The following is a 49,833-nucleotide window of genomic DNA, read 5'->3' as shown; positions in this document are numbered from 1 at the left end:
CTGCCACGCCGCGCCGCCCGTGTTCGGCGGGGTCGGTTCCTCGCGTGAGGAAGGCCGTCCGATGAGCCACGAGACCGGCCGCGACGAGCGACGCCCCGGCGGCGCGACCGCGGCGCCGTCGGACCGACCGCTCGCGGTGCTCGGCGAACGCGCGCGCCGCGTCGCGCCCCTCTCACTCGCCGGGTCCGCCCTCCCCATCGGGAAGGCCGCCCGATGACCGCGCTCGCCACCGACACTGCTGCCCGCCGCCTCGGGGCCATCACCCGGCAGCGTCGCCGTGTCTCGCTACTCGCCCTCGCCGGGCTCGCGCTGCTCGCCGCCGCGATCCTCGTCGGGATCTGCCTGGGGGAGAACGTCCTCAGCCCCGGCCGCGCCCTCAACGCCCTCTTCCTCGGCACCGGCGACCGCGGCGATGTGCTCCTCGTCGGCCGGTTCCGCACCCCGCGCGTGCTCAGCGCGGTGATCGCCGGAGCCGGGCTCGCCGTCGCCGGGGCCGTCCTCCAGCGCGTCGCCCGCAACCCCCTGGCGAGCCCCGACGTCGTCGGCATCACCGGCGGCGCCTCACTCGGCGCGACCGCCGCCGTCGCCCTCGGCCTCGCCGCGCCGCTCACCCCGCTCGCCGCCCTCGGCGGCGGCCTCTGCGCCGCAACCATCCTCGGCCTGTTGGCTTGGAAAGGCGGCATCAGCCCGACCCGCCTCGTCCTCGTCGGCCTCGCCGTCCAAGCCGGCCTCACCGCCGCCGTGAACCTCTTCATCGTGCGCTTCCCGGCCGAACTAGCCTCCTCCGCGCTCCACTGGACCACCGGCTCCCTCTACGGCCGCAACTGGAACGAGACCATCGTCGGCGCCATCGCCACGACCGCCGCCCTCGCCGCCGTCCTCGCCCTCCACCGCCGCGCCGCCGTCCTCGACCTCGGCGACGACGCCGCAGGCGCCCTCGGCGTGCGCCCCGGACCCGCCCGCCTCCAGCTCCTCGCCGCAGCCGTCGTCCTCGCCTCCCTCGCCGTCGCCCTCACCGGCCCGGTCGGCTTCGTCGCGCTCGCCGTCCCGCACCTCGTGCGCCGACTCGCCGGCCCCCCGACCGCCGGAACCCTCGCCCTCAACGCCCTCGCCGGCGCGCTCCTGCTCCTCACCGCCGACCTCGTCGCCCAGCACGCGCTGCCCCTCGACGGCCTCCCCGTCGGCGTCGTCACCGCCACCCTGGGCGCGCCGTTCCTGCTCGCCCTCCTGGCCCGCCAGAACCGACCCGACCCGAGGACCGACCGATGACGAACGCCCCCAACGCCATCACCGCCGCAGGCCTCCGCATCGGATACGGCCGCAACATTATCGTCGCCGACCTCGACCTCACCCTCCCCGGCGGCCGGGTCACCGCCATCGTCGGCCCCAACGCCTGCGGCAAGTCCACCCTCCTGCGCGGCCTCGCCCGCCTCATCGCCCCCGAGGCCGGCACCGTCGCCATCGACGGCGACGACGTCCACCGCATGAGCGCCCGCGCCCTCGCCCGCCGACTCGGACTCCTCCCGCAGCAGCCCACCGCCCCCGAAGGCATCAGCGTCGAAGCGCTCGTCCGCCTCGGCCGCTACCCCCACCAGCGCGCCCTGCGCCCCTGGTCCCCGGCCGACACCGCCGCCGTCGAGAACGCCCTGGCCCGCACCGGCACCGCGGCCCTGCGCGACCTCCCGGTCGACCACCTCTCCGGCGGCCAGCGCCAGCGCGCCTGGATCGCGCTCGCCCTCGCCCAGGACACCCCGCTGCTCCTCCTCGACGAGCCGACCACCTTCCTCGACCTGCGCCACCAGCTCGACGTCCTCGACCTCGTCTCCGAACTCAACGCCACCGCCGACCGCACGGTCGTCATGGTCCTCCACGACCTCGGCCAGGCCGCCCGCTACGCCGACCACCTCGTGGTCATGCAGGGCGGCGCACCCGCCGCGACCGGCGCGCCCGCTGACGTGCTCACCGCCGAACTCGTCGAGGACGTCTTCGGCGTCCCCTGCCGCGTCGTCCCCGACCCCGAGACCGGCACCCCGCTGGTGGTCCCGCGGGCGAGCGCTCGGCACCGCCGACCCTGATGCGCCGAGAGCCCTGATTTGCCAAGAACACTGACACCCACTGCACCCGAAAGGAAACCACCCGAATGAAGACCACGATCCGGGGCGCGGCCGCCGTCCTGGCCGCCGCCACGCTGGCCGCCACGGCCGCCTGCGGCGCGGCGACCGCCACCGGCGACACCGCCGAGCAGCAGGTCCACGTGACCGACGCCTTCCCGCGCACCATCACGCACGCCATGGGCGAGACCGAGATCCCCGCCCCGCCCGCGCGGGTCGTGGTCCTGGACTCCGGCGAGCTCGACGACGTCACGCTCCTCGGCATCGAGCCGGTCGGCGCGGTCGCCCCGCACTTCAAGAGCGGCGGCGGGTTCCCCGAGTACCTGTCCTCGATGACCGAGAACACCGAGGACGTCGGCCCGATGGAGGAGCCCGACCTGGAGAAGATCGCCGCGCTCGCGCCCGACCTCATCCTCTCCTCGAAGATCCGCCACGAGGCCATCTACGAGGACCTCGCCGCGATCGCCCCGACCGTGTTCACCGAGACCACCGGTGTGGCCTGGAAGGAGAACCTCGCGGTCCACGCCGAGGCCCTCGGCCTCGAAGACGAGGCCGCCGCCGCCCTCACCGCCTACGAGAACCGGGCCGCCGAGCTCGGCACCGCCATCCAGGCCGCGTACGGCGAGGTCCCGACCGTGTCGATCGTGCGCTTCGTCGCCGGCCCGACCCGCCTCTACCAGAAGGCCACCTTCTCCGGCGTGATCCTCGAGGACGTCGGCGTCGCCCGCCCCGAGTCGCAGGACGTGGACGACTTCGCGCTCGAGGTCGGCCCCGAGCAGATCGACCTCGCGGACGCCGACTTCCTCTTCGTCACCGCCGCCGACGTCCCGGAGAACACCGAGCAGGAAGCGGCCATGGACAACCCGCTGTGGGCCGAGATGGAGGCGGTCAAGAACGACCGCGTCTTCAACGTCCAGGACGAGATCTGGATGAGCGGCATCGGCATCCAGGCCGCCCGTCTCGTTCTCGCCGACCTGGCGAACGCCACCGGCGTCGAACTCCCGGACGCGGAGTAGCGGACCCGGGCCGCGCCCTCCTCGAACGGGGCGCGGCCCGTCACCCCCCCGCAAACCGCGTTGCCGCCCGCGCCCGGCGATGCGAAGCTGGGGGACATGCCCGATGCGATCGAAGCGCTGCGCGCCCGCTACCGCGCCCACACCTGGGAGCCGGTCGGGATCGGCCATTCCGATGCGCTGGTGTGGCGGCTCGCGGGGCCGACCGAGCTGTTCGTCAAGGTCGGCGGCGAGCTCGAGCGCGAGGCCGAGGCGCTCGCCTGGCTCGCTGGCTTCGAGACGGGCGCCCCCGCGATCGAGGCCGCAGGCGCGCTCGACGACGGCCGCGCCTACCTCGTCACCGCGGCCGTCCCCGGACGCTCCGGCGCCGAGACCTGGCCCGAGCCCGATCGGAAAGCGGTAGTGCAGGCGATCGGCCGCTACCTCGCCCGCTTCCACACCCTCCCGGTCGACCAGTGCCCCTTCCGAACCGGGACGGACCCTGAGGCGGACCTCGTGGTCTGCCACGGCGACTACATGCTCCCCAACGTCATCCTCGACCCGCGGACGCTCACCGTCAACGGCGTGGTCGACGTCGGCGCCCTCGTTGTCGCCGACCGCGAACGCGACCTCCACGACATGGTCTGGAGTCTCACCGCCGGGCTCAACCCGCAGTACGGCGACGCGTACGCGGACGTCTTCCGGGCCGCCGCGACCTCAGTCGCCGCGTGAGTCGTAGTCCTCGCGGCTGGCCAGGACCTCGTCCATGTGCGACTCCGCCCAGACCTTGACGCCGCGCATCAGGTGATGCAGCGAGACACCGAGATCGGTCAACTCGTACGTGACCGTCGTCGGCACCGTCGGGGTCACGGTCCGGGTGATCAGCCCGTCTCGCTCGAGCGAGCGCAGCGTCTGCGTGAGCATCTTCTGGCTCACCCCCGCCAGCTTCCGCGACAGCTCGGAGTACCGCATCGGCCTTGACTGCCCGACGCGGTCGGGGTCGGCCTGCGGGTCGTCGCCGCCCAGCGCCGCCAGGACCAGCGCGACCCACTTGTCCGAGATCCGGGCGAGCAGCTGGCGGCTGGGGCAGGCGGCCAAGTACGCGTTGTACTTCGCCTGCGCCTCTTCACGCTTTTGAGCTGCGGTCATCGTGGGCATGCGCCGCTCCTTCCCACTTCGAGGTGACCTACGCACTTCGAAGTGCGTACTTCCCAATAGAGAGTTACCCATGCAAAGTAGAGCTGTCAAGTCCGAACAGCAACAGCAGGAGCGCACACGCAATGAGCACGCCCACCTTCCGCACCGCCGTCGTCCGCACCCCGAACGGCCCCGACTCGATCGAGGTCATTGACGTCCCCCTCACCGAGCCCGGTCCCGGCCAGGTCCGCGTCGCGGTGGCCGCCTCCCCGGTCAACCCCACCGACCTCGGCGTCGTCGGCGGCTTCTTCCACACCATGGGCATGATCAACCAACCTGAGCACACCGGCCTGGGCTGGGACTTCGCGGGCGTCGTGGACGCCGCCGGGCCCGGAGTCGAGCTGACTACAGGCACCCGCGTCGCCGGTGTCGTCGTCGGCTTCGACCGCGACTTCAGCACCTTCGCCGAACGGCTCATCGTCGACGCCGCCGACCTCGCGGTAGTGCCCGACGCCCTCGACCTCGCCGCCGCTTCCACCGTGCCGCTCAGCGGCCTCAGCGCGGCGCAGATCGTCGACCACCTCGGCGAGGCGCCCACCGAAGGCGCCCGGCTCCTGGTGACCGGTGCGGCCGGAGCCATCGGAGCGAACGTCATCGCGCTGGCGCTCGACCGGAACTGGCAGGTCACGGGACTGGCCCGAGCCGCGGACGAGGCGTTCGTGCGAGGACTCGGCGCGGACTTCACCGTAGAGGCGGGGCAGGGTTGGGACGCGGTCGTCGACACCTCGTCCCAGCAGGAGTGGGGCCTGGCCCCGGTCCGCGACGGCGGCATTTTCGTGGGCGTCCGCCCGAACCTCGTGCCCGAAGCCGAGCGGGGGATCAGCGTGAAGACGCTGATGGCCGAGTCCGACAGCGCGCGCCTGGGCGAGCTGCTGGACCGGGCCGCCTCCGACCGGCTGCCGACCCGGGTGCACGCGGTCCTGCCCTTGCACGAGATCGCCGAGGCCTACAAGGCGACGGCGAAAGGCGGACTGCGCGGCCGCTACGTGGTCAAGCCCTGATCGCGATCCGCTGGACGGCCTCCGCCGTGCAGTGGCAGGGCCCGGCCGCCTGCGGCCGGGCCGTTCTGCCGGCTCAGGGACCTGTCCGCCAGGCCAGATCGGCCGAGCTGACGACATCGCCGAACCGGGGGAGGTTCAGGTTCACCGCCGCTTCGTGCTCGGCCTCGCTGAGCGCGCTCATGGCGTCCTCGGCGAACACCAGGTCGTAGCCGCGGTCGGAGGCGGCCCTCGCGGTCGACTCGACGCCGAGGTTGGTCATGACGCCGGCCATGACCAGTGTCCGCGCGCCGAACCGCCGCAGCACCTCGTCGAGATCGGTGCCGTAGAAGCCGCCGATCGAGCGCTTCACCACGACCGCGTCGGCGAGCTCCGCGACCGCCGGGACCAGTTCGCTGCCCGGCGGCTGCGCCTCCACGTCCGGCCGCTCCACCCGCACCGCCACCACGGGCGCACCGGCGGCGCGGGCGCTTTCGGCGAGGGCGAGCGAGGCTTCGAGGACTGCGGGGCCGGTGCGCGGCTCGAGGTCGAGTTCCAGGAGCCGGGGCATCAGGTCGATGAGGACGACGGCGCTCTGCCGGGGATCAAGGGAGGCCACGCCGTCCACATTAACCGGGGGCGGCGACGGCTCGAGCCCGGCCGCGTCGCGGCCGGGCTCGCCGCGTCCACTCAGTCGGCGTCGCGCATCCGCAGGAGCTTGCGCGCCTCCACGGTCGTGATCGCCGGGCGCTGCGCGAGCGCGGCCGCCGCGGCGGCCCGCTCCACGAGCTGGTCGTTGCCCGCGACCGGCTGCCGCCGCGCGAACGACACCGTGTCCTCCATGCCCACCCGCAGGTGCCCGCCGTGGGCCAGCGAGGCGAACATGACCGGCAGCGTCGTCCGTCCGATGCCCGTGGCGGAGAACGTGGTCCCCTCCGGCAGGTACCGGCGCACGCCCTCGGCGAACGCGGCCACGGTCGAGGCGTCCCCGGCCGCGCCGCCGGGCACGCCCAGCACGAAGTCGACGTGCACGTGCCCGCCGAACGGCAGGCCCTCCTTGTCGAGCAGCCGCTCGAGCGCCGCCAGGTGCCCCAGGTCGAACAGCTCGTACTCGGGCACGACCGCCTGCTCCTGCATGCGCTTGTGCAGGCCGACGATGAACTCCCAGCGGTTGGTGAAGACCTCGTCGCCGAAGTTCACGGTCCCCATCGTGCAGGAGGCCATGTCGGGTTCGGCGTCGAGCACCGCGAGCCGCGCCGCCTCGCCGTCGCGCACCGAGCCGCCCGTCGAGAGCTGCACGATCAGGTCGGTCGTTTCACGAAGGGCCGCAACAGCATCGCGCAACCGGACCGGGTCGAGCGTCGGCCGCGCCTCGTCGTCGCGCAGGTGCACGTGGATGATCGAGGCCCCGGCGTGCTCGCACCGCTTCGCGGCGTCGACGAGCTCGTCCAGGGTCACCGGGAGCGCCGGGACCTCGGCCTTGTCGACCTCGGCCCCGGTGGGCGCCACAGTGATCAGGGTGCCGGTCATGCGACCTCCGCGGCCGCGTCCTGCTTCGCGACGGCCCGCCGGGACTGCGCGGCGGCCGCGTTCCCGGCCTCCTTCGCGAGGACCGGCGGGTGCATGTGCCGCCACCACTCCTGGCCGGCCTTGGGCAGGGTGTCGATCGGGTCGTAGAACGGGTACCGGCGGGTCAGGGCGTCGGGGTCGTCGGCCTCGATCGAGGTGCGGTAGTTCTTGGTCCAGTAGGAGATCCCGAGCTCGCGGTCGTACTCGGAGAGCTGGTGGACCCAGCGCTTGCCGACCATCGGCACGTCGCAGATGATGCGCGGGGTCGCGTACCCGGGCAGGTAGCCCATGATCGCGGTCTGCAGCTCCTGGGCCTGCGCGACGGAGGTGCGCCAGTGCTCGGCGTTGGGGATCATGTCGCACATGTAGAAGTAGTACGGGAGGATGTTCGCCTCGCCCTGCAGCGCGAAGCACAGGTCGAGCAGGTCCGCCTGGGTGTCGTTGACGCCGCGCATGAGCACGCCCTGGTTGCGCACGTCCCGCACGCCCGCGTCGAGCATCGCCGCCGCCGCCCGCGCCACGGCCGGGGTCACCGAGTTCACGTGGTTGATGTGGGTGTGGATCGCGAGGTTCACGCCCTGCCCGGCCGCCCGCTTGGCGACGCGGGCCATGCCCTCGACGATCTCGTCCTGCAGCCAGTGCTGCGGCAGCCCCATGAGGGCCTTGGTGGCCAGGCGGATGTCGCGGATGGTCTCCACGTCGAGGAGCCGGTCGAGGAACCGCTCGAGCTGCTTCCACGGCAGGTTCGCCACGTCGCCGCCCGAGACGACCACGTCCCGCACGCCCGGGTGGGTCTCGAGGTAGTCGAGGATCGCCGTCTGCCGGTCGACCGGTTTGAGCGCCAGCCGCCGCTTGTCCACGGTGGGGGTCGAGTTGCCGACGAGGTCCATGCGGGTGCAGTGCCCGCAGTACTGGGGGCAGGTCGAGAGGAGCTCGGCGAGCACCTTCGTCGGGTACCGGTGGGTGAGGCCTTCGACGGCCCACATGTCGTGCTCGTGCAGGGAGTCGCGGGTCGCGAACGGGTGCGAGGGCCAGTCGGCGTGCCGGTCGGAGGCGACCGGGAGCATGTACCGGCGCACCGGGTCGGCGTAGAACGCGTCGGTCCACGAACCGGGCGCGGTCTCCTCGATCGCGGGCGCCATCGTGTTGAGCATCTGCGGCGGCAGCAGCATCGACATGGTCGCCGAGTGCGCCATGTCCGCCGCGAGGTCGTCGTAGAACGACTCGTGGAGCCGGTCGCCCACGACCTCCCGCAGCTGCTTGACGTTCTTGACGCAGTGCACGCGCTGCCACTGCGCCGAGGCCCAGTCGGCCTCGGTGACGTCCGCCCAGCCGGGGAACCTCGTCCAGTCCGGCTCCTCGAGCCTGCGACGCCGGTACTGGTAGGGCTGCTCGATCACGGGAGCTGTGTCTCCCGTCGGTCGATCCGACACCTTCTCACCTCCATGTCCGGGCTGTTGGCCCGGGAAACCTCGCAGACGGGGATGACCGTCCTTGTGACGAGGATAACCTTCCGTTACTGTTGTGCGCTAGGTCCCGCATATTGAGACTCTATAAATTCCCCGCTACAAGAAGGGCGGCAACGATGTCGACAGGCTCACCGGTCGGATCGCACCGAGTCGTCAGCCCCGCCGGAGCGCTGCCACAAGCAGCCGACCGGCTCGACCCCGACCCCGAGATCGCCGACGACGAGGTCCGCATCAGCGTCGAGCGCCTCAACCTCGACGCGGCCTCCTACCGGCAGCTCCACGACGCCCACGGCGGCGACGGCGAGGCCGTCCGCGCCGAGGTGCTCGCCATCATCGAGCGGCGCGGCAAGATGCACAACCCCGTCACCGGCTCCGGCGGCATGCTCATCGGCACCGTCGACGCCGTCGGCCCCCGCTCCCCGCTCGGCCTCAAGACCGGCCAGAAGGTCGCCACCCTCGTCTCCCTGACCCTCACCCCGCTGCGCATCGATGATCAGTTGGCGCGCTGGGACGGCAGATCCGAGCAGGTCCCGACCAGCGGGCACGCCATCCTCTTCGCCCGGTCCATCGCGGCCGTCCTCCCCGATGACCTGCCCGAACACCTCGCGCTCGCCGTCCTCGACGTATGCGGCGCGCCCGCGCTCGTCCGCCGCGTCGTGAGCCGCCGCCCCGAACGGACCGCCGCGGTCGCCGTCATCGGCGCGGCCGGGAAGTCCGGTTCGCTCTCGCTCGCCGCCGCCCGCGACGCCGGCGCCGCCCAGGTCGTCGCCGTCGTCCGCGACGAGATCGAGGCCGCCCAGCTGCGCGGCTCGGGACTCGCCGACGAGATCGTCGTCGCCGACGCCACCGACCCGCTCCTCCTCGCCAAGAAGGTCACCAAGGCGCTCGACGGGGACGGCGCGGACGTCACCGTCGTCTGCGTCGACGTCCCCGGCTGCGAACACGGCGCCATCCTCGCCACCGCCACCGGCGGCACGATCGTCTTCTTCTCCATGGCCACGTCCTTCCCGGCCGCCGCCCTCGGCGCCGAAGGCCTCGCCGCCGACGTCGAGATGCTCATCGGCAACGGCTACGTCCCCGGCCACGCCGACTACGCCCTCGCACTGCTCAGGGCGAACCCGCACCTGAAGGACCTCTTCATCGACCGCGTCGACCACGCGAACCGACAAATCGCAGGCCTCTTCGAACAGGAGCAAGCGTGACCGCCGAACTCCCGCTCGACCCGGCCGTCGTCGCCAAGGCCCGCCGCCTCGCCGCCACCGCCGCCCAACCCGTCGTCGACCTGGCCCGCAGCCACACCACCGTCTCCGTCGAACGCGCCACTCTGCGCCTCGCCGGACTCACCGGCGCCGACCCCGACGGCATCCCCTGGGTCAACCGCCTCGCCGACGCCGTCCAAGAGCAGGTCGGCATCGAGCACGGCATCGCCCTCCCTGTCTTCCACGCGCTCAAGGACTTCCCGGACCTCGAACGCCTCGCCCACGCGGCCGCCGCCGACGGCGCCCGCTTCACCCTCCCCACCGGCGGCGACGCCGAGGCCGCCCGCGCCCGCGCCCAAACCGCCGTCCGCCACGGCTTCGACCGCATCGACCGGTCCCGAAGCAGGCGGGACGAACTCGTCGCCGAGATCGGCGACCCGCCCCAGCGCCCCTGGATCTACCTCATCGTCGCCACCGGCGACATCTACGAGGACATCCCGCAGGCCCAGGCCGCCGCCAAAGCCGGAGCCGACGTCATCGCCGTCATCCGCTCCACCGGCCAGTCCCTCCTGGACTACGTGCCCGAAGGCGCCACCCGCGAAGGCTTCGCCGGCACCTACGCCACCGGCGAGAACTTCCGGCTCATGCGCGCCGCCCTCGACGAGACCTCCCGCGAGGTCGGCCGCTACATCCGCCTCACCAACTACGCGTCCGGGCTCTGCATGCCCGAGATCGCCGCGCTGGCGGGCATGCACCGGCTCGACATGATGCTCAACGACTCGATGTACGGCATCCTGTTCCGCGACATCAACCCGATCCGCACCTTCGTGGACCAGCGGTTCAGCCGCCAGGTGCACGCCCGCGCCGGGATCATCATCAACACCGGCGAGGACAACTACCTGACCACGGCCGACGCGGTCGAAGCCGCGCACACGGTCACGGTCTCGCAGCTGCTCAACGAGCGGTTCGCGCACGAAGCCGGGCTCCCGGACCCGCTGCTGGGCCTCGGGCACGCGTTCGAGATCAACCCCGAAGTGCCCGAGTCGTTCCGGCTCGAGCTCGCGCACGCGCTGCTGGCCCGCCAGCTGTTCCCGGCCGCGCCGCTGAAGTGGATGCCGCCGACGAAGCACATGACCGGCGACGTCTTCCGCGGCAACCTCCTCGACGGGTTCTTCAACCTCGCGGGCGTCATGACCGGGCAGTCGATCCTGCTGGTGGGCATGATGACCGAAGCGGTCGTGACCCCCTGGCTCTCCGACCGCGACATCGCGCTGCAGAACGTGCGGTACGTGCTCAGCGCCTGCGCCGGCCTCGCCGAGGACTTCCATCCGCCCAAGGACGGCTTCATCGCCGCCCGCGCCGACCGGGTCCTCGGCGAAGCCGTCGACCTGCTCGAGCGGATCGTGGACGACGGCCTGCTCAACGCCATCGCGGACGGCACCTTCGGCATCATGAAGCGCCCCGCCGACGGCGGGCGCGGCCTCGACGGCGTCGCCGAGCGCGCCGACGACTACTGGAATCCGGCCGCAGAGGAGTTGGACCGGACGAGCCCCGACCAGGACGCCCCGCTCGCCGGCGCGCGGAAGGAGGCGTCCCGATGAGCCGCATCATCAGGCCCTACGGGGACACCACCGGCGACGGCATGGTGCAGCTGTCCTTCACCCTGCCCGTCCCGCACGACAAGCGCGCCGAGGGCGCGGCCCTGCAGCTCGCCGCCAAGATGGGGCTCGACGGCGCGATGCTGGTGCACGCCAAGGCCATCGGCGAGGGCTACACGTTCTTCGTCGTCTACGGCGCCTCCACCCACCTCGTCAACCTCGACGAGGTCAAAGTGGTCGAGAAGGACTACCCGCACCTGAGCCCCAAGGACGTCAACGACGCCATCCGCGAGAAGCTCGGCCGCAAGCTCTGCGTCGTGGGCGCGTGCATCGGCACCGACGCCCACACCGTCGGCATCGACGCGATCCTCAACATCAAGGGCGTGGCGGGGGAGAAGGGCCTGGAGTACTACCGGGAGCTGCGGGTCGTGAACCTCGGCGCGCAGGTCGCCGTGCCCGACCTCGTCAACCGCGCGGTCGACGAGGAGGCCGACGCGGTGCTGGTGAGCCAGGTCGTCACGCAGAAGGACGCCCACCTGCACAACACCCGCGAGATGTCGGCGGCCTTCCGCGAGGCGCTGCCGCCGGGGCGCCGGCCGCTGCTCGTCGTCGGCGGCCCCCGCTTCGACGAGGGCGCCGCGACCGAGCTCGGGGTCGACCGCATCTTCACCCGCGGCACCACACCGTCCGATGTGGCCTCCTATCTCGTCCACCGTCTCGTCACCATGAAAGCGAACGCATGAGCGCCAACCACGACGGTGTCACCGTCACCCACCGCCGCTACATCCCCTACGGCCACGCCCACTACGGCGGGAACCTCGTCGACGGGGCCTACGGGCTCGGCCTGTTCGGCGATGTGGCCACCGAGCTGTGCATCCTCACCGACGGCGACGAGGGCCTGTTCGCGTCCTACGCGGACGTGCAGTTCAAGGCGCCGGTGAGGGCCGGCGACGTCGTGGAGGCCACCGCGACGGTGGTGCGCACCGGCCGCCGCAGCCGCACCGTCGAGTTCACGCTCAAAGTGGTGTGCCGCGCCGACCCCGAGCGGGGCGACTCGGCGGCTTCGGTGCTGGACGAGCCGATCACCGCCACCACCGCGACCGGGACGGTCGTCGTCCCGTGACCGAAGCCGTCGTCTGCGTCGACGTCGGATCGACCTACACCAAGGCCGCCGCCGTCGACGCGGGCTCCGGCGCGCTCCTCGGCGGGGCCTCGCGCCCGACCACGATCGGGACCGACGTCATGGACGGCCTCCGGGCCGCCGTTGCCGAAGCGGTCCCCAAGGGCGCCAAGGTGGTCGAAACGCTCGTGTGCTCGTCTGCGGGCGGCGGCCTGCGGCTCGCCGTCATCGGCAACGAGCCCCTGGTCACCGCCCGCGCCGCCTACCGGGCCGGGCTCAGCGCCGGCGCCAAGGTCGTGGACGTGCGCGCTGGGGACCTGGCGGCGGGCGACTTCGTCGCGCTCGCAGCCGCCCGCCCCGACGTGATCCTCCTGGCCGGCGGCACCGACGGCGGCGACGAGACCGCGCTGCGCGCCCACGCCGAAGCGCTCGCCGAGTCGGGCCTGCGCACCCCGGTCGTCCTGGCGGGCAACGCGGACGCCGCCGAGGACGTCGCGGCGGTGCTCACCGCGGCCCGGATCGACACGACCCGGGTCGCGAACGTCCTGCCGCGCATCGGGGTCCTCAACCCCGTCCCCGCCCGCACCGCGCTCCGCGAGGTCTTCCTGCGCCACGTGATCGCCGGGAAGCACCTCTCGGCCAGCGCCGAGTTCACCCGCATGGTCAAGGCCCCCACCCCCGACGCCGTGCTCACGGGCGTCGAACTCCTCGCCGAGACCACGGGCGCGGACCTCCTCGTGGTCGACGTGGGCGGCGCGACCACCGACGTCTACTCGGTGCTCACCCCCGACGCCGAACGCGAGGGCCCGCGCGCCGAAGTCGCCGGGACCGCTTGGCGCTCAAGGACCGTGGAAGGCGACCTCGGCGTCCGCCACACCGCCGTCGGCATCGTGGAGGCCGCCGACGAGGAGGACCTCCCCACCGGCTGGGGCCTCCCCGAGGCCGCCCGGCTGCGAGCCGCGAACCCGGCGTTCCGGGCGAGCGATCCGGCCGACGACGCCGAGCTGAGCGCCCTCGCCGCCCGCATCGCGGTGCGCCGGCACGCCCGCGGCGAGCGCATCGGCGGCCCGACCGAGCCGCTGCGCGGCGGCAAGGACCTCGCCGCCGTGAGCCTCGTCGTCGGCTCGGGCGGGATCCTGCGCCGCGACCCCGATGCGGCCGTGTGGCTGCGCGAGGCGGTCGGCGCGGACACGTCCGGCGGGGTGCGGCCCCCGAAGGACGCCCGCTTCGCCGTCGACGCGGACTACCGGCTCGCTCCGGCCGGGCTGCTCGCCGCGAACGGCCACCGCGGACTCGCGATAGGACTCCTCGGGTCCACTTCGTTCTGATCCGCGGGCAACCGCTCGCCCCGCTCCGGGCGTACCTGTCATGGAACCTTCCTCAGCACCTCGCAAGCCAACGAAAGGCGACCATGGAACGACGCGATGTAATCAAGCTCGGCGCCGCCGTGACCGCTGGCGGGGCCGTCCTCGGCTCCGCCTCCGCCGCGCACGCGGAGCGGTCCACCGCGCAGGCCACCACGACCGCCCAGGCGATCAAGGCGGTCTGGGACGCCGAGACCGTCAAGGCCGGCGGCACCTGGCAGGGGTACGTGACCCTCCTCAACGGCACCGCCGCGCCGGTCGTGGCCGTGAACCAGAACTCCGCGAGCATCCAGACCGCCGCGAGCATGAACAAGCTCGGCATCGCGCTCGGCGTGCTCGACAAGATCGACCGCGGCGAGCTCGCCCTGGACGATCGGATCACCCTGACCTCGGACATCATCCTCACCGGCTCGGGCTTCTACTTCCACCAGACCGCGTACGGCGACGAGATCACCGTCGCGAACGTCCTGGTCGCGATGCTCCTGACCTCCGACAACACCTCGGTGCGGCTGTGCGGCCTGGTCTGCCCGCCCGCCGAGATCAACGAGACCCTGGCGGCCAAGGGCTTCACCGACACCCGCGTGATCCCCAACCCCGCCAACCCGAACCGCATGTGGCTCGGCAACACCACCGCGATCGAGACCAACCAGCTGCTCACCCGCCTGGCGAAGGGCGAGCTGCTCTCGGCGAAGGGCACGAGCTTCTTCCTCAACATCCTCAAGGGGCTCAGCGGCTACCACGACGGCTTCCGCCGCAACATGTCCTCGGTCGAGCGCGCCCGCGTCGCCATGAAGTACGGCGCCGACGACGCCACCCGCAACGAGTCGGGCGTGGTCTACAGCAGCGCGGGCGCCCCCGCCCTCGTCTACTCCTTCATGGCCCAGTTCACCAACAACTGGGGCAACTACGGCGCGACCCACCCGGCCGTCCAGGCGCACGCCGCCATGGGCCGCAAGATGTTCGACATCGTGAACGCCGCGGGCACCGCCGCGACCGACGCGGTCGAGCTCGAAGTGGAGCAGGAAGCCCTCAACGGCGGCCTGACCCAGTAAGCCGGAAACCCGAGGTCCCGGCCGCGCCGCGGCCGGGACCTCGCCGTCTCCGGCAACCGTCGACCACTGTGCCGCCCCCGCTCACCGGCCCGCCACCTGCCGTTCACCCTGCGCCGCGAGAGTGTTGCTCGCAATCAGCTCCCGCGGCGCCGCCCCCGAGCCGCGAGCTTGGCTCCCCGCACCGAAACGAGCACAACATGGCAGAACAACAGCACACGATCGGCCGCCGCGCCCTCCTCGCCGGCTCCGCCGGGATCGTCGCCGCCGCAGTCGTCGCCGAGCCCGCGGTCGCGGGCGAAGCCACTGGAGCGCTCCAGTCCGCGACCGAATCCGCCGCGAGCGCGTCCGTCCGCGGCACCGAGACCCGTCTGGCCCAGTACGACGGACCGGCCTTCGTGGACACCTACACTTCGAACGTCCCGGCCAACACCACCGCGGAGACCAACGCGGCCATCCGGGCGCTCAGCGGCTTCGAGGAGATCTGGCAGACCGGCCCGACCTGGGACACGGGCACCGTCCTCGACGAGCGCGTCCTCGAGGGCAACATCGACTACAGCGTCGAGGTCACCACCGACCGACCGCTCGCCGTCGCCAAGCAGTCCTTCATCTTCGACCGCCAGCACCAGAGCTACAGCGCCATCGGCGGCCTCGGCCCGCTCGCTGCCCACTACAAGGCCGGCGCGAAGGCCGTCACCTCGATCACCAGCGCACCCGACGGCGTCTCCGCCGGCAAGATCGACGACGCCGTCCCGGCCGACGCGCCCGCCGGGTCCGCCATCGGCGCCGGCGCGGCCGACTCGGACCTCGGCAAGGTCGTCGCGCTCATGAGCACCCTGCGCGGCACCTACGCTTCGGGTAACCCCAGCAAGGCCGCGTACATGTACCCGCGCCCGTGGCGGATGAACCGCGACAGCGAAGTGGCGCCCTCGGGCGGCATCCCCGTCCTCGGCGTCCCCGCCTACGAATCGCCCGTGGTCGTCGCCCCGCAGCTGCTCCGCCAGAAGTCCACCACGCCGGCCACGGACGGCGGCTTCCCCTCCGGACACGCGAACGCCGCCTGGATCTCCACGTTCGTCTACGCCTACGCCGTCCCCGAACGCTTCCAGGAGCTGCTGGTGCGCGCCTCGGACGTCGCGCACTCGCGGATCACCTGCGGGATGCACTCGGTGGTCGACGTCGTCGGCGGCCGCCTCCTCGGCACCGCCCTGGCCGCCGCGACCCTCCACGACCCGGCGAACGCCACCGTCAAGGCCGAAGCCCGCGCCCAGGCGCTGGCGTACTTCACCGCCGTCACGGGCGCGTCGGCCGATGAGCTGTACGCGTACGCGCACCGCGAGGGCCCCGACACCGACGAGTACGGCGACCGCGAGGCCAACCGCGAGCGCTACCGCGAGCGCCTCACCTACTTCCTGGAGCGGTCCGGCTCCGACACCGCCATGGTCGTCCCCAAGGGAGCGGAGGTGCTCCTGGAGACGCGACTGCCCTACCTGGACGCCGACCAGCGGCGCGAGGTCCTGCGCACCACCGCGCTCAAGGGCGGGTACCCGATCCTCGACGGTCCCGAGTACTGGGGACGCCTCGACCTCTTCACCGCCGCAGACGGATACGGCCGCTTCGACGCGGACCTCACCGTCGCCATGGACGCCGCGAAGGGCGGCTTCAACGCCGCCGACACCTGGCGCAACGACATCGGCGGCAGCGGCAAGCTCACCAAGGCCGGCTCCGGCGCGCTGACCCTCGCCGGCGACAACTCGTTCTCGGGCGGCGTGGTCGTCCAGGACGGCGTGCTGCGCGCCGCCTCGGCGAACGCCCTCGGCAAGGGCGGCACCACGCTCACCGGCGGCACCCTCGCGGTCGACGCCGCGCAGCTCGAGCTGCGCGCGCTCGCCCAGTCGAACGCGACCCTCCAGGTGGTCCTGAACGACGGCGGCGAACCGGCGCTCGACGTCTCGAAGCAGGTCACCCTCGACGCGGGCGCGGTCCTCCGGATCGCCCTCGACCCCCAGCGCCCGCCCGTCGCGGACGTGACGCTGCCGGTCGTCAAGGCCAAGGAGGTCAAGGGGAAGTTCGCCGAGGTCGTGCTCGACCTCCCCGGCTACATCGCCACTGTGGAGTACGAGAAGAAGCGCGTCAACGTCCGCATCAGCGCGGCTTGAGACCCGGCTCATCCCGCCCTGCCCCGGCCGCTCAGCGGCCGGGGCAGGCGCGTCTCCGTTCGGCGTCCGCTCGCCGCCCGTTCCTCGCCCATCCGCCCATAAATCGATGCATCTCGATATTTTGGTGATGTGGAACCCTTGTCCTCCAGCGGATCGGGACCGGATAATTGCAGGCGTTCCTGCATGTTCACGGGACATCGATCCATCGTCACGCCCTCATGACGACTAGGGCCCTCACCCCTGGGAGTTCGTCGACGCCGACTGATGCGCCGTACCTCCGGTACGCCGCCGGCCTCCGCCGGCCGGTGCGCCGGACGACACCCCCAAGGAGGCCGACCATGCGAAGTCGCATGCGAACGCTCATCGCCACCCTGTCCGCCCTCGCCGTCGCGGTCGGCACCGCCGCCGTGGTCATCGCCGCCGCCGCGTCGCCCGCGCAGGCGCAGACCTGCAACGGCTACGTCGCGCTCACCTTCGACGACGGGCCGCGGGCGGGCACCACCACCAGCCTGCTCAACGCCCTCACCTCCAACGGCCTGCGGGCCACCATGTTCAACGTCGGGCGCGAGGTCGCCGCCAACCCGTCGCTCGCCCGCGCGCAGGTGAACGCGGGCATGTGGATCGCCAACCACACCCAGACCCACACCGACCTGACCCGGCTCTCCTCGGCGCAGATCTCCCAGGAGCTCTCCAGCGCCCAGCAGGCGATCCGGCAGGCCACCGGGGTCACCCCGGTCCTGTTCCGGCCGCCGTACGGGGCCACGAACGCCACGGTCAAGTCCGTCGCGGCCCAGCAGGGGCTCACCGAGATCCTCTGGAACGTCGACTCGCGGGACTGGGAGTCCAGCACCACCACCGCGCAGATCGTGCAGAACGTCCGCAGCGTCCAGAGCGGCGGCGTCGTCCTGATGCACGACCTCTACCAGAGCACCATCAACGCCATCCCGCAGATCGCCGCCGACCTGCGCTCGCGCGGGCTGTGCACGGGCATGATCTCCCCGAGCACCGGCCGGGCCGTCGCCCCCGACGGCTCCGGCGGCGGTGGCGGCACCGACACGGACATGCTGCGCAGCAACTCGGCCGGCAAGTGCATCGACGTGCCGGGCGGCAACACCGCCAACGGCACGAAGGTCCAGCTCTACACCTGCCACGGCAACACGAACCAGCAGTTCTCGTACACCGCGGCCCAGGAGCTGCGCATCCTCGGCAAGTGCCTCGAGGCACCCGCGGGGAGCAACGGCACGCAGATCCAGATCAACGCCTGCGGCGGCGCGGGGAACCAGAAGTGGACGTTCGGCTCCGACGGCACCATCCGCAGCGTCGCGTACGCGAACACGTGCCTGGACGTCTACAGCTCCTCCGACGGCGCCCCCGTGCAGCTCTACAGCTGCTGGGGCGGCGACAACCAGAAGTGGACCCGCGTCTGACGACGCCGACCGCTCGACGCCTCCGGCCGGCACCCGGCCGGAGGCCCGGCATCGATCCCCACAATTTCAAGCCCGCACATTTGTGCGATTGAATTTGGAAGAACAGGCATGAATTTCCTTAGGCTTCAAGGCACTCCACCGAAAGGAACGCCATGAGCGCCAGCGAAGTCCTCGCCTACTACACCCAACCGGGCCCGCTCTCCGACGCCGGAGCCCACCGCGAGGCCCTCCTCGCCGTCCCCGGCGACCTCCCCTCGATCCTCACCGCCGTGCAAGGCGTCCTCGTCCACCAGGCCCTCACCCACCTCTACGGCTTCGAACTCGCCGAAGCCCGGCGCGAGACCGCCCACCTCCGCGCCGCCGACCGCATCCTCGGGCAGATCCTCGACGACGACGCCCGGCCGCTCGCCGACCCGCGCGAACCGCAGCACCGCCTCGCCTGCACCTGCCGCACGTTCACCCTCGTCACCGTCGCCGCCCTCCGCGCCCACGGCGTCCCCGCCCGCGCCCGCTGCGGCTTCCTCCACTACGCGCCCGGCACCGACTGGTACATCGACCACTGGGTGGCCGAGCACTGGGACGGCGAGCGCTGGGTGCTCTCCGACGCCCAGATGGACCCCGTCCAGGTCAAGGAGTTCGGGCTCGACTTCGACCCCGCCGACGTGCCGCGCGACAGGTTCGTGGTCGCCGGGCAGGCCTGGAGCGCCTACCGCGCCGGCGAACTCGACGCCGACAAGTGCGGCCTCCCCGGCATCCCCGGCGAGAGCGGCCCCTGGTGGATCGCCGGCAACCTCATCCGCGATGTCGCCGCACTCTCCAACATGGAGCTCCTGCCCTGGGACGGGTGGGGCCGCATGCCCGAACCCGAGGACGAGATCGGGACCGACCTCGTCGCGCTCCTCGACGAACTCGCGGCGGTCACCGCCGACCCCGACACCGCCGCCGACGTCCGGTCGCGATACGAAGCCGACGAGCGACTCCGCGTCCCCGAGCGGGTCCGCAACCACCTGCATCAGGCCTACGAGACGGTCATCCCGGTCGACTGACCGCTCGGTACGGTACGGTTCGGTGCGTATCCCACACAAAAGGAGTCACAAAAGTGGACGTGGAGCGCACCGAGCTGCCCGGAATCGGAGTGCGGTTCGAATTCGAGACCAAACGGCATGTGCGCCTAGGCATCGTCGCCCACCGCGAGGGCCGCCGCGACTTCATCATCTACGACCCCGACGATCCCGACTCGATGCTCGACTGCATCGTCTTCACCGCCGACGAGTCCGCCGCCATCGGCGAACTCCTCGGCGGCGCCCGCATCGTCGAGAAGCTCAACCGCCTCCACCACGAGATCGACAACCTCGTTTCCCGTCAACTGCACGTGGACGCCACCAGCCCCTATGCCGAGCGCCCCCTCGGCGACACCCGCGCCCGCACCCGCACCGGCGCGTCCATCGTCGCCATCGTCCGCGCCGACGGCGTCGAGACCGGCCCCGCCCCCTCCGCGATCCTCCACGTCGGCGACCGCCTCGTGACGATCGGGACCCAGGAGGCCGTCGACGAAGTCGACCGGATTCTGCGCGGTTCCGCCTAATGCACGGGACCGTCGCGCTCCTCCTCGAACTCGGCCTGCTCATCGGAGCCCTCGGTCTGCTCGGCGCCGTCGCCGGCAAGTTCGGCATCTCCGCCATCCCGCTCTACCTCCTCGCCGGCCTCGCCTTCGGGCACGGCGGCATCTACGAGATGCACGCCATCACCGGCTTCCTCGACGTCGGCGCCGAAGTCGGCGTCGTCCTCCTCCTGTTCACCCTCGGCCTGGAGTACACGCCACGCGAACTGCTCGGCACCATGAGGACCTCCTGGCTCGGCGCCGTCGTCGACCTGGTCCTCAACGCCGCCCCCGGCGTGGCCTGCGCGCTCCTGCTCGGCTGGGGCCCGGTCGCCGCCGTCGTCTTCGGCGGCGTCACCTACGTGTCCTCCTCCGGCATCATCGCGAAGGTCCTCAGCGACCTCGGCTGGCTCGGCAACCGCGAAACGCCCACGATCCTCGCGCTCCTCGTCGCCGAGGACATGATCATGGCGCTCTACCTGCCGATCCTCACCACCATCCTGGCCGGGCTCGCGTTCGCGCAGGCCGCCGTCGGCCTCGGCGTCGCCCTCCTGGCCGTCGCCGCGGCCTTCGTCATCGCCTCCCGCTTCGGCGGACTCCTCTCACGCTTCCTCGCGTCGCCGAACGACGAGATCCTCATGCTCAAGGTCATGGGCATCGTCCTCGTCGTCGCCGGACTCGCCGAGCAGGTGCACGTCTCGGCCGCCGTCGGCGCGTTCATCGTCGGCATGGCCCTCTCCGGCGAGGTCTCGCGCCAGGCCGAGGAGACCCTGGAACCGCTCAAGAACCTGTTCGCGGCGGTCTTCTTCGTCAACTTCGGGCTCGAGACCGACCCGACCGCGCTGCCGCCGGTGCTCCCGGTCGCCGTCGCGCTGGCGGTCTGCACGATCGCGACGAAGTTCGCCACCGGCTGGTGGGCGGCGGGCCGCTCCGGCTCCGCCTTCACCGGCAAGCTCCGCGCCGGGCTCGTGCTCCTGCCGCGCGGTGAGTTCTCGATCGTCATCGCCGGTCTCGGTGTCGCCGCCGGGCTCAATCCCGCGCTCGGTTCCGTCGCCGCGGCGTACGTGCTGATCCTGGCCGCCGTCGGCCCGCTCGCACCGCGCCTGGCCGGCCCGATCGTGGCCAAGCGTCGCAAGAAGAACCGCACCAGACGCCTGGCCGCGGCCGCTTCCTGACCGCTCCTGACCGGGTGCCGTGGGAGCGCCACGGCACCCGATCGGGCGACACCGCCGCCGCTCGGCCCCGTTCTTGTCGCACCCGCCGGCGAGCATTGACCTCACTATGCCCCCCGGGCGGGTGGGGGATGTGGAGGGCAGTCGAGAGCCCGCCGCTGAGCGGAGACCGCTGAGCGAACGCGGTCGAGCGGAGCCCTCGAGAGCACACCGCCCAGTGAACGCTGCGACAGCCGCCACAGCGCCTCGCCATCCGTTATCAGCGCTTGATAGAACTCATGGATGGCTGAAACCGCGAACCCGCCCCGCCCGCAAGACGAGGTCGTCGACATCGCCCGCGACCTCATCCGCATCGACACCACCAACACCGGCGACAACGCGACCGCCAAGGGCGAGCGCGCCGCCGCCGAGTACGTCGCGGAGAAGCTCGCCGAAGTCGGCCTCGAGCCCAAGATCTACGAGTCAGCGCCCGGCCGCGCCTCCGTCGCCTGCCGCTACCCCGGCGCCGACGCCAGCCGCGGCGCCCTCCTCCTCCACGGCCACCTCGACGTCGTCCCCGCCGAGGCCGGCGAGTGGACCGTCCACCCCTTCTCCGGCGAGATCAAAGACGGGTACCTCTTCGGCCGCGGCGCGGTCGACATGAAGGACTTCGACGCGATGCTCCTCGCGCTCGTGCGCGACTGGAAGCGGCGCGGCAAGGTGCCCCCGCGCGACCTCGTCCTGCTCTTCACCGCCGACGAAGAGGCCGGCTCCGACTACGGCGCCCGCTTCATGGTCGAAGAGCACCCCGAGGTCTTCGAAGGCGTCACCGAAGCGGTCGGCGAAGTCGGCGGCTTCTCCATGACCCTCCCCAACGACCTGCGCGTCTACGTGGTCCAGACCGCCGAGAAGGGCCTCGACTGGCTGCGCCTGCGCGCCACCGGCCGCCCCGGCCACGGCTCGATGCTCCACGACGACAACGCCGTCACCCGCCTCACCCGGGCCGTCGCCAACATCGGCCAGCACCGGTTCCCGGTCGAGATGACCCCCACCGTGCGGCAGTTCCTCGAATCCGTCTCCGAACTCACCGGCATCGAGTTCGACCCGGGCAACCCCGACGAGACCGTCGCCAAGCTCGGCCCCGTCGCCCGCCTCATCGGCGCGACCCTCCGCAACACCGCCAACCCCACCCGCCTCGACGCCGGATACAAGACCAACGTCATCCCCTCGACCGCCGAGGCCGTCCTCGACTGCCGCTCGCTCCCGGGCCGCAACGACGAACTCGAGGCCACCCTGCGCGAGCTCGCGGGCGACGGCATCGACTTCGAGTACGAGATCCGCCAGCCCGGCTACGAGACCGGCTTCGACGGCGTCCTCGTCGACGCCATGGCCGAGGCCATCCGCCAAGCCGACCCCGGCGCCCGCACCGTCCCGTACATGCTCTCGGGCGGCACCGACGCCAAGGCCTTCGCGACCCTCGGCATCCGCTGCTTCGGCTTCGCGCCGTTGAAGCTCCCCGCCGACCTCGACTTCACCGCCCTCTTCCACGGCATCGACGAGCGCGTCCCGCTCGACGCCCTGAAGTTCGGCGTCGACGTCATGGACCGCTTCGTCTCCCAGTCCTAGCGAGAACCCAACGGCCCCAAGCCAGTGAGCGCCCTCACCGGCTTGGGGCCCGGCAAACCCTGGACACCCCGTCGTCATCGTCGCTATAATTGGCGGCGATGTTGATTTTCCTTTAGAAAGCAGCCGGGTCTCCCGCGTAGAGCCACGCTCCGCGAGGACCACCGAGGCACGCATCGCAATCCATTGAGCCAACGGGCCATTGCCATGCACGCGTGCCGTTCCTTCCCTTCCCTGAACACGACTGCTTTCCGGAGGCGCGCATGCTCCGCCATGCCCAACTGTCCCTTGTAGAAGTAACCAGGCGCTACGCCGACCACCTCGTCCTCGACCGCGTCTCCTTCACCGTCAAACCGGGGGAGAAGATCGGCGTCATCGGCGACAACGGATCCGGCAAGTCAACCCTGATCAGGCTCATCGCCCGGGCGGAAGAGCCCGACAACGGGGAGCTCACCGTCGTCTCACCGGGAGGCATCGGCTACCTGCCGCAGCAACTCGACCTCCCCGAGCACGACACGGTCGCCGACGCGATCGACCTCGCGCTGGCCGACCTGCGCGCGATCGAGCGCGCCATGCGGCAAGCCGAGCAGCGGATCGCCGCCGGCGACGAGGCCGCCGGCGACGCCTACGCCGACCTCCTCGCGGACTTCGAAGCCCGCGAAGGCTGGGAGGCGGACGTCCGCGTCGACCAGGCGATGGCGGCCCTCGGGCTGCCCGCACTCGACCGCGACCGTCCCCTGGGGACGCTTTCGGGCGGGGAGCGGTCGCGGCTCATGCTCGCCGCGACCCTCGCGTCCCGGCCCGCACTGCTGCTGCTCGACGAACCGTCGAACGACCTCGACGACGACGCCGTCACCTGGCTGGAAGCGCAGCTGCGCGACTGGCGCGGGACCGTCGTCGCCGCCACCCACGACCGCGCCTTCCTTGAGGCCGTCACCACCACCATGATCGAAGTCGCCGACCGCAAGGCCCGCCGCTACGGCAACGGCTACGCCGGCTACCTGAACGCGAAGGAGACCGAACGACAGCAGGCGATCGAGGCCTATGAGCAGTGGAAGAGCGAGGTCGAGAGGCACCAGGGCATCGTCGACCACAACGCGGGCCGCATGGCCGCCATCCCGCGCAAACTGCCGATGGCCAACATGTCCACCGGCGCCTTCCGGGCGCGGAACCGCGACCACGGCGCGAGCAGCCGCATCAGGGTCGCCAAGCAGATGCTCGAACGGCTCCGGGCACACGCGGTCCCGCGACCGCCCGACCCGGTGCGGTTCGAGGCCGCCCTCGCCACCACGGGCGCGGACGCTGAAGCCCTGGTGCTCAAGGACGCCCGGGTCGGCGACCGCCTCAAGGTCCACGACCTGGCGATCGCCCGAGGCGAGCGGGTCCTGGTCACCGGCCCGAACGGCGCGGGAAAGACCACGCTCATGCGGGTCCTCGCCGGCGAACTCGAGCCCGACGAGGGGTCGGTCGAACGCACCGGCGCAGTCGGCCACCTGCGGCAGCTCGCAGCCCCCGGCTCGGGCCGCAAGTCCGTGTTGCGGGCCTTCGCCGAAGGCCGGGTCGGCACGCTCGAGGAGCACGCCGAAGCCCTGGACCGGTTGGGGCTGTTCACGCATGAGCAGTTCGGCACGCCGGTCGCGACCCTCTCGGTGGGCCAGCGACGCCGGCTCGAACTGGCGAGGCTGGTGACCCGCCCGGTCGACGTGCTGCTCCTCGACGAGCCGACCAACCACCTGTCGCCGATGCTGGCCGAGCAGCTCCAGGAAGCCCTGGCGGACTACGCGGGGACCGTGGTCCTGGTGAGCCACGACCGCCGCCTCCGCGAGTCCTTCCGGGGCCGGCACCTGACGATGGACGCCGGGGCGGTCGCCAGCGCCGCATGACGGCCGTGGCGGCCTGTGGAAATTCTTCCGGGGAGGGGACCCGATTCCCTTCCCGGAAGACCCTCGCAGGCGTGTAATCAAGGTATGCGTCACCGTATTCTCGCGGCGATGCTCGCGGTGTCCGCACTCCTGCTGCCCGCGTGCGGCGACGACGGCGCCGACGAGCCCTCGCCCAGTCCTGACGAGCCGAGCAGCACGGCTCCCTCCGGCGAGGAACCGACCTCGCCGCCTGAACCCAGCGGTTCGGCGCCCACTGACGAGCCGGGCGGGTCCTGGCCCACCGGGGACGTCTCCGCACCGTTCACGGGGACGGTCCCGCCCGTCCCGATCCTGCTCGACGTGCGCGTCGGCGCCCACCCCGATGAGGGGTTCGACCGCGTGTCGCTCGAGTTCGACGCCTTGCCCGGCTACGAGATCGGCTACGAGCCCTCGATCGTCTACGACGGCTCCGGCGAACCCGTCGACCTCGGCGGCGAGGCGTTCATCCAGCTCGTCTTCAACCCCGCGCAGGCCCACGACGACAGCGGCGAGCCGACCCTCGACGACCCGCCGGTCCAACCGGTCGACGTCGGCTACGCGGCGCTCGACTCGTACGTGCTCAACGGCGACTTCGAAGGCTACGTCTCGGTCGGTCTCGGACTGACCGGGAAGGTCGGCTTCCAGGTCGGGAGCTTCCAGCAGGACGACGGCGACCATGTCGTGCACATCGACCTGGCCAGGCCGTAGGCCGAAGGGCCCGTCCCGGGCACTCGGACGATCGCTAGTCTCGGGTCCACCCCGATTGGAGGCGATCACCCGATGGCCGTGGACCTCACCTATGAGACCCACTCGATCACCGAGGACAATGAGCGCGGCATCGCGACCGGGCACCTGCCCGGCCGCCTGTCGGGCCGAGGACGCGAGGTCGCCGCCGAACTCGGCGCCCGCCACCGGATGCGACCGCCTGACGCGGTGTTCACCTCCGACCTGCACCGCGCGGTCGAGACCGCTGCAATCGCGTTCGGCGACACCGGTATCCCCGTCCACCAGGACCAGCGTCTGCGCGAATGCGACTACGGCGACCTCAACGGCCGACCGGTGTCCGAGCTCGCCGCGGTCCGCTCCGCGCACATCGACCGACCCTTCCCCGGCGGGGGCCAGAGCTACCGTCAGGTCATCGACGCGACCCGCGAATTCCTCGGCGAACTGGCGACCGACCGAGACGGTCAGCGCATCCTCATCATCGCCCACTCGGCCAACCGCTGGGCGCTGCAAGTCCTCCTCGGCGGCGAACGCATTGAAGACCTTGTGGACGCTCCCTTCCAGTGGCAGCCCGGTTGGCGCTTCCGCATCGACGGGCAGTGGTCGGCCGCACCGCGTTGATCGGGTGTTCACCGGTGGGCGACGACCAGTTCCCTTCCGGCCGTGGCGCACTGCGCCGCGTACTCGGAGGGCGGGAAGCCGATGAGGTCCTTGAAGTCGTGGGTGAAGTGGGCCTGGTCCGACCAGCCGAGCTCGGCCGCGAGCCGGGCGAGGTCCGCGCCCGCGTCCTCGGCGAGGCGGTCGGCCGCGTCGTGGATGCGGTAGCGGCGGATCAGGGACTTCGGGCCGAGCCCGATGTAGTCCTGGAAGAGGCGCTGGAGCGTCTTGGGGGACATGGCGAACCGCGCCGCCACCTCGTCCACCCGGGTGATCGTGCGGTCCTCCAGCATGGCCTTCACGACGGCGAGCGCCCGCCCGTACCGGGGGTCGGGCCGCTCGGGCATGCGTTCGGCGAGGAATCGCGAGGCCACCCGGATCGCGTCGATGTCGTTCCCGTTCATGATGATCGCGTTCAACTCGTCGACCTCGGGGCCGAACACGACCGCCGCGCCCGCCGACCAGTCCGCCAGCGCGGCCGCCTCGACGCCGCTGAACGCGGTGAACCCGCCGGGCCGGAACTTCACGCCGAACACGCGGCCGCCGCCGGTGAGCGGGTGCCGCGAGACCGCGATCCCGGGGCCGTGCACCTCCGCGCCGAGCACCGGCATGAAGCTGAGGTTCACGCACGGGTGGGGGATCACCACGGATTCGTACGAGGCGCCTTCGGGCAGGTCCCATTGGACCGACCAGTACCGCTCGACGTACTGGCCGAGCAGGCCGGTCTCGCGGTACCGCCGCAGGTCGATGAATCGCGCGGCCTCGTGCGGCCGCAGCAGGCCCTTGTCGCTCGCGGTGGCTCCGTTCACGCCCCGAAACTACCTCCGGGGTATGACGCTTTTTTACAAGCGCGCCCGGCCCCGGCCGGGCCAGACTGGCCCCATGAGTGAGAACAAGGTCAACCCGATCCCCGACGGCTACCACTCGATCACGCCGTTCATCGTCGTGAACGAGGCCGCCAAGGCCATCGAGTTCTATGAAGCCGTATTCGGTGCGGAGGTACTGATGCGCAACGACGGGCCGGACGGCTCGGTCGCGCACTGCGAGCTGCTCATCGGCGACTCGATCCTGCAGTTGGGCGACGCGAACCCGGCGTGGGGCCTCGAATCGCCCGACCCGGAGCACATCACCGCGAGCCTCGTCCTCTACGTGGAGGACTGCGACGCGGTGGTCGCCAAGGCCGTCGAGGCCGGCGCCCGCGTCCGTGAGGAGCCGAGCGTCTTCCTCACCGGCGATCGGTACGCCTCGATCGCGGATCCGTTCGGGCGCCGCTGGTCGATCATGACCCGCGTCGAGGACGTCCCCCGCAAGGAGGCCGAGCGCCGCATCGACGAGTGGATGGCCTCCATGGGCCAGGAGTCCTAAGGGCGCGCGAACCGCCCCGCGCCGATGCCGGCGCGGGGCGGTTGTCATTGCGGGGATCGGGACGCTGATCTAGGAAATCGGTTCGGCTGGACTAGCCGCAGTTGCCCCAGCTCTGGCGCCCGCCAAAGGCGCTGGAGCCGCTGGGGGAGTAGATGTAGCCCCAGTACTGGACGCAGGCGTTCGCCGCGTACGCGGAGACCGCCTCCCAGTGCGAGGCGCTGTCGTCGGCCTTGTGGTAGGTGTCGTCGCCCTGGACCACGAGCACGGCCGCGATGCGCGTCGGGGTGCCGTGGTACGGGGAGCCGCTGGTCTTGTTGGTGACGACGCAGTTGCGTCCGGTGCTCGCGTTGTACGCGAGGATGACCTCGCCCCACTTCGCGCCCGAGCTGGTGGTGACGTTGCGGACGCCGTCGGAGGCGATGGCGTATCCCGAGCCGCAGCCGTTGGTGACGGCTTCGGCGCGGGTGTGGGCCGAGGCCGGCTGCGCCGTGGCGACGAGCATGGCGGCGACGGCGACCAGGGTCGCGAAGATGACGAAGGCCGGCCGCGCGAGGCGGGCGGCGAGAAGGTGAGCCACTAGGGGCACCAACTTTCCTGTCGTGTCCGGTCCACAAGGCCGGCGGTCGGCCGGTCCCCGCGGAGGGGCGCGGGCGTTCCCGCGGTCCCCGAGCGATGACGCGTGACACTGCGCGACCGGTTGCCTTCGGCTCCAAGAAGGACGGAGAAAATCGTGACACAACATCCACAAGGGATATACCGCGCACCAGTGGTGCGCGGGCGTCCCTTCAGGCCGGTCTCCAAGGGCTCTTCAGTAGCTCTCGGGGTACCCGACTGTGGGCGCGGACACATCATCGAGGGCGAGGCGGATCTCCGGCGGCAGGAACAGCTGCTCCGCCGCGAGCGAGGCCCGCAGCTGCGTCGCGTTCCGCGCGCCCACGATCGCCGACGCGACACCCGGCTGGTCCCGGACCCACGCCAGCGCCACCTCGAGCGGGCTCACCCCGAGCCCCTCGGCCGCCGTCGCGCACGCCTCGACGATCCCGGCCGATCGCTCGTCCAGGTACACCCCGGCGAACCGCGACCACTGCGCCGACACGGCCCGCGAATCCGCGGGCCGCCCGAACCGGTACTTGCCCGTGAGCACCCCGCGCCCCAGCGGCGACCACGCCAGCACGCCCATCTCCAGGGCCAGGCACGCCGGCAGCACCTCCCGCTCGACCCCGCGCTGCAGCAGCGAGTACTCGACCTGGCTCGCCACGATCGGGGTCCGCCCCGGCCACGCCGACTGCCACGCGAACGCCCGTGCCGTCTGCCAGCCCGTGTGGTTCGACAGCCCCGCGTAGCGGACCTTCCCGCTCGACACCGCCGCGTCGAGCACCGACATCGTCTCCTCCAGCGGCGTGTCCGGGTCGTACACGTGCAGGATCCACAAGTCGATGTAGTCGGTCCCCAGCCGCCGCAGCGACCCCTCCAGCGACCGCATCAGCCATCCGCGCGAGGTGTCGCGCTTGCGCGGCGCGCCGTCCGTGCGCACCCCCGCCTTCGTGGCGATGTGCAGCTCCGAGCGGGCCACGATCTTGCCCATGAGCTGCCCGATCACCGCCTCGGCGGCGCCCTGCCCGAACACGTCGGCGGTGTCCACCAGCGTGCCGCCGGACTCCACGAACGTCTGCAGCTGCGCCGCGGCGTCCTCGAGACCGGCCTCGTCGGTGGTCCACGTCATCGTCCCCAGGCCGAGCGAGGAGACCTCGATGCCGCTGCGTCCAAGTGGTCGGCGTTCCATGAGCACACAAGTTACATCGAGCGATCTTCGCATGAAAGCCTCAGGTGCGCTTGGTGGGACGAGGCGTGCGTCAGGTACGCGAATCCCCGCCACTGGCCGGGCGGCCGGTATTCGAAATAAGATCGCGGGCATGGATTCCTGGACCGCACCGCACCTGCCCGCCCTCCCCGGCCAAGGCCCCGCCCTGCGCCTGCACGACACCGCCTCCGCGGGCGTGCGCGAGACGGTCAAGCCCGGCGCCGAGAGCGCCTCCATGTACGTCTGCGGCATCACCCCCTACGACGCTACCCACCTCGGCCACGCCGCCACGATGATCACCTTCGACCTCGTGCACCGCTACTGGCTCGACCAGGGCATCGACGTCGACTACGCCCAGAACGTCACCGACGTCGACGAGCCCCTCTTCGAACGCGCCGAGCGCGACGGCACCGACTGGCAGGTCCTCGGCCTGCGCGAGACCGCCCTCTACCGCGAGGACATGGAGGCCCTGCAGGTCCTCCCGCCCCGCCACTACATCGGCGCCGTCGAGTCCATCCCCTCCGTCGGCCGCGCCGTCGCCCGCCTCCTCGAGACGGGCGCCGCCTACCGCCACGAGTCCGGCGACGTCTACTACGCCGTCGAAGCCAACCCCGCCTTCGGCGGCGAGTCCAACTACGACCGCGAGACCATGCTCCGCTACGCCCGCGAACGCGGCGGCGACCCCGAGCGCGAAGGCAAGCGCGACCCCCTCGACGCGATCCTGTGGAACGCCCCCCGCGACGGCGAGCCCTCCTGGGACTCGCCCGTCGGCCCCGGCCGCCCCGGCTGGCACATCGAATGCGCCTGCATCGCCCTCGACTACCTCGGCGACACCATCGACGTCCAAGGCGGCGGCAACGACCTCATCTACCCCCACCACGAGTTCTCCGCCGCCCACGCCGAATCCCTCACCGGCGCGAACCCCTTCGCCCGCGCGTACGTCCACACCGGCATGATCGGCCTCGACGGCGAGAAGATGTCGAAGTCCCTCGGCAACCTCGTCTTCGTCTCCAAGCTCCGCGCCGAAGGCGTCGACCCCGCCGCCGTCCGCCTCGCCCTCCTCGCCGACCACTACCGCTCCGACCGCCAGTGGAGCGCCGCGAAACTCGCCGAAGCCGAACTGCGCCTCGGGCGCTGGCGCGAGGCCGTCAGCCGCGAACTCGCCGTCCCGGCCGGCGCGATGCTCAAGGCCGTGCGCGAACGCCTCGCCGACGACCTGGACACCGCCGGGGCGCTCGCCGCCGTCGACGCCTGGGCCAACGACACGCTCGCGAACGGCGGCGAGGACCCGTCGGCGCCCGACCTTGCCCGCGACACGGTGCGAGGACTGCTCGGAATAGACTGCACGCGCTGATTGTGCGAAATGCCGAGTATCGGTACGCTCACAGTTGAGCGTGGCCGACTCCCCATCCTCCTGGAGTCGAATTGAAGATCCTGCTGCTTGCGTCCGCCTTCAATGGACTCACCCAGCGCGTCTGGTGCACCCTGCGCGAGCAGGGGCACGAGGTCGGCGTCGAACTCGCCCCCGCCTACCGCGCCCCCGAGGCGCTGACCCGCGCGGTCGAGCGGATCGACCCCGACCTCATCCTGTGCCCCTTCCTCAAGCACCGTGTGCCCGAAGAGGTCTGGAAGCGCTGGACCACCGTGATCGTCCACCCCGGACCGGTCGGCGACCGCGGCCCCTCCTCCCTCGACCACACCCTGCTCGGCCAGGGCCCCCGCTGGGGCGTCACCGCGCTCTCCGCGGTCGAGGAGATGGACGCCGGGCCCGTCTGGGCCTGCTCCACATTCGACGTCCCCGAGGGCGTCACCAAGTCCGCGCTCTACAACAGCCGCGTCGCCGACGCCGCCATGGACTGCGTCGCGACCGTCCTGCGCAAGGTCGAGCGCGGCGAGCGCCCCGTCCCCGCCGACGAACTCCCGCTCCCCGTCCCCGGAACCGGTGAACTCCCGCTCCTGCGCCGCGACGCCTTCGCGCTCGACTGGCGCGCTTCAGCGACCGAACTCGCCCGCCGCATCGCCGCCGCCGACGGCGCCCCCGGCGCGCCCGCCCTCATCGACGGCCGCACCTACTGCCTCTTCGACGCCGCCGCCACCAGCGAGCACACCGGCGCCGAACCCGGCGCCGTCGTCGGCCGCGACTGCGAATCCATCGCCTTCGCCACCGGCCGCGGCACCCTCTGGGTCGGCTACGCCGCCCTCCTCGAGAAGAAGCGCGGTCCGAAACTGCCCGCCGCCATGGTCATCGACGCCTCCAGCGCGCCCTTCAAACCCGCTCCCGAGGCCATCGCCGAGTCCGTGTACCGCCGCGAAGGCGACATCGGGTACCTCTCGATCCGCTCCTACAACGGCGCCATGCACACCGAGCAGTGCCGCCGCCTCACCGGCGCGGTCGAGAAGGCCCTCACCGAGGACACCCGCATCCTCGTCATCACCGGCACCGAGCACGCCTTCTCCAACGGCATCCACCTCGGCGTCATCGACGCCGCCCCCGACCCCGCCGCCGAGGCCTGGGACAACATCAACGCCATCGACGAGCTGTGCCTCGCCATCGCGCAGGCCGAGCAGCTCACCGTCGCCGCCTTCTCCGCCAACGCCGGCGCGGGCGGGGTCATGGCCGCCCTCTGCGCCGACGTCACCGTCGCCCGCGACGGCACCGTCCTCAACCCCTACTACGACATGGGCATCTACGGCTCCGAACTGCACACCTGGTCGGTCGCCAACCGCGTCGGCGAGGCCACCGCCGCCCGCCTCCTGGGCGACAAGCTCCCGATCTCCGCCGCCGAGGCCAAGCAGATCGGCCTCATCGGCGCGGTCGGCCCCCGCGACTGGGACGAGTTCCAGCGCTGGCTGCGCGCCGTCGCGATCGGCTACAACGAGCCGGTCACGCGCGGGCGCATGTTCGCCGCGAAGGCCCGCCGCCGCGCCGAGTCGAAGCCGCTGTCGTACTACCAGACCATCGAGCTGGCCGAGATGGCCCGCGACATGTTCGACGACCGGCACGGCTTCCACGCGAAGCGCCGCGCGTTCTTGGGCAAGTCGGCCCCGGCCGAGACCCCGGAGAAGCTGCGTTTCCCCTAGTCGGGGCCGGAGAGGGCTTGCCAGTCTCACCACCGCGTTGACAGCGGCCGTCCCACCTGATGGACTGTTCCTATGTTCGAAGAAGGACAGTACTTCGCGCCGGTCAACACCGACGCCGACGGCACGGTCGTCGTGGAACTGGGTGAGAACCACCCGGGCTTCGCCGACCCCGAGTACCGCGAGCGGCGCAACGCCATCGCGGCCCTCGCAATGGACTGGGAACCCGGCCGACCCATGCCGACCGTTTCCTACACCGACACCGAGCACGAGATCTGGCGGCTGGTCAGCGCCGAACTCGCCGTGAAGCACCAAGCCCTGGCCGTACACGAGTACCTGGAGGGCGCCGAGCGCCTGAAGCTTCCCGCCGACCACATCCCGCAGCTCCACGAGGTCTCCGAGTCCCTCGCGCCGCTCACCGGCTTCAGCTACCTGCCCGCGGCGGGGCTCGTGCCCCTGCGCGAGTTCTACGGGGTGCTCGCCGACGGGAAGTTCCACGCGACCCAGTACATCCGCCACCACTCGGTGCCGCTGTACACGCCCGAGCCGGACGTCATCCACGAGGTCATCGGCCACGCCAACGCCCTCGCCTCGCCGCGTTTCGCCGCGCTGTACCGCGCCGCGGGCGAGGCGGCCCGCCGGGTCCACTCCGAGGACGCGCTCGAGTTCGTCTCCCGCGTCTTCTGGTTCACCCTCGAGTTCGGGGTGATGAGCGAGAAGGACGGCCTGAAGGCCTACGGGGCGGGCATCCTCTCCTCCTACGGTGAGATCGACGAGTTCCGCGGCATGGAGATCCTGCCGCTCGACCTGGTCACCATGGGCACCATCGACTACGACATCACGAAGTACCAGGACCACCTGTTCGACGCGGGGTCGATGGAGCAGCTCGAGGACGTCGTGGGCGAGTTCTGGACGACCTGCGACGACGACTCGATCGCCCGCCTGAAGGCCGAGCGGGACTAAGCGCACGTGAAGCGGCCGGGCGGCACCGCCCGGCCGCTGGAGACCGCCGCGTCACTTCCCGGCTTTGAGGGCGGCCATGCGCGCCTCGATCTCGGCGTCGTCCTCGAGCCCTTCGAGGCTCTCGAACTGCTTGTCCAGCGAGGACATCGACAGCTCCGCCTGCCCCCGGACCTTCGCCTCCTCGCGGCGGACCTTCTCCTCGAAGCGGTTGACCTCGCTGAGCGGGTCCATGATGTCGACGCTGCCGATCGCCTCGTTCACCTGGCGCTGCGCCTGCGCGGTCTTGGCCCGGGCGACCAGGCTGCTGCGCTTGGACTGCAGTTCGGAGAGTTTCGACTTCATCTGGTTGAGCGCGTTCTTGAGCTTGTCGACGACCTCCTGCTGGGCCCGGATGGTCGGCTCGGCGGTCTTGATCTCCTTCTCCAGCCCGAGCTGCTTGCCCAGGGCCACCTTGACGAGGTTGTCGAACTTGTCGGCCTCGGCGGTGTTCCCGGCCGCGCGCAGCTCGTCGGCCTTGCGGCTGGCGTTGCGGGCCTTGTTCTCCCACTCCTGCGCGGCCTCCCTGTCGGCGGCCGCGTCCTCCTCCATCAGCCGCAGGTTGCCGATGGTCTCGGCGATCGAGCTCTCGGCGTCGGCGATGTTGTTCTTGTAGTCGCGCTCCATCTGGGCGAGCATCTTCTCCGGGTCCTCCGCGGAGTCGATGGCGTCGTTGATGTTCGCCTTGAGCAGCTGGCCGATGCGGCCGAAGATCGACTGCTTCTGTGTCATGGCTCCCCATGCCTTTCGGTTCGTTCCGGTAGTCCCTTGCCCCTCGCGGTCGTCAGAATCGGCCACCACCGCCCCTGCGGGTGCCCGCGCCGCCGAACGACCCCGGCGAGGGGCCGCGGCGTCGCGACGAGCCCGGCGAACCGAACCCGCCGCCGCGCCCGCCTCCGGGGCCGTTGAGGATGCCGCCCAAGAGGATCCCGCCGAGCATCGCGCCGGCGTTGCCGCCGCCCATGCCGCCGAACCCGCCCCCGAACCCGCCGCCGGGTCCCGGGTTGCGGTAGTCGTTCACGTCCTGCTGGGCGTGTCGCGACGCGGCCGCGGCGAGCTGGTCGGCCCGCTGGGCTTTCGCGAGGGCCTGCACCGGATCGCCCGCGGCCAGGGCGCGGGCGGCGGCGAGCTCCTGGTTCGCCTCGTTGAGCCGGGTGCGGGCCTCAGTGCCGACGCCGCCGCGGTTGGTGTTGATGTAGTCCTCCACCGCGGCCGCCGTGGCCGAGGCGTTCGCGATCGTCTGCGCCAGTTGCGCTTTCGCGCTCTCGCGCTGCTCCTGCTCGTCGCGCACGGCCTGCAGCTCCCCGCCGAGGTCCGCTTGCGCCCGCTCGAGGCGGCGGGTGCTGTCGAGCGGGTCGAGCGGCCCGGCCGCCTGGGCGGCCTCGACCGCTTCGGTCACGGCCCGCGCGTTCGCGGCGGCGCGGCGCAGCCGCTCCCCGCCGGGCGAGCCGTCGGCTTTGCGTTCGGCCTCGCCGATGTCCTGCCTGAGCGAGGCGAGGAGCCCGGGCAGTCCTCGGGCGGCCTCGGCGAGTTCGGTCTGCCGGCCGGTGACGGCGTCGAGCAGCTGCTTCGCCTGCGCGAGACCGCCTTCGGCGGCGCGCACGCCCACCGCGGCCCGCCCGTTCTCGCCGGCCGCGAGCGCCTCCCGGGCTTCGGCGAGGCTCCGGTCGGCGAACCCGAGCCGGTCCTCGGCGTCGGCGGCATTGGCGGCGACCGTGTCGAACGCCGACGCCGGGTACGCGGCCGCGAGTGCCGCCAAAGCCTCTTTGGCAGGCTCCGTGCGCTCGGCGAGGGCCTGCGCCTCGGCGGCGAGCTTCCCGATCGCCTCGGGCGCGCGGCGGCCGAGGTCGCGCAGCTCCTCGAACTCGGCGGCGGCGCCGTCGAGCTCCTGGTCCGCCTTGGTGAGGCGGTCGACGATCTCGGTGAGCATCGCGCGGCGCTGCTCCTCGGTCTCGGGCACTTCGTCGTCGAGGGACTGGCGGATGCGGAAGGCCGCGGCGAGTTCGCTCTTGGCGGTCTCGAGCGTGGCCGAGAACTTGGCGGTGTGCTCCTGCCCGAACTCGGCGACGGCGAAGCCGAGGTCCTGCTCGCTGGTGCGGACGGCGTCGTCGCCTTCCACGAGGAGGCGGCTGGCCTCCCGGTCGAGGTCCTGGGTCGACATCCGCTGCACCTGCTTGCCCGAGGGGGCGCCCTGCCTGCCGCGCCGCTTGCGCCACACCAGGAACACGACGACCGCGACGGCGACGAGGATGAGCAGGAGCACGATCCAGCCCGCGCCCCCGCCGCCCGACCCCCCGGCCGCCTCGGCCCGGTACCCGTCGGCGGCGGCGATCGCCGCGTCGGCCCAGTCGTCTTGGGACAGTTCGGGTTCGATCGCCGAGGTGGCGACCTCGTTCAACTGCGAGTCCGACAGCGGGAACCCGGACGCGACCGACCAGGCGTAGCGGCGGTCGCCCGTGGCGACGGCGAGCAGGATGTCGTTGGTGCCGAGACCGCTGTTCACGGCGGTCTGGTCGGCCCAGTCCTGCGGGGCCCACCCGGAGAACGAGTCGACGTACGCCACGTACAGCCCGATCGCGGCCTCGGACCTGAGCCGGTCGATCGCGGCGTCGACCTCCGCGCCCCGGCCCCCGACGGCGCCCACGCGGTCGGTGACGGCCCCGGAGTCGAGCTCGATGGGCGCGACCGCCAACGCGGCGGTGGCACCGGAGACGGCGAACACGAGGGCGGCCAGTACGGCCGCCGCGTACCTCACTGTTGCCGACATCGGCGCCACTGTGTCTTCCCTGCCCTGAGCTGCGGATATTGCGAATCTCAGCGTAAGGAAGAAACCTCGTGGGTTGCGCGGTTCGGTGAAAGAGCCCGCCGTGTCCGGATCGGCGGGCTAGGGCGTCTCAGGTGCCGCGCTCAGTACAGGCCCGCTTCGTACTTGGGCCCGTACTTGTCGATCAGCTGCTCCAGCGTGGCCTCGACGACCTGGGTCTCCTTGACGAGCTGGGGGTGCTGGGGGAGGGCGTCGGGCGTCCACGTCTCGGGCTTCCAGATGCCCGACCGCATGGCCGACTTGCCGCAGTGGAAGTAGATCGTGTCGATCTCGATCACGAGCGCCAGGATCGGCTTGTGGCCCTTGACGACCATGTCCTCGAAGAACGGCGCGTCCGAGACGACGCGGGCGCGGCCGTTGATCCGCAGCGACTCGCGCCGCCCGGGCAGGAGCGAGAGCAGGCCGACGTGGGGGTTGGCGAGCACGTTGTGGTAGCCGTCGACCCGGTGGTTGCCGGGCCGCTCGGGGATGGCGAGGGTCGAGTCGTCGAGGACGTGCACGAGCTTCCCGGCCGGGTCGCCCTTCGGGGAGGCGTCGCAGTTGCCCTCGGCGTCGGAAGTCGCGATCACGCAGTAGGGGGAGGCGGCGAGCCATTCGCGGTCGCGCTCGTGGAGCTTCGCGCGCTCCTTCGTGGCGGCCTGCGGCATCACCTCGCCGACGATCTCGCGGAGCTCCTCCGGATCGGTCACTTCGGTCCACATGCCCATTTCCATGGCTCCCATGTGTGTCCCTTCTCAAACGATCCCGTTACGGACCGAGCCTACGCTCGGTACGAAGGCGTGGCCAGCGCGATTGCCGCCTCGCGGTACTCCCAGTCCCTGAAACCCGATTCCCATTTGGCGGCACCGGCCAGTACCCTTGAGCCGTGTCTGCGAACAGCCTTTTCCTTGATGTCCTGAGCCGCCGCGTCGTGATCGCCGACGGTGGCATGGGCACCATGCTGCAGACCTTCGACCCCACGATGGAGGACTACGACGGGTTCGAGGGCCTGACCGACATCCTCTGCCTCACCCGGCCCGACATCGTCCTGGGCATCCACGACGCGTACCTGGCCGCCGGGGCCGACTGCATCGAGACGAACAGCTTCAACGCCAACTACGGCGGCCTCGTCGAGTACGACATCGTCGAGCGCGCCCGCGAGATCGCCCGCGCCGCCGCCTCGCTCGCCCGCCGGAAGGCCGACGAGTACGCCACCCCCGAGTGGCCCCGCTTCGTCCTCGGCTCCATGGGCGGCGGCACCCGCCTCCCCACCCTCGGCCACGCGCCGTCCGCGCTCCTGCGCGACCACTACCAGGAATGCTCCACCGGCCTCATCGAAGGCGGCGCCGACGCGCTGCTGGTCGAGACCGCCCAGGACCTCCTCCAGGCCAAGGCCGCCGTCATCGGCGCCAAGCGCGCCAACGCCTCCCTCGGCACGAACATCCCGATCATCGCCCAGGTCACCGTCGAGACCACCGGCACCATGCTCGTCGGCGGCGAGATCGGCGCGGCCCTGACCAGCCTCGCCGCCCTCGGCATCGACCTCATCGGCCTCAACTGCGCCACCGGCCCCGAAGAGATGAGCGAGCACCTCCGCTACCTCTCCCGCCACTCGCCGGTCCCGATCTCGGTCATGCCGAACGCGGGCCTGCCGACCCTCGGCCCGAAGGGCGCGGTCTACCCGCTCACCCCCGAAGAACTGGCCGACGCCCACGAGGAGTTCGTCAAGAACTTCGGCGTCAGCCTCGTCGGCGGCTGCTGCGGCACCACCCCCGACCACATCCGGGCCGTCCGCGCCCGCCTCGGCGGCGTCCCCGATGGCCCCGAGGCCGCGAACGTGGTCAAGCCGAAGGAGCGCACCCCCGTCCTCGAACCGGGCGTCTCCTCCTCCTACCACCACGTCCCCTACCTCCAGGACGCCTCGATCCTCAACGTCGGCGAGCGCACGAACGCCAACGGCTCCAAGGCCTTCCGCGACGCCATGCTCGCCGCCGACTACGACCGCTGCGTCGAGATCGCCCGCGAGCAGGCCGGCGGCGGCTCGCACCTGCTCGACCTCTGCGTCGACTACGTCGGCCGCGACGGCGCCGAGGACATGCGCGTGCTCGCCTCCCGCTTCGCCACCGCCTCCACACTGCCGATCATGCTCGACTCCACCGAGCCGAACGTCGTCGAAGCCGGGCTCGAAGCCCTCGGCGGCAAGTGCATCGTCAACTCGGTCAACTTCGAGGACGGCGACGGCCCGAACTCGCGCTACCAGCGCATGATGCCGCTCGTCGCCGAGCACGGCGCGGGCGTCGTGGCGCTGTGCATCGACGAGGAGGGCCAGGCCCGCGACCGCGACTGGAAGGTCCGCGTCGCCGCCCGCCTCATCGACGACCTCACCGGCAGGTGGGGCATGAAGATCCAGGACATCTTCGTCGACGCCCTCACCTTCCCCATCTCCACCGGCCAGGAGGAGACCCGCCGCGACGGCATCGAGACCATCGAGGCCATCCGCGAGATCGCCCGCCTCTACCCGGGCATCAACTTCACGCTCGGCGTCTCGAACATCTCGTTCGGCCTCAACCCCGCCGCCCGCCAGGTCCTCAACTCCGTGTTCCTCAACGAATGCGTCGAAGCGGGCCTGACCAGCGCGATCGTCCACGCCTCCAAGATCCTGCCCATGGCCTCGATCCCCGAGGAGCAGAAGCAGGTCGCCCTCGACATGGTCTACGACCGCCGCACCGAGGACTACGACCCGCTGCAGAAGCTCATCGAGATCTTCGACGGCGTCAGCCTCGCCGGGACGAAGGAGGCCCGCGCCGAAGCGCTCGCCGCGCTCCCCCTGGACGAACGCCTCGCCCAGCGGATCATCGACGGCGACAAGAACGGCATGGACACCGACCTCGACGAGGCCCTCGCGAACGGCAAGCGGCCCCTCGACATCATCAACGACAACCTCCTCGAAGGCATGAAGGTCGTCGGCGACCGCTTCGGCTCCGGCCAGATGCAGCTGCCGTTCGTCCTGCAGTCCGCCGAGGCCATGAAGTTCGCCGTCGCCCACCTCGAACCGCACATGGACAAGGCCGACGCGGCCGACAAGGGCACCATCGTCCTGGCCACCGTCCGCGGCGACGTGCACGACATCGGCAAGAACCTCGTCGACATCATCCTGTCCAACAACGGCTACACCGTCGTCAACCTCGGCATCAAGCAGCCCATCAACGCCATCCTCGACGCCGCCGAAGAGCACCAGGCGGACGTCATCGGCATGAGCGGCCTGCTCGTCAAGTCCACCGTGATCATGAAGGACAACCTCGCCGAGATGATGGCCCGCTCGATGCACACGCGCTGGCCGGTCCTCCTCGGCGGCGCCGCGCTCACCCGCGCGTACGTCGAGGACGACCTCCGCGAGATGTTCGAAGGCGGCCAGGTCCACTACGCGCGCGACGCGTTCGAAGGCCTCGACCTCATGAACAAGGTCATGACCGCCCGCCGCACCGGCGTCCCGATCGTCGACGCCGAGAAGGAGGCGAAGATCGCCCTGCGCCGCGAACGCCGCGCCAAGCAGGCCACGATGGTCGCCGACACCCTCCCGGACCTGAACGACACCTCGGTGCGATCCAACGTCGCCGCCGACGTCGAGGTCCCGGTCCCGCCGTTCTACGGCTCGCGCGTCGTCAAGGGCATCCAGACCTCCGAGTACGCCGCGCTCCTCGACGAGCGCGCCACCTTCCTGGGCCAGTGGGGGCTCAAGCCCGCCCGCGGCGACGGCCCCTCCTATGAGGAGCTGGTCGAGACCGAGGGCCGCCCGCGCCTGCGCTACTGGCTCGACCGGCTCGCCACGGACAACGTCCTGGAGGCGAAGGTCGCCTACGCGTACTTCCCGGCCTACTCCGAGGGCAACACCCTCGTCGTCCTCGACGAGAACGGCCACTCCGAGCGCGCCCGGTTCACCTTCCCGCGCCAGCGGCAAGGCCGGCGCCTGTGCCTCGCGGACTTCTTCCGCGCCAAGGACGGCGGCCAGCTCGACGTCCTCGGCATGCAGCTGGTCACTTTGGGCTCCAAGGTCTCCGAGTACACGAACGAGCTGTTCCAGGCCAACGCCTACCGCGACTACCTGGAAGTGCACGGCCTGACCGTGCAGCTCACCGAATCGCTCGCCGAGTACTGGCACCGGCGCATGCGCCGCGAATGGGTCCTCCCGTCCGGCGGCACCGTCGCCGACGCGGACCCCGGGGACCTCAAGGGCTACTTCGACGTCGACTTCCGCGGCTGCCGCTACTCGTTCGGCTACCCGGCCTGCCCCGAGCTCGCCGACCGCGCGACCCTCGTCGAACTCCTCGGCGCCGAACGCATCGGCGTCGAACTGTCCGAAGGGGACCAGCTCCACCCCGAGCAGTCCACCGACGCGATCGTCCTCCACCACCCTGAAGCGAGCTACTTCAACGCCAAGTGACCCCGGGAGGTGCCCGGTGCCCATGCGGCGCCGGGCACCGAACCCGCGGCCGCGTTCACCCCCGCGACACCCACCCGGCACCATAGGTGCCATGTCGCACGAACTCGTCGCCTACCTCGGCGTCATGGACGCGGGGAAGTCCACCCTCGCCCTCCAGTACCACCACTCCCTCGGCGGGCAGGGCGTCGTCTACACCTCCATGGACCGCGGCGGCGAAGGCGTCGTCTCCAGCCGCATCGGCCTCAGCCACGAGGCCCGCGAGGTCAAACCCGGGATCGACATCTACGACGACCTCGCCGCCCTCAAACCCCCGTACGTGATCGTCGACGAAGTCCAGTTCCTCGAAGCGCCCAAGCAGATCAACCACCTCGCCGACGCCGTCGACGGCCTCGACCTCGACGTCTACGCCTTCGGCCTCAAGACCGACTTCCTCGGCCGCCTCTTCCCCGCCACCCAGCGCCTCATCGAACTCGCCGACCGCGTCGAAGAGCTCCCCGTCCGCGTCAACTGCTGGTGCGGCGAACGCGGCACCCACAACGCCCGCGTCCGCGACGGCGTCATGACCTTCGCCGGCGACGTCGTCGAAGTCGGCGACATGGACTCCTACACCGTCCTCTGCCGCCGCCACCACCGCGCCGGCCTCGCCTAGCCCCTGTGTGAGCCGCCTCGCGGCCCCGCCGCGAACCAGACCGCCCCGCCGGCCCCGCCCGTACTGTTGACACCGTGACTGACCGAACGGAAGCCGCGTTCCCGCAAGCCGTGCTCTTCGACATGGACGGCACGCTCGTCGACAGCGAGATCATCTGGGACACCGGTGTCGAAGAACTCGCCGGCCTCCTCGGCGGCGCCCTCGACCCCGAAGTCCGCTCCCGCATGGTCGGCACCAACGAGGACGCCTCGGTCGTCATGCTCCTCGAGAGCCTCGGCATCCCCCTCACCGAGACCCCGCACCACCAGACCTGGCTGCGCACCCGCATGAAGGAACTCTTCGCCGCAGGCGTCGCATGGAAGCCCGGCGCCCGCGAACTCCTCCTCGAATGCCGCGCCGCCGGCATCCCGACCGCCCTGGTCACCTCCACCCCGCGCGAACTCGCCGACATCATCATCGGCCACGTCGGCCCCGGCAACTTCGACCTCACCGTCTGCGGCGACGAGGTCGAACGCCCCAAACCCGACCCGGTGCCCTACCTCGCCGCCGCCGCGAAACTCGGCGTCGACATCGAACGCTGCGTCGTCATCGAGGACTCCGTCTCCGGCACCAGCTCCGCGCTGGCCGCCGGCGCGGTCACCCTGGCCGTCCCCGGCGACGTCGAACTCCCGGCCGAGATCGACGTCCCCCGCGTCGACTCACTCGACGGCGTCGACCTGGCCTTCCTGCGCGCTCTCGGCTAAAAAGCGTTGACGCCCTGGGGGACCGGCACCAGTCTGTCCCCATGACCGTTCCATCGCATGACGCCGGCGACCTCATCGTCAAGGCCCTCGCCGACCCCGAACGCCTCCGCGTGTTCGCCGACATCGTCCTCACCGAATCCGGTGCGACCGTCACCGACCTGCGAGCGCGCCATCCGCGCGCCGAGAAGGCCCTCCACCGCCTCTTCGAAGCCGGCCTCGTCACCCGCGACGACGGCAAGGTCCACGCCGCCCCCGAGGCCTTCAAGACCGCCGCCGCGGCCGCCCGCGAGGCCCGCCCCGACGCCCCGCCCGGCGTCAGCCCCGAAGTGGCCCACTTCTACTCGAACGGGCGCATCACCACGATCCCCGTCAACCGCCGCACCCGCGTCAAACTCCTGCGCGACCTCGCCGAACGCCACTTCGCCTTCGACCGCGTCTACACCGAGCACGAGGTCAACGAGACGCTCGCCGCCGAATACCACGACCCGCTCCAGCTGCGCCGCGACCTCATCGACGAACTCCTCCTCGAACGCAACCTCGGCGGCAGCGAATACCGCCGCCGCGAAGCCCCGCCCCTTGAGGGCACTGCCCGCTAGGGCACTTCGAAATCGGCCCGCGACAGCACCTCGTCGCGGTGCCGGTCTCCCCACGCCTCCAGCGGCTCCAGCGCCTCGTTCAACGAGCGCCCCAGCGGCGTCAGCGAGTACTCCACCCGCGGCGGCACCTCCGCGTACAGCTCGCGGTGCACCACCCCGCTCGCCTCCAGCTGCCGCAGGTTCTCCGCGAGCACCTTCTCGCTCACCCCGTCGAGCTTGCGCCGGATCTGCCCGAACCGCACCGGTCCCTCGGCGAGCACCCACATCAAGTGCAGCTTCCACTTGCCGCCCACGACATCGATCGCGATCGACATCCCGCACGTTTGATCTGTGTCACTCATCGTCTGCATCGCTGCGCTCCCGACCATATTGCGAACGTCCCGGTAAGTAACCCCACCTGCAAGTGCGGTCTTGCGATCCTACCCGCCCCGACCGACGATGGATCTCGTCAAGCGACGCAAGGAACCTCCACTTATCAAGGGGCACAACATGTCTGCTAAGAAGTCCGTCTCCGTCCTCGGTCTCGGCCCGATGGGTCAGGCCACCGTCAAGATCCTCCTCGCCGCCGGCGTCGACGTCACCGTCTGGAACCGCACCCCCGGCAAGGCCGAGGCCCTCGCCGAACTCGGCGCCAAGCCCGCCGCCACCGCCGCAGCCGCCGTCGCCGCGAACGACACGGTCCTGCTCTCCCTCATCCACTACGACGCGATGTACGGCGTCCTCGAACACGCCGACCTCGCCGGCAAGACCGTCGTCAACCTCTCCTCAGACTCCCCGGCCAACTCCAGCAAGGGCGCCGGATGGGTTCTCGACCGCGGCGCCCGCTTCCTCACCGGCGCGTACATGACCCAGAGCGACGACATCCAGCACCCGGTCTCCCGCATGTACGTCAGCGGCCCCGCCGCTCTCCACAAGGAACTCCAGGAACTGCTCGAACTGCTCTGCCCCACCGAGTACCTCGGCGAGGACTACGGCATCGCGCAGCTCTACTACCAGGCCAACCTCGCCATGTTCCACGCGTTCCTGATCTCCCTGGAGCAGGCGGTGGCCATGATCGAGCGCTCCGGCGGCGACCTCGACCGCTTCATGGCCCTGCGCGAGAACGAGCCGCAGAGCCTCAAGGACTTCTCGCACTTCTTCGTCGAGGCGGCGAAGCAGGGCGGCTGGGGCGACCTCGCGAACCTCAAGATGATGCACGCCGGCGCGCAGCACGTGATCGACGCCAGCGAAGAGGCCGGCGTCGACGCCGAGATCACCAAGACCATCCAGCAGTACTACCAGCGCGCCCTCGACGCGAGCGAGCAGGCCGGACGCGTCGTCCCCGTCCACCAGATCTTCAGCCGAAACGACTGAACCGCACTGTGACGCGGGGCCGGGCCCACCGGCCCGGCCCCGCACGGAAAGGCACGATCATGACCCAGCCCTCCACCACGATCCTCGGCCTCGGCGCCATGGGCTCGGCGATCGCCGCCCGCCTCCGCGAGACGGGCCACGCCACCACCGTGTGGAACCGCACCGCCGCCAAGACCGAACCGCACGTCGCAGCCGGCTCGAACGCCGCGGCGACGGTCGCCGAAGCCGTCCGCGCCGGCGAACTCGTCTTCGTCGTCCTGCTCGACCACGCCAGCGTCCGCGAACACCTCGACCCGGTCGCCGCCGACCTCAAGGGCCGCACCGTGGTCAACCTCGTCACGACCACGCCCGGCCAGGCCCGCGAGACGGCCGCCTGGGCCGTCGAGCACGGCATCCCGTACGTCGACGGCGCCATCATGGCCGTCCCGTCGACGATCGGCGACCCGAGCGCGCGCCTCCTCTACTCAGGCGACGATCACGTGTTCGACACCGCTCGGCCCGTCCTCGAAACCCTCGGCACCGCCGAGTACACGGGGGAGGACCCGGGCATCGCGTCGCTCAAGGACATGGCCCTGCTCTCCGCCATGGACCTCATGCTGCTCGGCTACGTCCAGGCCATCGCCATGATGCGCAGCGCCGGGACCTCCGCCGCCGACACCGCGCGCGAAGTCGAAACCTGGCTCGCCGCCATGCTCCCGCACGGCAGGGAACTCGCCGCCATCGTCGACGGCGGCACCTACGACACCGGCGGCCAGAGCGTCGACTTCGACCGCTTCGGCATCCGCTCGCTCATCACCGCCAGCCGCGAACAAGGCGTCCGCGCCGACCTCCTCGAGCCCCACCAGAAGCTCCTCGAAGAGCTCGCCGCCACCGGCCACGGCGACAGCGACTGGATCCGCATCATCGAACGCCTCACCATCCACTGACCCGACCGCACCCACCAGGGAGACCAGCAATGTCAAAGGGAACCGTCACCATCCTCGGCCTCGGCGCCATGGGCTCGGCCATCGCCGCCCGCCTCCGCGAGACCGGCTACGCCACCACCGTGTGGAACCGCACCGCCGCCAAGACCGAACCGCACGTCCAAGCCGGCTCGAACGCCGCCGCCACCATCGCCGAAGCCGTCCAGTCCGGCGACATCATCCTCGCCGTCCTCCTGGACCACAAGAGCATCCACGACAACCTCGAACCCGCGGCCGCCGAGCTCAAAGGCAAGATCCTCGTCAACATCACCACCACCACGCCCAACGAGGCCCGCGCCACCGCCGCCTGGGCCGCCGAACACGGCATCACCTACCTCGACGGCGCCATCATGGCCGTCCCGGAGATGATCGGCCGGCCCGGCTCCCGCCTCCTCTACTCGGGCGACGAGAACGCCTTCGCCATCGCCAAACCCGCCCTCGAGACCCTCGGCACCGCCGAGTACGAAGGCACCGACGCGGGCCTGGCCTCGCTCAAGGACATGGCACTGCTCTCCGCCATGTACCAGGCCTTCGGCGGCCTTCTCCAAGCCGTCGCCATGATGCGCACCGTCGGCGCCCCGGCCGCGCAGACCGCCAAAGACGTCGTCGACTGGCTGACCGCCGTACTGCCCGTCACGGAGAGCCTGGCCCCGCTCATCGACGAGCGGAACTACGACCCGGCCCCCGGCCAGGACGTCGCCTTCACCCGGCCCGCCGTCGCCTCGATCATCACGGCCAGCCGCGAACAGGGCGTCAGCGCCGACTTCCTCGAACCGCTCAAGAAGCACCTCGACGAACTCGCCGCCACCGGCCGCGGCACCGCCGACTGGGTCAGCGTCGTCGAGCAGCTCACCATCAAGTAGGCAGCGCCGCCCGGGGGCGGGGGACTACCCGCCCGCCCCCAGCAGCGCCAACTTCTCGTACCCGTCCGTCCCCGGCGCCGCCGTCAGCGTCACCAGCATCTGCCCCGAACCGTCCGCCACCCGGAACTGGTCCTTGTACAGCTGCAGCAACCCCACGATCGGATGGTCGAACCGCACCCAGCCGATGTTGCAGTCCTTCACCTCGGCCTGCGCCCACATCTCCGCGAAATCCCGGTGCGCCACCGACAACTCGCCGATCAGCGCCGTCATCGTCGCGTCCTCGGGGAACAGCGCCGCCATCTTCCGCAGCTGCGCCACCGTCTCGTGCGAGCACACCGCCTCCCAGTCCGGGAAGTACTCCCGCGAATCCTCGTCGAAGAGCAGCCGCACGAAGTTCGGACCCGCCTCCAGGTCCCACCCGAACCCGCCGTACAGCAAGCGCGCCAACCGGTTCGAAGCCAGCACATCCTGCCGGTGGTTCATGATCAACGCCGGGAACGCGTCGACCGCCGCCAGCATCGTCTGCAGCGACGGCCGCACCCCCGCCCCCGCCTGCAGCGGGCTCAACCGCGAGTTCCCCGCCAACCGGTGCAGATGCGCCCGCGTCGTCTCGTCCAACCGCAGCGCCCGCGCCACCGCATCGAGCACCTGGTCAGAAGGCCGCTTCGCCCGCCCCTGCTCCAGGCGCGTGTAGTAGTCCACGCTCACCCCGGCCAGCAGCGCCAGCTCCTCCCGCCGCAGCCCCGGCACCCGCCGCCGCGCGTCCTCCCGCAATCCCACGTCGGCCGGGTTCACCCGCGCCCGCCGCGCCTGCAGGAACTTCCCCAGATCGGCGACATCCTCGAGCTTGTGGATACCGGTCGCATCAGCTGACATCACTCAAACCTCCACGGCAAGTATCGCCGCGATCGAGCGAAACTGCCTAGGTCTGTCAGTCCTAGGGTCGAACGGTCCCAGGTCGAACAGACGTCTGGCAGTGCCTCCGCAACCGCAGCAGCATGGTCCGCATGAGAACTCACATCGTCTACGCCCACCCGCACAACCGCTCCCTCAACGCCGCCCTCCGCGACGAAGCCGTCCAGACACTCGAGGCCCTCGGCCACACGGTCACCGTCTCCGACCTCTACGCCATGGACTTCAAGGCCGTAGCCGACTTCGACGACTTCGGCCCCACCGAGAGCGAGCGCTTCATCGAAGCCGCCGCCGAAGCCTGGGAGAAGGACGCGCTGGCCCCTGACATCAAGGCCGAGCAGGAGAAGCTCCTCGCCGCCGACAACGTCATCCTCCAGTTCCCGCTGTGGTGGTTCACGGTGCCCGCCATCATGAAGGGCTGGATGGACAGGGTCTTCGCCAACGGCTTCGGCTACGGCACCTCCCGCGACTGGAAGCGCTACGGCGACGGCGTCCTCGCCGGCAAGCGCGCGATGATCGTCGTGACCACCGGCGCGGCCGACGCGCACCTCTCCGACCGGGGCGTCAACGGCGACATCAACGACCTGCTGTTCCCGATCCAGCACGGCGTCCTCTTCTACACCGGTATGTCGATCCTCCCGCCCGTGGTGATCACCGGAGCGGGCTGGCAGTCCGAGTACGCCGACATGGTCAAGCACCTGCGCGAGCGCCTCGAGACCCTCGCCGAGACCGAGCCGATCGCCTACCGCAGGCAGACGGACGACTACGACGAGCACAAGCGCCTCCTGCCCGGCCGCGAAGCCCCGGGCACCACCGGATTCGCGCTGCACGTCGCCCAGTAGCGGACAGGCGCAGAAAAGGGCCGGAGCGGTTGGCCGCTCCGGCCCTTGCGCCTTGCCTACCGCCCTACTCGAACGGGAACTTGTCCGCGAACGCCGGCTTCAGGTCGTCGACCCACACCGCCGTCTCGTCGTACTTCGCGAAGAACGGCCGCCCGACGAGGTCGGGGTTCCGGGCCTGGAGCATCCGCAGCGCGAACACCTTCTCCTTGCCGATCTCCACGACCCCGTCCACCGCCACCTTGCCCGGCGTGGCGGACATGGACGGCCCGCGCACGGTCCGGCACAACCCCGACACCTGGCTGAACGCGTCGCGGAAGATCTCCCACGCCCGCACCAGCGGCACCGAGAAGTAGTCCTGCGGCCCGGTGTCCCGTTCCACGAACATGTAATACGGGACCATCCCCATCCGGTGCTGGGTCCGCCACATCCCGGCCCACTGGTCCGCGTCGTCGTTGATCGTCCTGATCAGCGGCGCCTGCGTCCGGATCACCGCGCCGGTCGAGCGGATGCGGCGCACCGCCTCCCGCACGATCTCCGAATCCAGTTCCTTCTGGTGCGAGAAGTGCGCCATGAACGCCAGGTTCTTCCCCGACGCCACCACGCGCTCGAACAACCGCAGCGTGTCGTCCGCGTCGGGGTCCGACACGAACCGCTGCGGCCAGTACGCCAGCGCCTTCGACCCGATCCGGATCGACTCCACGTGCTCCATCTCCAGCAGCGGCTCGATGTACCGCCGCAGGACCGGCTCGCCCATGATCATCGGGTCCCCGCCGGTCAGCAGCACGCTGCTCACCTCGGGATGCTCCCGCACGTACCCCGTCAGCTGCTCGACGTCGTTGTTCGCCATCTTCAGGTCGGCGATCCCCACGAACTGCGCCCAGCGGAAGCAGTACGTGCAGTACGCGTGGCAGGTCTGCCCCTGCTGGGGGAAGAACAGCACGGTCTCCCGGTACTTGTGCTGCAGACCCGCGATCGGCTCCTCGCCGGCCTTCGGGATGTTGAGCGCCAACTGCCCGGCCGGGTGCGGATTGAGCCTGAACCGGACCTCGTTGGCCGCGGCGGTGAGCTCTTGCTTCGAGGCGTCGTTCTTCAGCAGCGCCGCGATGCGGTTGACGTCCTCGACCGGCAGCATGTCCTCCTGCGGAAAGACCAGCCGGAACATCGGGTCCTCGAACGGGTCGTCCCAGTCGATGAGTTCATCGACCACGTAGGCGTTCGTCCGGAACGGCAGTACTGATGCCACCGCCCTGGTCCGGAGCCGCTGCTCCTCGCTCAAGGGCGCTCTCTGGAGCAGCTCGTCCAGGTGGCGAATGGTGTAGGCGTGGAACCGCCTACCGGTGTTGTGGTCTTCAGGAGCAGTCACGAGAACCCCCTCCTCTGCATGTCGGTTCGCAACTGGGCAGGCAGGCCTGGTTACAAACAAGTGCGCGAAACCAACGATGACCGTGCCGCTCACAGGCGATGCCGCCTGCGGTCGGCTCCGTGACTTATCGGCCACGGATGGTGCACCCGATGCTTTCGCGCACACTGTGCGTGAATATGAAATTTTCAGGCGTTTGTGGCGACCCTAGCCCAGCGTCGCTTCGATCGAAATCGGGACCGCCTTCAATGCCTGGCTCACCGGGCAGTTCTCCTTGGCGCCCTGCGCGATGGTCTGGAACTCGTCGTCCTCGATCCCGGGGATCACGGCGTTGACTGTCAGCGCGATGTCGGTGATGCCAGTGCCGGGCTTGAAGGTGACGGCGGCTTCGGTGACGATCTCCTCCGCGGTGTACCCGGCCCTCCCCAGTGCGCCCGAGAACGCCATGGAGAAGCAAGACGTGTGCGCCGCGGCGATGAGCTCCTCGGGGCTGGTCTTGCCCTCGGGGTTGTTCGTGCGGGCGGCCCACGTGACGGGCGTGTCCGGCAGTCCAGAGGACACGAAGCTGGTGACGCCGTTGCCTTCCTGCAGGTCGCCGGTCCAACGGGTGCGTGCATTGCGAGTGGCTGACATGCCTTCTCCTCTGATCGGAAGTCCTTCGCTCGCAGGCTAACAGCAGACCCTGCGAGCTAGAGACGTTCCGCGACGGCCGCCGGCCCGGCGGCCCAGCAGTCGTCTTCACGGAAGTCCTTGATGTCTCCGCTGGTCAAGCGTATCGTTGAACCGAAGGTGACCCCCCTGGATTTGGCCCCTTCGGGGGTGTGTATATTTGTCTTTGCCCGCGGGGGAACGGAACAGCCGAGGAAAACGAGGCCGGTCCGGAGATCACGGAGGCACGCGACGAGCTCATGGAGCTATGGCGCGGTCCGGATCGAGGCGCGGGGATCACCTGAGACTCCATAGAGGCTCAATCGTGTGTGACGAGGGTCTACGACCCCCAGTTAGACAGCACGGTTCGAGACTAGTAATGTTGTTCGGGTTGCTCCGGCTGAGGCCGAATCCTTTAAGTGGATCGACTTGAGTTGGCGTGTTGTTTGAGAACTCAACAGGGTGTTTGGATGGTCAGCGTGCGGGCTGACTGGGACGATCGGACAAGGTTTCGGTGGTTTCTGGTTGGTAC

47 protein-coding genes are annotated in these 49,833 nt (G+C 70.9%); 33 read left to right on the top strand and 14 right to left on the bottom strand.

The annotated features are described in order from the left end of the window. From AB0K52_RS16065 to AB0K52_RS16045, 5 genes are all read left to right on the top strand, one after another. On the top strand, positions 1 to 217 hold a 217-nt coding region (locus AB0K52_RS16065), incomplete at its 5' end, for a hypothetical protein (RefSeq protein ID WP_363532244.1). Beyond that, on the top strand, positions 214 to 1,269 hold the full coding sequence (locus tag AB0K52_RS16060) for an iron ABC transporter permease (RefSeq protein WP_363532241.1): 1,056 nt from the start codon (positions 214 to 216) through the stop codon (positions 1,267 to 1,269). The genes AB0K52_RS16065 and AB0K52_RS16060, both read left to right, overlap by 4 nt. Beyond that, entirely contained in the window at positions 1,266 to 2,075 is an 810-nt protein-coding gene (locus AB0K52_RS16055; protein WP_363532239.1) for an ABC transporter ATP-binding protein, read from the top strand. Before AB0K52_RS16060 ends, AB0K52_RS16055 begins: the two co-directional genes overlap by 4 nt. Positions 2,076 to 2,140: 65 nt before the next feature. After that, on the top strand, positions 2,141 to 3,127 hold the full coding sequence (locus AB0K52_RS16050) for an iron-siderophore ABC transporter substrate-binding protein (RefSeq protein ID WP_363532236.1): 987 nt from the start codon (positions 2,141 to 2,143) through the stop codon (positions 3,125 to 3,127). Between the two features lie 96 nt (positions 3,128 to 3,223). Then, the gene (locus AB0K52_RS16045; RefSeq protein ID WP_363532233.1) at positions 3,224 to 3,835 is read left to right on the top strand and encodes a phosphotransferase; all 612 of its coding nucleotides are present in this window, start codon (positions 3,224 to 3,226) and stop codon (positions 3,833 to 3,835) included. Here the strand turns inward: AB0K52_RS16045 and AB0K52_RS16040 are convergent. Beyond that, entirely contained in the window at positions 3,821 to 4,261 is a 441-nt protein-coding gene (locus AB0K52_RS16040; RefSeq protein WP_363532230.1) for a helix-turn-helix domain-containing protein, read from the bottom strand. The genes AB0K52_RS16045 and AB0K52_RS16040 overlap by 15 nt on opposite strands. Positions 4,262 to 4,383: 122 nt before the next feature. Here AB0K52_RS16040 and AB0K52_RS16035 point away from each other — a divergent pair, with 122 nt between their 5' ends. Beyond that, positions 4,384 to 5,301 (top strand): NADP-dependent oxidoreductase, encoded by a 918-nt coding sequence (locus AB0K52_RS16035; protein ID WP_363532227.1) that lies wholly within the window; start codon positions 4,384 to 4,386, stop codon positions 5,299 to 5,301. A gap of 73 nt (positions 5,302 to 5,374) precedes the next feature. On the opposite strand, the gene AB0K52_RS16030 is transcribed toward AB0K52_RS16035, so the two are convergent. From AB0K52_RS16030 to AB0K52_RS16020, 3 genes are all read right to left on the bottom strand, one after another. Then, a complete protein-coding gene (locus AB0K52_RS16030) occupies positions 5,375 to 5,896 on the bottom strand; it encodes an isochorismatase family protein (RefSeq protein ID WP_363532224.1) in 522 nt (173 codons plus the stop codon). 71 nt (positions 5,897 to 5,967) lie between these two features. Beyond that, entirely contained in the window at positions 5,968 to 6,807 is an 840-nt protein-coding gene (locus tag AB0K52_RS16025; RefSeq protein ID WP_363532222.1) for a 3-keto-5-aminohexanoate cleavage protein, read from the bottom strand. Beyond that, the gene (locus AB0K52_RS16020) at positions 6,804 to 8,246 is read right to left on the bottom strand and encodes a lysine 2,3-aminomutase (RefSeq protein ID WP_363532219.1); all 1,443 of its coding nucleotides are present in this window, start codon (positions 8,244 to 8,246) and stop codon (positions 6,804 to 6,806) included. The genes AB0K52_RS16025 and AB0K52_RS16020 overlap by 4 nt, the downstream gene beginning before the upstream one ends. Before the next feature lie 185 nt (positions 8,247 to 8,431). Here AB0K52_RS16020 and AB0K52_RS16015 point away from each other — a divergent pair, with 185 nt between their 5' ends. From AB0K52_RS16015 to AB0K52_RS15945, 15 genes are all read left to right on the top strand, one after another. Next, on the top strand, positions 8,432 to 9,517 hold the full coding sequence (locus tag AB0K52_RS16015; protein WP_363532216.1) for a hypothetical protein: 1,086 nt from the start codon (positions 8,432 to 8,434) through the stop codon (positions 9,515 to 9,517). Further along, the gene (locus tag AB0K52_RS16010) at positions 9,514 to 11,115 is read left to right on the top strand and encodes a lysine 5,6-aminomutase subunit alpha (protein ID WP_363532213.1); all 1,602 of its coding nucleotides are present in this window, start codon (positions 9,514 to 9,516) and stop codon (positions 11,113 to 11,115) included. The genes AB0K52_RS16015 and AB0K52_RS16010 overlap by 4 nt, the downstream gene beginning before the upstream one ends. Further along, positions 11,112 to 11,855, top strand: a complete 744-nt coding sequence (locus AB0K52_RS16005; RefSeq protein WP_208495697.1) for an OAM dimerization domain-containing protein — start codon at positions 11,112 to 11,114, stop codon at positions 11,853 to 11,855. Before AB0K52_RS16010 ends, AB0K52_RS16005 begins: the two co-directional genes overlap by 4 nt. Then, positions 11,852 to 12,235, top strand: a complete 384-nt coding sequence (locus AB0K52_RS16000) for a hotdog fold domain-containing protein (RefSeq protein ID WP_363532208.1) — start codon at positions 11,852 to 11,854, stop codon at positions 12,233 to 12,235. The genes AB0K52_RS16005 and AB0K52_RS16000 overlap by 4 nt, the downstream gene beginning before the upstream one ends. After that, positions 12,232 to 13,560 carry a glutamate mutase L gene (locus tag AB0K52_RS15995; protein ID WP_363532206.1) on the top strand — a complete coding sequence of 443 codons (1,329 nt, stop codon included), beginning with the start codon at positions 12,232 to 12,234 and terminating at the stop codon, positions 13,558 to 13,560. Before AB0K52_RS16000 ends, AB0K52_RS15995 begins: the two co-directional genes overlap by 4 nt. Positions 13,561 to 13,643: 83 nt before the next feature. After that, a complete protein-coding gene (locus tag AB0K52_RS15990) occupies positions 13,644 to 14,648 on the top strand; it encodes a serine hydrolase (protein WP_363532203.1) in 1,005 nt (334 codons plus the stop codon). 197 nt (positions 14,649 to 14,845) lie between these two features. Continuing rightward, positions 14,846 to 16,804, top strand: a complete 1,959-nt coding sequence (locus tag AB0K52_RS15985; protein WP_363532200.1) for a phosphatase PAP2 family protein — start codon at positions 14,846 to 14,848, stop codon at positions 16,802 to 16,804. 338 nt (positions 16,805 to 17,142) lie between these two features. Further along, the gene (locus AB0K52_RS15980; RefSeq protein ID WP_363532197.1) at positions 17,143 to 18,231 is read left to right on the top strand and encodes a polysaccharide deacetylase family protein; all 1,089 of its coding nucleotides are present in this window, start codon (positions 17,143 to 17,145) and stop codon (positions 18,229 to 18,231) included. Positions 18,232 to 18,383: 152 nt separating this feature from the next. Continuing rightward, positions 18,384 to 19,277: a transglutaminase domain-containing protein gene (locus AB0K52_RS15975; protein WP_363532194.1), complete on the top strand. Its 894-nt coding sequence runs from the start codon at positions 18,384 to 18,386 to the stop codon at positions 19,275 to 19,277. A gap of 53 nt (positions 19,278 to 19,330) precedes the next feature. Next, complete coding sequence (locus tag AB0K52_RS15970) at positions 19,331 to 19,816, top strand: TrkA C-terminal domain-containing protein (protein WP_363532191.1); 486 nt, start codon at positions 19,331 to 19,333, stop codon at positions 19,814 to 19,816. Further along, on the top strand, positions 19,816 to 21,006 hold the full coding sequence (locus AB0K52_RS15965) for a cation:proton antiporter (RefSeq protein ID WP_363532188.1): 1,191 nt from the start codon (positions 19,816 to 19,818) through the stop codon (positions 21,004 to 21,006). Before AB0K52_RS15970 ends, AB0K52_RS15965 begins: the two co-directional genes overlap by 1 nt. Positions 21,007 to 21,285: 279 nt before the next feature. Beyond that, on the top strand, positions 21,286 to 22,608 hold the full coding sequence (locus AB0K52_RS15960; protein ID WP_363532185.1) for a M20/M25/M40 family metallo-hydrolase: 1,323 nt from the start codon (positions 21,286 to 21,288) through the stop codon (positions 22,606 to 22,608). A gap of 260 nt (positions 22,609 to 22,868) precedes the next feature. Beyond that, the gene (abc-f, locus tag AB0K52_RS15955; protein ID WP_363532182.1) at positions 22,869 to 24,488 is read left to right on the top strand and encodes a ribosomal protection-like ABC-F family protein; all 1,620 of its coding nucleotides are present in this window, start codon (positions 22,869 to 22,871) and stop codon (positions 24,486 to 24,488) included. Between the two features lie 84 nt (positions 24,489 to 24,572). Further along, entirely contained in the window at positions 24,573 to 25,214 is a 642-nt protein-coding gene (locus AB0K52_RS15950; protein WP_363532179.1) for a hypothetical protein, read from the top strand. Between the two features lie 72 nt (positions 25,215 to 25,286). Next, a complete protein-coding gene (locus tag AB0K52_RS15945; RefSeq protein WP_363532176.1) occupies positions 25,287 to 25,850 on the top strand; it encodes a histidine phosphatase family protein in 564 nt (187 codons plus the stop codon). A gap of 8 nt (positions 25,851 to 25,858) precedes the next feature. Here the strand turns inward: AB0K52_RS15945 and AB0K52_RS15940 are convergent, their stop codons facing one another. Beyond that, on the bottom strand, positions 25,859 to 26,695 hold the full coding sequence (locus AB0K52_RS15940; protein WP_363532173.1) for a helix-turn-helix domain-containing protein: 837 nt from the start codon (positions 26,693 to 26,695) through the stop codon (positions 25,859 to 25,861). Positions 26,696 to 26,768: 73 nt separating this feature from the next. Here AB0K52_RS15940 and AB0K52_RS15935 point away from each other — a divergent pair, with 73 nt between their 5' ends. Continuing rightward, positions 26,769 to 27,251, top strand: a complete 483-nt coding sequence (locus AB0K52_RS15935; protein WP_363532170.1) for a VOC family protein — start codon at positions 26,769 to 26,771, stop codon at positions 27,249 to 27,251. Between the two features lie 91 nt (positions 27,252 to 27,342). Here the strand turns inward: AB0K52_RS15935 and AB0K52_RS15930 are convergent, their stop codons facing one another. Further along, positions 27,343 to 27,828, bottom strand: a complete 486-nt coding sequence (locus AB0K52_RS15930) for a hypothetical protein (RefSeq protein WP_363532167.1) — start codon at positions 27,826 to 27,828, stop codon at positions 27,343 to 27,345. A gap of 231 nt (positions 27,829 to 28,059) precedes the next feature. Then, the gene (locus AB0K52_RS15925; RefSeq protein ID WP_363532164.1) at positions 28,060 to 29,034 is read right to left on the bottom strand and encodes an aldo/keto reductase; all 975 of its coding nucleotides are present in this window, start codon (positions 29,032 to 29,034) and stop codon (positions 28,060 to 28,062) included. Positions 29,035 to 29,164: 130 nt separating this feature from the next. Here AB0K52_RS15925 and mshC point away from each other — a divergent pair, with 130 nt between their 5' ends. The 3 genes from mshC to AB0K52_RS15910 all read left to right on the top strand — a co-directional run bounded on the left by mshC (position 29,165) and on the right by AB0K52_RS15910 (position 33,093). Continuing rightward, positions 29,165 to 30,406 (top strand): cysteine--1-D-myo-inosityl 2-amino-2-deoxy-alpha-D-glucopyranoside ligase, encoded by a 1,242-nt coding sequence (gene mshC, locus AB0K52_RS15920; RefSeq protein WP_363532161.1) that lies wholly within the window; start codon positions 29,165 to 29,167, stop codon positions 30,404 to 30,406. Between the two features lie 71 nt (positions 30,407 to 30,477). After that, a complete protein-coding gene (locus AB0K52_RS15915; protein ID WP_363532158.1) occupies positions 30,478 to 32,133 on the top strand; it encodes an enoyl-CoA hydratase-related protein in 1,656 nt (551 codons plus the stop codon). A gap of 72 nt (positions 32,134 to 32,205) precedes the next feature. Continuing rightward, the gene (locus AB0K52_RS15910) at positions 32,206 to 33,093 is read left to right on the top strand and encodes a phenylalanine 4-monooxygenase (RefSeq protein ID WP_363532155.1); all 888 of its coding nucleotides are present in this window, start codon (positions 32,206 to 32,208) and stop codon (positions 33,091 to 33,093) included. Between the two features lie 51 nt (positions 33,094 to 33,144). On the opposite strand, the gene AB0K52_RS15905 is transcribed toward AB0K52_RS15910, so the two are convergent. The 3 genes from AB0K52_RS15905 to AB0K52_RS15895 all read right to left on the bottom strand — a co-directional run bounded on the left by AB0K52_RS15905 (position 33,145) and on the right by AB0K52_RS15895 (position 36,675). Continuing rightward, positions 33,145 to 33,861: a PspA/IM30 family protein gene (locus tag AB0K52_RS15905; protein WP_363532153.1), complete on the bottom strand. Its 717-nt coding sequence runs from the start codon at positions 33,859 to 33,861 to the stop codon at positions 33,145 to 33,147. A gap of 52 nt (positions 33,862 to 33,913) precedes the next feature. Continuing rightward, positions 33,914 to 35,896: a TPM domain-containing protein gene (locus AB0K52_RS15900; protein WP_363532150.1), complete on the bottom strand. Its 1,983-nt coding sequence runs from the start codon at positions 35,894 to 35,896 to the stop codon at positions 33,914 to 33,916. A 140-nt stretch (positions 35,897 to 36,036) separates the two neighbouring features. Further along, positions 36,037 to 36,675 (bottom strand): MSMEG_1061 family FMN-dependent PPOX-type flavoprotein, encoded by a 639-nt coding sequence (locus AB0K52_RS15895; RefSeq protein WP_363532148.1) that lies wholly within the window; start codon positions 36,673 to 36,675, stop codon positions 36,037 to 36,039. Positions 36,676 to 36,818: 143 nt separating this feature from the next. On the opposite strand from AB0K52_RS15895, the gene metH reads away from it, so the two are divergent. The 4 genes from metH (at position 36,819) to AB0K52_RS15875 (ending at position 42,361) form a co-directional block, all read left to right on the top strand. After that, the gene (gene metH, locus AB0K52_RS15890) at positions 36,819 to 40,373 is read left to right on the top strand and encodes a methionine synthase (protein ID WP_363532146.1); all 3,555 of its coding nucleotides are present in this window, start codon (positions 36,819 to 36,821) and stop codon (positions 40,371 to 40,373) included. Positions 40,374 to 40,464: 91 nt separating this feature from the next. Continuing rightward, complete coding sequence (locus AB0K52_RS15885) at positions 40,465 to 41,022, top strand: thymidine kinase (protein WP_363532143.1); 558 nt, start codon at positions 40,465 to 40,467, stop codon at positions 41,020 to 41,022. 74 nt (positions 41,023 to 41,096) lie between these two features. After that, positions 41,097 to 41,765, top strand: coding sequence for an HAD family phosphatase (locus AB0K52_RS15880; protein ID WP_363532140.1), 669 nt, complete (start codon positions 41,097 to 41,099; stop codon positions 41,763 to 41,765). A 41-nt stretch (positions 41,766 to 41,806) separates the two neighbouring features. After that, positions 41,807 to 42,361: a DUF2087 domain-containing protein gene (locus AB0K52_RS15875; protein WP_363532137.1), complete on the top strand. Its 555-nt coding sequence runs from the start codon at positions 41,807 to 41,809 to the stop codon at positions 42,359 to 42,361. Here the strand turns inward: AB0K52_RS15875 and AB0K52_RS15870 are convergent. Next, the gene (locus AB0K52_RS15870) at positions 42,358 to 42,711 is read right to left on the bottom strand and encodes a helix-turn-helix domain-containing protein (RefSeq protein WP_363532134.1); all 354 of its coding nucleotides are present in this window, start codon (positions 42,709 to 42,711) and stop codon (positions 42,358 to 42,360) included. The genes AB0K52_RS15875 and AB0K52_RS15870 overlap by 4 nt on opposite strands. Before the next feature lie 139 nt (positions 42,712 to 42,850). Here AB0K52_RS15870 and AB0K52_RS15865 point away from each other — a divergent pair, with 139 nt between their 5' ends. The 3 genes from AB0K52_RS15865 to AB0K52_RS15855 are packed head-to-tail and all read left to right on the top strand — an operon-like array spanning position 42,851 to position 45,539. Then, positions 42,851 to 43,714, top strand: a complete 864-nt coding sequence (locus AB0K52_RS15865; protein WP_363532131.1) for an NAD(P)-binding domain-containing protein — start codon at positions 42,851 to 42,853, stop codon at positions 43,712 to 43,714. A 59-nt stretch (positions 43,715 to 43,773) separates the two neighbouring features. After that, a complete protein-coding gene (locus tag AB0K52_RS15860; protein WP_363532129.1) occupies positions 43,774 to 44,640 on the top strand; it encodes an NAD(P)-binding domain-containing protein in 867 nt (288 codons plus the stop codon). Positions 44,641 to 44,669: 29 nt separating this feature from the next. Beyond that, complete coding sequence (locus tag AB0K52_RS15855) at positions 44,670 to 45,539, top strand: NAD(P)-binding domain-containing protein (RefSeq protein WP_363532126.1); 870 nt, start codon at positions 44,670 to 44,672, stop codon at positions 45,537 to 45,539. A 24-nt stretch (positions 45,540 to 45,563) separates the two neighbouring features. On the opposite strand, the gene AB0K52_RS15850 is transcribed toward AB0K52_RS15855, so the two are convergent. Further along, positions 45,564 to 46,415 carry a helix-turn-helix transcriptional regulator gene (locus tag AB0K52_RS15850; protein WP_363532123.1) on the bottom strand — a complete coding sequence of 284 codons (852 nt, stop codon included), beginning with the start codon at positions 46,413 to 46,415 and terminating at the stop codon, positions 45,564 to 45,566. 131 nt (positions 46,416 to 46,546) lie between these two features. Between AB0K52_RS15850 and AB0K52_RS15845 the strand changes: the two genes are divergently transcribed. Continuing rightward, a complete protein-coding gene (locus tag AB0K52_RS15845; RefSeq protein WP_363532120.1) occupies positions 46,547 to 47,293 on the top strand; it encodes an NAD(P)H-dependent oxidoreductase in 747 nt (248 codons plus the stop codon). Between the two features lie 64 nt (positions 47,294 to 47,357). On the opposite strand, the gene AB0K52_RS15840 is transcribed toward AB0K52_RS15845, so the two are convergent. Both AB0K52_RS15840 and AB0K52_RS15835 read right to left on the bottom strand, forming a co-directional pair. Then, entirely contained in the window at positions 47,358 to 48,656 is a 1,299-nt protein-coding gene (locus AB0K52_RS15840) for a lysine 2,3-aminomutase (RefSeq protein ID WP_363532117.1), read from the bottom strand. A 204-nt stretch (positions 48,657 to 48,860) separates the two neighbouring features. Beyond that, positions 48,861 to 49,286, bottom strand: coding sequence for an OsmC family peroxiredoxin (locus tag AB0K52_RS15835; RefSeq protein ID WP_208495667.1), 426 nt, complete (start codon positions 49,284 to 49,286; stop codon positions 48,861 to 48,863). Positions 49,287 to 49,833 lie beyond the last annotated feature (547 nt).

This window comes from Glycomyces sp. NPDC049804 (assembly GCF_040674615.1).
Classification (GTDB): domain Bacteria; phylum Actinomycetota; class Actinomycetes; order Mycobacteriales; family Micromonosporaceae; genus Glycomyces; species Glycomyces niveus.
Note: the sequence above shows the minus strand (reverse complement) of the source record. Positions and strands in the feature narration are given on the sequence as shown.

Coding starts and splice junctions, on each gene's coding strand:
- AB0K52_RS16060 (WP_363532241.1), top strand. CDS start 214: ATGACCGCGCTCGCCACCGACACTGCTGCCCGCCGCCTCGGGGCCATC.
- AB0K52_RS15900 (WP_363532150.1), bottom strand. CDS start 35,896: ATGTCGGCAACAGTGAGGTACGCGGCGGCCGTACTGGCCGCCCTCGTG.
- AB0K52_RS16025 (WP_363532222.1), bottom strand. CDS start 6,807: ATGACCGGCACCCTGATCACTGTGGCGCCCACCGGGGCCGAGGTCGAC.
- AB0K52_RS15960 (WP_363532185.1), top strand. CDS start 21,286: ATGGCTGAAACCGCGAACCCGCCCCGCCCGCAAGACGAGGTCGTCGAC.
- AB0K52_RS16035 (WP_363532227.1), top strand. CDS start 4,384: ATGAGCACGCCCACCTTCCGCACCGCCGTCGTCCGCACCCCGAACGGC.
- AB0K52_RS16005 (WP_208495697.1), top strand. CDS start 11,112: ATGAGCCGCATCATCAGGCCCTACGGGGACACCACCGGCGACGGCATG.
- AB0K52_RS15935 (WP_363532170.1), top strand. CDS start 26,769: ATGAGTGAGAACAAGGTCAACCCGATCCCCGACGGCTACCACTCGATC.
- AB0K52_RS15885 (WP_363532143.1), top strand. CDS start 40,465: ATGTCGCACGAACTCGTCGCCTACCTCGGCGTCATGGACGCGGGGAAG.
- AB0K52_RS16045 (WP_363532233.1), top strand. CDS start 3,224: ATGCCCGATGCGATCGAAGCGCTGCGCGCCCGCTACCGCGCCCACACC.
- AB0K52_RS16000 (WP_363532208.1), top strand. CDS start 11,852: ATGAGCGCCAACCACGACGGTGTCACCGTCACCCACCGCCGCTACATC.
- abc-f (WP_363532182.1), top strand. CDS start 22,869: ATGCTCCGCCATGCCCAACTGTCCCTTGTAGAAGTAACCAGGCGCTAC.
- AB0K52_RS15865 (WP_363532131.1), top strand. CDS start 42,851: ATGTCTGCTAAGAAGTCCGTCTCCGTCCTCGGTCTCGGCCCGATGGGT.
- AB0K52_RS15985 (WP_363532200.1), top strand. CDS start 14,846: ATGGCAGAACAACAGCACACGATCGGCCGCCGCGCCCTCCTCGCCGGC.
- AB0K52_RS15925 (WP_363532164.1), bottom strand. CDS start 29,034: ATGGAACGCCGACCACTTGGACGCAGCGGCATCGAGGTCTCCTCGCTC.
- AB0K52_RS15910 (WP_363532155.1), top strand. CDS start 32,206: ATGTTCGAAGAAGGACAGTACTTCGCGCCGGTCAACACCGACGCCGAC.
- AB0K52_RS15870 (WP_363532134.1), bottom strand. CDS start 42,711: ATGCAGACGATGAGTGACACAGATCAAACGTGCGGGATGTCGATCGCG.
- AB0K52_RS15990 (WP_363532203.1), top strand. CDS start 13,644: ATGGAACGACGCGATGTAATCAAGCTCGGCGCCGCCGTGACCGCTGGC.
- AB0K52_RS15875 (WP_363532137.1), top strand. CDS start 41,807: ATGACCGTTCCATCGCATGACGCCGGCGACCTCATCGTCAAGGCCCTC.
- AB0K52_RS15965 (WP_363532188.1), top strand. CDS start 19,816: ATGCACGGGACCGTCGCGCTCCTCCTCGAACTCGGCCTGCTCATCGGA.
- AB0K52_RS15950 (WP_363532179.1), top strand. CDS start 24,573: ATGCGTCACCGTATTCTCGCGGCGATGCTCGCGGTGTCCGCACTCCTG.
- AB0K52_RS16040 (WP_363532230.1), bottom strand. CDS start 4,261: ATGCCCACGATGACCGCAGCTCAAAAGCGTGAAGAGGCGCAGGCGAAG.
- AB0K52_RS16015 (WP_363532216.1), top strand. CDS start 8,432: ATGTCGACAGGCTCACCGGTCGGATCGCACCGAGTCGTCAGCCCCGCC.
- AB0K52_RS15845 (WP_363532120.1), top strand. CDS start 46,547: ATGAGAACTCACATCGTCTACGCCCACCCGCACAACCGCTCCCTCAAC.
- AB0K52_RS15850 (WP_363532123.1), bottom strand. CDS start 46,415: ATGTCAGCTGATGCGACCGGTATCCACAAGCTCGAGGATGTCGCCGAT.
- AB0K52_RS15980 (WP_363532197.1), top strand. CDS start 17,143: ATGCGAAGTCGCATGCGAACGCTCATCGCCACCCTGTCCGCCCTCGCC.
- mshC (WP_363532161.1), top strand. CDS start 29,165: ATGGATTCCTGGACCGCACCGCACCTGCCCGCCCTCCCCGGCCAAGGC.
- AB0K52_RS15835 (WP_208495667.1), bottom strand. CDS start 49,286: ATGTCAGCCACTCGCAATGCACGCACCCGTTGGACCGGCGACCTGCAG.
- AB0K52_RS16055 (WP_363532239.1), top strand. CDS start 1,266: ATGACGAACGCCCCCAACGCCATCACCGCCGCAGGCCTCCGCATCGGA.
- AB0K52_RS15860 (WP_363532129.1), top strand. CDS start 43,774: ATGACCCAGCCCTCCACCACGATCCTCGGCCTCGGCGCCATGGGCTCG.
- AB0K52_RS15895 (WP_363532148.1), bottom strand. CDS start 36,675: ATGGGAGCCATGGAAATGGGCATGTGGACCGAAGTGACCGATCCGGAG.
- AB0K52_RS15905 (WP_363532153.1), bottom strand. CDS start 33,861: ATGACACAGAAGCAGTCGATCTTCGGCCGCATCGGCCAGCTGCTCAAG.
- AB0K52_RS15855 (WP_363532126.1), top strand. CDS start 44,670: ATGTCAAAGGGAACCGTCACCATCCTCGGCCTCGGCGCCATGGGCTCG.
- AB0K52_RS15945 (WP_363532176.1), top strand. CDS start 25,287: ATGGCCGTGGACCTCACCTATGAGACCCACTCGATCACCGAGGACAAT.
- AB0K52_RS16050 (WP_363532236.1), top strand. CDS start 2,141: ATGAAGACCACGATCCGGGGCGCGGCCGCCGTCCTGGCCGCCGCCACG.
- AB0K52_RS15975 (WP_363532194.1), top strand. CDS start 18,384: ATGAGCGCCAGCGAAGTCCTCGCCTACTACACCCAACCGGGCCCGCTC.